The 56,309-nt window shown below is 56.4% G+C and carries 52 protein-coding genes and 2 pseudogenes; 35 read left to right on the top strand and 19 right to left on the bottom strand.

The features are described from left to right. Positions 1 to 99: 99 nt before the first annotated feature. Entirely contained in the window at positions 100 to 861 is a 762-nt protein-coding gene (locus ACZ3HH_RS15695; protein WP_465805734.1) for a gamma-glutamyl-gamma-aminobutyrate hydrolase family protein, read from the bottom strand. 280 nt (positions 862 to 1,141) lie between these two features. On the opposite strand from ACZ3HH_RS15695, the gene ACZ3HH_RS15690 reads away from it, so the two are divergent. From ACZ3HH_RS15690 to ACZ3HH_RS15650, 9 genes and pseudogenes are all read left to right on the top strand, one after another. Continuing rightward, a complete protein-coding gene (locus ACZ3HH_RS15690; protein WP_465805733.1) occupies positions 1,142 to 2,518 on the top strand; it encodes a glutamine synthetase family protein in 1,377 nt (458 codons plus the stop codon). Between the two features lie 237 nt (positions 2,519 to 2,755). After that, entirely contained in the window at positions 2,756 to 4,246 is a 1,491-nt protein-coding gene (locus tag ACZ3HH_RS15685; protein ID WP_465805732.1) for an aldehyde dehydrogenase, read from the top strand. Positions 4,247 to 4,298: 52 nt separating this feature from the next. Further along, a complete protein-coding gene (locus ACZ3HH_RS15680) occupies positions 4,299 to 5,582 on the top strand; it encodes an NAD(P)/FAD-dependent oxidoreductase (RefSeq protein ID WP_465805731.1) in 1,284 nt (427 codons plus the stop codon). A gap of 548 nt (positions 5,583 to 6,130) precedes the next feature. Then, the gene (locus ACZ3HH_RS15675; RefSeq protein ID WP_008068184.1) at positions 6,131 to 6,679 is read left to right on the top strand and encodes a cupin domain-containing protein; all 549 of its coding nucleotides are present in this window, start codon (positions 6,131 to 6,133) and stop codon (positions 6,677 to 6,679) included. A 78-nt stretch (positions 6,680 to 6,757) separates the two neighbouring features. After that, positions 6,758 to 7,204, top strand: coding sequence for an NUDIX hydrolase (locus ACZ3HH_RS15670; protein WP_460146442.1), 447 nt, complete (start codon positions 6,758 to 6,760; stop codon positions 7,202 to 7,204). Positions 7,205 to 7,461: 257 nt separating this feature from the next. Continuing rightward, positions 7,462 to 7,923 (top strand): annotated as a pseudogene (locus ACZ3HH_RS15665) (GNAT family N-acetyltransferase); the annotation flags it as partial. A gap of 234 nt (positions 7,924 to 8,157) precedes the next feature. Next, entirely contained in the window at positions 8,158 to 9,153 is a 996-nt protein-coding gene (locus ACZ3HH_RS15660; protein ID WP_465805730.1) for an L-tyrosine/L-tryptophan isonitrile synthase family protein, read from the top strand. After that, positions 9,153 to 9,869 carry an HAD family hydrolase gene (locus ACZ3HH_RS15655; protein WP_465806081.1) on the top strand — a complete coding sequence of 239 codons (717 nt, stop codon included), beginning with the start codon at positions 9,153 to 9,155 and terminating at the stop codon, positions 9,867 to 9,869. The genes ACZ3HH_RS15660 and ACZ3HH_RS15655 overlap by 1 nt, the downstream gene beginning before the upstream one ends. 27 nt (positions 9,870 to 9,896) lie before the next feature. Continuing rightward, entirely contained in the window at positions 9,897 to 11,657 is a 1,761-nt protein-coding gene (locus ACZ3HH_RS15650) for an isocyanide synthase family protein (protein ID WP_465805729.1), read from the top strand. Positions 11,658 to 11,707: 50 nt separating this feature from the next. Here the strand turns inward: ACZ3HH_RS15650 and ACZ3HH_RS15645 are convergent. After that, positions 11,708 to 12,058: pseudogene (locus tag ACZ3HH_RS15645) on the bottom strand (alpha/beta fold hydrolase); the annotation flags it as partial. 276 nt (positions 12,059 to 12,334) lie between these two features. Between ACZ3HH_RS15645 and ACZ3HH_RS15640 the strand changes: the two are divergent. The 3 genes from ACZ3HH_RS15640 to ACZ3HH_RS15630 all read left to right on the top strand — a co-directional run bounded on the left by ACZ3HH_RS15640 (position 12,335) and on the right by ACZ3HH_RS15630 (position 13,786). Further along, positions 12,335 to 12,712, top strand: a complete 378-nt coding sequence (locus ACZ3HH_RS15640) for a hypothetical protein (RefSeq protein ID WP_465805728.1) — start codon at positions 12,335 to 12,337, stop codon at positions 12,710 to 12,712. A gap of 109 nt (positions 12,713 to 12,821) precedes the next feature. Continuing rightward, positions 12,822 to 13,391 carry a hypothetical protein gene (locus tag ACZ3HH_RS15635; RefSeq protein ID WP_465805727.1) on the top strand — a complete coding sequence of 190 codons (570 nt, stop codon included), beginning with the start codon at positions 12,822 to 12,824 and terminating at the stop codon, positions 13,389 to 13,391. Continuing rightward, positions 13,388 to 13,786, top strand: a complete 399-nt coding sequence (locus ACZ3HH_RS15630; RefSeq protein ID WP_465805726.1) for a hypothetical protein — start codon at positions 13,388 to 13,390, stop codon at positions 13,784 to 13,786. The genes ACZ3HH_RS15635 and ACZ3HH_RS15630 overlap by 4 nt, the downstream gene beginning before the upstream one ends. 254 nt (positions 13,787 to 14,040) lie before the next feature. Here ACZ3HH_RS15630 and ACZ3HH_RS15625 read toward each other — a convergent pair whose 3' ends face one another. Both ACZ3HH_RS15625 and ACZ3HH_RS15620 read right to left on the bottom strand, forming a co-directional pair. Then, a complete protein-coding gene (locus tag ACZ3HH_RS15625; RefSeq protein ID WP_465805725.1) occupies positions 14,041 to 16,329 on the bottom strand; it encodes an nSTAND3 domain-containing NTPase in 2,289 nt (762 codons plus the stop codon). A 304-nt stretch (positions 16,330 to 16,633) separates the two neighbouring features. Further along, positions 16,634 to 16,927, bottom strand: a complete 294-nt coding sequence (locus ACZ3HH_RS15620; RefSeq protein WP_465805724.1) for a fructose-bisphosphate aldolase — start codon at positions 16,925 to 16,927, stop codon at positions 16,634 to 16,636. Positions 16,928 to 17,492: 565 nt separating this feature from the next. Here ACZ3HH_RS15620 and ACZ3HH_RS15615 point away from each other — a divergent pair. Beyond that, positions 17,493 to 17,915 (top strand): HD domain-containing protein, encoded by a 423-nt coding sequence (locus ACZ3HH_RS15615; RefSeq protein WP_465805723.1) that lies wholly within the window; start codon positions 17,493 to 17,495, stop codon positions 17,913 to 17,915. Between the two features lie 1,124 nt (positions 17,916 to 19,039). On the opposite strand, the gene ACZ3HH_RS15610 is transcribed toward ACZ3HH_RS15615, so the two are convergent. Next, on the bottom strand, positions 19,040 to 19,873 hold the full coding sequence (locus ACZ3HH_RS15610) for an NAD(P)H-dependent oxidoreductase (RefSeq protein ID WP_465805722.1): 834 nt from the start codon (positions 19,871 to 19,873) through the stop codon (positions 19,040 to 19,042). An 85-nt stretch (positions 19,874 to 19,958) separates the two neighbouring features. Between ACZ3HH_RS15610 and ACZ3HH_RS15605 the strand changes: the two genes are divergently transcribed. The 5 genes from ACZ3HH_RS15605 (at position 19,959) to ACZ3HH_RS15585 (ending at position 22,983) form a co-directional block, all read left to right on the top strand. Continuing rightward, a complete protein-coding gene (locus ACZ3HH_RS15605) occupies positions 19,959 to 20,852 on the top strand; it encodes a LysR family transcriptional regulator (protein ID WP_465805721.1) in 894 nt (297 codons plus the stop codon). A gap of 215 nt (positions 20,853 to 21,067) precedes the next feature. Beyond that, entirely contained in the window at positions 21,068 to 21,856 is a 789-nt protein-coding gene (locus ACZ3HH_RS15600; RefSeq protein WP_465805720.1) for a DeoR/GlpR family DNA-binding transcription regulator, read from the top strand. A gap of 61 nt (positions 21,857 to 21,917) precedes the next feature. Continuing rightward, entirely contained in the window at positions 21,918 to 22,154 is a 237-nt protein-coding gene (locus tag ACZ3HH_RS15595) for a hypothetical protein (RefSeq protein WP_465805719.1), read from the top strand. 124 nt (positions 22,155 to 22,278) lie between these two features. Continuing rightward, positions 22,279 to 22,515 carry a hypothetical protein gene (locus tag ACZ3HH_RS15590; protein WP_465805718.1) on the top strand — a complete coding sequence of 79 codons (237 nt, stop codon included), beginning with the start codon at positions 22,279 to 22,281 and terminating at the stop codon, positions 22,513 to 22,515. A 69-nt stretch (positions 22,516 to 22,584) separates the two neighbouring features. Continuing rightward, positions 22,585 to 22,983, top strand: a complete 399-nt coding sequence (locus tag ACZ3HH_RS15585; RefSeq protein WP_465805717.1) for a YfeK family protein — start codon at positions 22,585 to 22,587, stop codon at positions 22,981 to 22,983. Between the two features lie 15 nt (positions 22,984 to 22,998). Here the strand turns inward: ACZ3HH_RS15585 and chrA are convergent, their stop codons facing one another. Both chrA and ACZ3HH_RS15575 read right to left on the bottom strand, forming a co-directional pair. Then, entirely contained in the window at positions 22,999 to 24,357 is a 1,359-nt protein-coding gene (gene chrA, locus ACZ3HH_RS15580) for a chromate efflux transporter (protein ID WP_465805716.1), read from the bottom strand. 35 nt (positions 24,358 to 24,392) lie between these two features. Then, a complete protein-coding gene (locus ACZ3HH_RS15575; RefSeq protein ID WP_465805715.1) occupies positions 24,393 to 25,244 on the bottom strand; it encodes a CAP domain-containing protein in 852 nt (283 codons plus the stop codon). Between the two features lie 190 nt (positions 25,245 to 25,434). On the opposite strand from ACZ3HH_RS15575, the gene ACZ3HH_RS15570 reads away from it, so the two are divergent. Together ACZ3HH_RS15570 and ACZ3HH_RS15565 are read left to right on the top strand one after the other, a co-directional pair. After that, positions 25,435 to 26,055: a cell wall hydrolase gene (locus ACZ3HH_RS15570; protein ID WP_465805714.1), complete on the top strand. Its 621-nt coding sequence runs from the start codon at positions 25,435 to 25,437 to the stop codon at positions 26,053 to 26,055. 186 nt (positions 26,056 to 26,241) lie between these two features. Further along, on the top strand, positions 26,242 to 28,143 hold the full coding sequence (locus tag ACZ3HH_RS15565; protein WP_465805713.1) for a potassium transporter Kup: 1,902 nt from the start codon (positions 26,242 to 26,244) through the stop codon (positions 28,141 to 28,143). A gap of 154 nt (positions 28,144 to 28,297) precedes the next feature. Here the strand turns inward: ACZ3HH_RS15565 and ACZ3HH_RS15560 are convergent, their stop codons facing one another. Then, positions 28,298 to 29,368: an alkene reductase gene (locus ACZ3HH_RS15560; RefSeq protein WP_465805712.1), complete on the bottom strand. Its 1,071-nt coding sequence runs from the start codon at positions 29,366 to 29,368 to the stop codon at positions 28,298 to 28,300. A gap of 102 nt (positions 29,369 to 29,470) precedes the next feature. On the opposite strand from ACZ3HH_RS15560, the gene ACZ3HH_RS15555 reads away from it, so the two are divergent. From ACZ3HH_RS15555 to ACZ3HH_RS15540, 4 genes are all read left to right on the top strand, one after another. Then, positions 29,471 to 30,352, top strand: a complete 882-nt coding sequence (locus tag ACZ3HH_RS15555) for a LysR family transcriptional regulator (protein ID WP_465806079.1) — start codon at positions 29,471 to 29,473, stop codon at positions 30,350 to 30,352. A gap of 246 nt (positions 30,353 to 30,598) precedes the next feature. Then, the gene (locus ACZ3HH_RS15550; RefSeq protein WP_465805711.1) at positions 30,599 to 32,314 is read left to right on the top strand and encodes an amidase; all 1,716 of its coding nucleotides are present in this window, start codon (positions 30,599 to 30,601) and stop codon (positions 32,312 to 32,314) included. Positions 32,315 to 32,388: 74 nt separating this feature from the next. Then, a complete protein-coding gene (locus ACZ3HH_RS15545) occupies positions 32,389 to 32,877 on the top strand; it encodes a GNAT family N-acetyltransferase (protein ID WP_465805710.1) in 489 nt (162 codons plus the stop codon). 101 nt (positions 32,878 to 32,978) lie between these two features. After that, on the top strand, positions 32,979 to 33,437 hold the full coding sequence (locus ACZ3HH_RS15540; RefSeq protein ID WP_465805709.1) for a metallophosphoesterase family protein: 459 nt from the start codon (positions 32,979 to 32,981) through the stop codon (positions 33,435 to 33,437). A 259-nt stretch (positions 33,438 to 33,696) separates the two neighbouring features. Here the strand turns inward: ACZ3HH_RS15540 and ACZ3HH_RS15535 are convergent, their stop codons facing one another. The 3 genes from ACZ3HH_RS15535 to ACZ3HH_RS15525 form a co-directional block, all read right to left on the bottom strand. Continuing rightward, a complete protein-coding gene (locus tag ACZ3HH_RS15535; RefSeq protein ID WP_465805708.1) occupies positions 33,697 to 34,926 on the bottom strand; it encodes a hypothetical protein in 1,230 nt (409 codons plus the stop codon). Positions 34,927 to 35,304: 378 nt separating this feature from the next. Then, positions 35,305 to 36,174 (bottom strand): AraC family transcriptional regulator, encoded by an 870-nt coding sequence (locus ACZ3HH_RS15530; RefSeq protein ID WP_465805707.1) that lies wholly within the window; start codon positions 36,172 to 36,174, stop codon positions 35,305 to 35,307. Between the two features lie 295 nt (positions 36,175 to 36,469). Next, a complete protein-coding gene (locus ACZ3HH_RS15525) occupies positions 36,470 to 36,913 on the bottom strand; it encodes a DUF4124 domain-containing protein (RefSeq protein WP_465805706.1) in 444 nt (147 codons plus the stop codon). 455 nt (positions 36,914 to 37,368) lie between these two features. Between ACZ3HH_RS15525 and ACZ3HH_RS15520 the strand changes: the two genes are divergently transcribed. Then, entirely contained in the window at positions 37,369 to 38,130 is a 762-nt protein-coding gene (locus tag ACZ3HH_RS15520) for an SDR family NAD(P)-dependent oxidoreductase (RefSeq protein ID WP_465805705.1), read from the top strand. A gap of 297 nt (positions 38,131 to 38,427) precedes the next feature. On the opposite strand, the gene ACZ3HH_RS15515 is transcribed toward ACZ3HH_RS15520, so the two are convergent. Continuing rightward, complete coding sequence (locus ACZ3HH_RS15515; protein WP_110625627.1) at positions 38,428 to 38,817, bottom strand: MerR family transcriptional regulator; 390 nt, start codon at positions 38,815 to 38,817, stop codon at positions 38,428 to 38,430. Between the two features lie 74 nt (positions 38,818 to 38,891). Here ACZ3HH_RS15515 and ACZ3HH_RS15510 point away from each other — a divergent pair, with 74 nt between their 5' ends. The 3 genes from ACZ3HH_RS15510 (at position 38,892) to ACZ3HH_RS15500 (ending at position 41,621) form a co-directional block, all read left to right on the top strand. Then, positions 38,892 to 39,962, top strand: coding sequence for an SDR family oxidoreductase (locus tag ACZ3HH_RS15510; protein ID WP_465805704.1), 1,071 nt, complete (start codon positions 38,892 to 38,894; stop codon positions 39,960 to 39,962). A 176-nt stretch (positions 39,963 to 40,138) separates the two neighbouring features. Further along, complete coding sequence (locus ACZ3HH_RS15505; protein ID WP_465805703.1) at positions 40,139 to 41,038, top strand: DMT family transporter; 900 nt, start codon at positions 40,139 to 40,141, stop codon at positions 41,036 to 41,038. 283 nt (positions 41,039 to 41,321) lie between these two features. Further along, the gene (locus tag ACZ3HH_RS15500; RefSeq protein ID WP_465805702.1) at positions 41,322 to 41,621 is read left to right on the top strand and encodes a hypothetical protein; all 300 of its coding nucleotides are present in this window, start codon (positions 41,322 to 41,324) and stop codon (positions 41,619 to 41,621) included. 138 nt (positions 41,622 to 41,759) lie between these two features. Here ACZ3HH_RS15500 and ACZ3HH_RS15495 read toward each other — a convergent pair whose 3' ends face one another. From ACZ3HH_RS15495 to ACZ3HH_RS15480, 4 genes are all read right to left on the bottom strand, one after another. Then, positions 41,760 to 42,278 carry an isochorismatase family protein gene (locus ACZ3HH_RS15495; RefSeq protein WP_465805701.1) on the bottom strand — a complete coding sequence of 173 codons (519 nt, stop codon included), beginning with the start codon at positions 42,276 to 42,278 and terminating at the stop codon, positions 41,760 to 41,762. Between the two features lie 409 nt (positions 42,279 to 42,687). Further along, positions 42,688 to 43,614 carry a sugar ABC transporter substrate-binding protein gene (locus ACZ3HH_RS15490; protein WP_465805700.1) on the bottom strand — a complete coding sequence of 309 codons (927 nt, stop codon included), beginning with the start codon at positions 43,612 to 43,614 and terminating at the stop codon, positions 42,688 to 42,690. 100 nt (positions 43,615 to 43,714) lie between these two features. Continuing rightward, on the bottom strand, positions 43,715 to 44,503 hold the full coding sequence (locus tag ACZ3HH_RS15485) for a TIM barrel protein (RefSeq protein ID WP_123359822.1): 789 nt from the start codon (positions 44,501 to 44,503) through the stop codon (positions 43,715 to 43,717). After that, positions 44,500 to 45,522 carry a Gfo/Idh/MocA family oxidoreductase gene (locus ACZ3HH_RS15480; RefSeq protein ID WP_447790038.1) on the bottom strand — a complete coding sequence of 341 codons (1,023 nt, stop codon included), beginning with the start codon at positions 45,520 to 45,522 and terminating at the stop codon, positions 44,500 to 44,502. The genes ACZ3HH_RS15485 and ACZ3HH_RS15480 overlap by 4 nt, the downstream gene beginning before the upstream one ends. A gap of 200 nt (positions 45,523 to 45,722) precedes the next feature. Here ACZ3HH_RS15480 and ACZ3HH_RS15475 point away from each other — a divergent pair, with 200 nt between their 5' ends. Beyond that, positions 45,723 to 47,744 carry a sigma-54 interaction domain-containing protein gene (locus ACZ3HH_RS15475; protein WP_465806077.1) on the top strand — a complete coding sequence of 674 codons (2,022 nt, stop codon included), beginning with the start codon at positions 45,723 to 45,725 and terminating at the stop codon, positions 47,742 to 47,744. Between the two features lie 211 nt (positions 47,745 to 47,955). On the opposite strand, the gene ACZ3HH_RS15470 is transcribed toward ACZ3HH_RS15475, so the two are convergent. Continuing rightward, entirely contained in the window at positions 47,956 to 49,005 is a 1,050-nt protein-coding gene (locus ACZ3HH_RS15470) for a LacI family DNA-binding transcriptional regulator (protein WP_465805699.1), read from the bottom strand. Between the two features lie 180 nt (positions 49,006 to 49,185). Here ACZ3HH_RS15470 and ACZ3HH_RS15465 point away from each other — a divergent pair, with 180 nt between their 5' ends. From ACZ3HH_RS15465 to ACZ3HH_RS15450, 4 genes are read left to right on the top strand one after another with little or no spacing between them, the layout of a single operon-like run. Beyond that, positions 49,186 to 50,298: a fatty acid desaturase family protein gene (locus ACZ3HH_RS15465; protein ID WP_465805698.1), complete on the top strand. Its 1,113-nt coding sequence runs from the start codon at positions 49,186 to 49,188 to the stop codon at positions 50,296 to 50,298. Positions 50,299 to 50,334: 36 nt separating this feature from the next. Further along, on the top strand, positions 50,335 to 50,655 hold the full coding sequence (locus ACZ3HH_RS15460; protein ID WP_447790044.1) for a MocE family 2Fe-2S type ferredoxin: 321 nt from the start codon (positions 50,335 to 50,337) through the stop codon (positions 50,653 to 50,655). 18 nt (positions 50,656 to 50,673) lie between these two features. Further along, positions 50,674 to 51,915 (top strand): NAD(P)/FAD-dependent oxidoreductase, encoded by a 1,242-nt coding sequence (locus tag ACZ3HH_RS15455; RefSeq protein ID WP_465805697.1) that lies wholly within the window; start codon positions 50,674 to 50,676, stop codon positions 51,913 to 51,915. A gap of 1 nt (position 51,916) precedes the next feature. Next, positions 51,917 to 52,765, top strand: a complete 849-nt coding sequence (locus ACZ3HH_RS15450) for a sugar phosphate isomerase/epimerase family protein (RefSeq protein WP_465805696.1) — start codon at positions 51,917 to 51,919, stop codon at positions 52,763 to 52,765. A 102-nt stretch (positions 52,766 to 52,867) separates the two neighbouring features. Here the strand turns inward: ACZ3HH_RS15450 and ACZ3HH_RS15445 are convergent, their stop codons facing one another. Beyond that, entirely contained in the window at positions 52,868 to 53,530 is a 663-nt protein-coding gene (locus ACZ3HH_RS15445; protein ID WP_465805695.1) for an NADPH-dependent F420 reductase, read from the bottom strand. Between the two features lie 100 nt (positions 53,531 to 53,630). Here ACZ3HH_RS15445 and ACZ3HH_RS15440 point away from each other — a divergent pair, with 100 nt between their 5' ends. Next, complete coding sequence (locus ACZ3HH_RS15440; RefSeq protein ID WP_465805694.1) at positions 53,631 to 54,527, top strand: LysR family transcriptional regulator; 897 nt, start codon at positions 53,631 to 53,633, stop codon at positions 54,525 to 54,527. A gap of 251 nt (positions 54,528 to 54,778) precedes the next feature. Here the strand turns inward: ACZ3HH_RS15440 and ACZ3HH_RS15435 are convergent, their stop codons facing one another. Beyond that, complete coding sequence (locus ACZ3HH_RS15435; RefSeq protein ID WP_465805693.1) at positions 54,779 to 55,054, bottom strand: DUF2798 domain-containing protein; 276 nt, start codon at positions 55,052 to 55,054, stop codon at positions 54,779 to 54,781. Positions 55,055 to 55,185: 131 nt separating this feature from the next. Between ACZ3HH_RS15435 and ACZ3HH_RS15430 the strand changes: the two genes are divergently transcribed. Beyond that, complete coding sequence (locus tag ACZ3HH_RS15430; protein ID WP_465806075.1) at positions 55,186 to 56,127, top strand: LysR family transcriptional regulator; 942 nt, start codon at positions 55,186 to 55,188, stop codon at positions 56,125 to 56,127. Positions 56,128 to 56,309 lie beyond the last annotated feature (182 nt).

Below are 56,309 nucleotides of genomic sequence, written 5' to 3'. Positions count from 1 at the left end.
TTGTTGTTATTGCGGTTCATCTATTACGTGAGCAACCGGCGCGCAAAGGCACGCCCGCCAGACTCACGGGGCAGTTAAATCGTTGAATGGTTTTTGAAGTCAGCGCGTATTACGCAGCGCCGCCCGTTGCCGGCACGCTTCGCCAAACGCCTGGAAAATACTCAAATAGGGGGAATTCGAAAGCACCTGCCATTCCGGGTGCCATTGCACGCCGACGGCGAAGGCCTTGCTGTGCTCGACGGAGATCGCCTCGATCAAACCATCCGGTGCAACAGCTTCAGCGCGCAGGCCGGGAGCGAGTCGGTCGATGCCCTGGCTGTGAATCGAATTGACCTGGAATACCTGCGGCAACTCCAGCGCTTCGAATACACCGCCCGGTTGCACATTCACCGCATGAGCAGGCGCGTATTGCACAGCCAGGTCCGGGTGATTCGCTTCGCGGTGATCGAGGTAGCCGGACAGTTCATGCACCTTCTGATGCAGGCTGCCGCCGAACGCCACGTTCATTTCCTGAAAGCCCCGGCAGATGCCGAGCACCGGAATGCCGGCGGCGATGGCTGCGCGCAATAAGGGCAGGGTGGTGGCGTCCCGTTGCGGATCGTGATCCGTGCCGGGGGCACTGGCCGGGCCTTGATAGTGGAAGGGTTCCACATTTGATGGCGAGCCGGTCAGCAACAGACCGTCTAGCTGCGCGAGCAGGTCATCGATTTCGGTCAGATCGCCTAAGGAAGGAATGACCACTGGCAACCCCAAAGCCGCGACGCTGACAGCACGCAAATACTTGTCGCCGCTGACGTGGTAGGGGTGCAGGCCAATCTGTTTGACGCACGCAGTAACGCCGATCAATGGCTTGAATGCCATTTTTATCACCTCGAAGTTTCACACTTGAACGAGCTTTTCCGGAGCTTAGCCTTGTTGATTTTAATTAACAACTCTCATGTAAAAAATTCTAAACGCCACACGTCATATCTTCAGGATTTACGCGGTGCGCAAGACTGATGTGGCACTATCGAGCCCAAAAAAGGCCATAAAATAAAGGGTGAGAGGCCGTCTGTTCGCTATTGACTTCACTTTGCCGTTCGGGTTGACTGGGCTCGTGAACGTGAAGTGAACATAATAATTAACAGCTAATAGGTGCATCATGTCGGTCCCTCTGCGTGCCGTTCAACTCAACGAAGCAAACGCATTCCTTAAGAAATATCCTGAGGTTTTGTACGTCGACCTTCTGATTGCGGATATGAACGGTGTGGTGCGCGGCAAGCGCATCGAACGCACCAGTCTTCATAAGGTTTACGAAAAAGGCATTAACCTCCCGGCGTCACTGTTTGCCCTGGACATCAACGGCTCTACGGTGGAAAGCACCGGCCTGGGTCTGGACATCGGCGACTCGGATCGAATCTGCTTCCCCATCCCCAATACCCTCAGCATCGAACCCTGGCAGAAGCGCCCGACCGCGCAGCTGTTAATGACCATGCACGAACTCGAAGGCCAGCCGTTCTTCGCTGACCCGCGTGAAGTGTTGCGTCAGGTGGTGAGCAAGTTCGATGACATGGGCCTGACCATTTGCGCAGCCTTCGAACTCGAGTTTTATCTGATCGACCAGGACAACGTGAACGGTCGTCCGCAGTCGCCACGCTCGCCGGTGTCCGGCAAGCGTCCGCACTCGACTCAGGTGTACCTGATCGACGATCTGGACGAGTACGTCGACTGCCTGCAAGACATCCTCGAAGGCGCGAAAGAGCAGGGCATTCCTGCCGACGCCATCGTCAAGGAAAGTGCTCCGGCGCAGTTCGAAGTGAACCTGCATCACGTCTGCGACCCTATAAAGGCCTGCGACTACGCGGTTTTGCTCAAGCGTCTGGTGAAGAACATCGCCTACGACCACGAGATGGACACCACCTTCATGGCCAAACCGTATCCGGGCCAGGCGGGTAATGGTTTGCACGTGCACATTTCGATTCTCGACAAAGAAGGCAACAACATCTTTGCCAGCGAGGATCCCGAGCAGAACGCCGCACTGCGTCACGCGATCGGCGGTGTGCTCGAGACCCTGCCGGCGCAAATGGCTTTCCTGTGCCCGAACGTCAACTCGTACCGCCGTTTCGGCGCGCAGTTCTATGTGCCGAACTCGCCAAGCTGGGGCATCGATAACCGTACCGTGGCAGTACGCGTGCCCACCGGTTCGGCGGATGCCGTGCGCATCGAGCACCGTGTTGCCGGCGCCGATGCCAACCCGTACCTGTTGATGGCGTCAGTGCTGGCCGGTATTCACCACGGCCTGACCAACGAAATCGAACCGGGTGCCCCGGTGGAAGGCAACAGCTACGAGCAGAACGAGCAAAGCCTGCCGAACAACCTGCGCGATGCTTTGCGTGAGCTGGACGACAGCGAAGTCATGGCGCGCTACATCGACCCGCTGTACATCGACGTGTTTGTCGCGTGCAAGGAAAGCGAGCTGGCCGAGTTCGAAAACTCCATCTCGGACCTTGAGTACAACTGGTACTTGCATACGGTTTGATTGGCTAAAAACCGTCAGTCAAGGATGAAAGGTGGGCGTGCACAGATCATGTGTACACCGCCAACCCTGTGGGAGCGGGCTTGCCCGCGATGGCGTCATCACCGTCAACATTAATGGCGCCTGATACACCGCAATCGCGGGCAAGCCCGCTCCCACAGGGATTGCATTTCAAATCTTTAACTGACTGGCAGTCGGTCAATCCAACGATCAACTATTCCTCTGCGTAGAGTCACAACAATGACAAACACTCGCAGCGACTGGGAGCAACGCTTCCAGTCCCTCACACTAGAAGGCCGCGCATTCATCGACGGTCAATACTGCCCGGCACTCAGCGGCGATACCTTCGAATGCGTCAGCCCGGTAGACGGTCGCTTCCTGGCGAACATCGCCAGCACCGATGAAGCCGACGCCAATGCGGCAGTCGCCGTCGCGCGCCGTACATTCGAATCCGGTATCTGGGCGCGGTTGGCGCCCGCAGAACGCAAGCGCATTTTGATTCGGTTCGCCGATCTGATTCTGCAACACCAGGAAGAACTGGCGCTGCTCGAAACCCTGGACATGGGCAAACCGATCAGCGACTCCATGAGCATCGACATCCCGGCGACCGCCAATGCGATCCGCTGGAGCGCCGAAGCCATCGACAAAATCTACGACGAAGTCGCCGCTACACCGCACGACCAATTGGGCCTCATCACCCGCGAACCAGCAGGCGTGGTCGCCGCCATCGTGCCGTGGAATTTCCCGCTGATCATGGCCAGCTGGAAGTTCGCCCCAGCCCTGGCGGCGGGCAACTCGTTCATCCTCAAGCCTTCGGAAAAGTCACCGCTGACGGCCATTCGCATCGCGCAATTGGCCCTCGACGCCGGCATCCCCAAAGGCGTGTTCAACGTCCTGCCAGGCTTCGGTCACACCGTCGGTAAAGCGTTGGCGTTGCACATGGATGTCGACGTGCTGGCCTTCACCGGCTCCACTGCGATTGCCAAGCAACTGCTGATCTACGCCGGGCAAAGCAACATGAAGCGGGTCTGGCTGGAGGCGGGCGGGAAGAGCCCGAACGTGGTGTTCGCCGATGCGCCGGACTTGCGCGCGGCAGCACAAGCAGCGGCTGGTGCGATTGCCTTCAACCAGGGCGAAGTCTGCACCGCCGGCTCACGTCTGCTGGTGGAGCGCTCGATTCGCGAGCAGTTCATTCCGTTGCTGGTGGAAGCACTGCAAGCCTGGAAACCGGGGCATGCCCTCGATCCTGAAACCACCGTCGGCGCGGTCGTCGATCAGCGCCAACTGGAGAACGTGCTGCGCTATATCCAGATCGGCAAAGATCAGGGCGCACACCTGATCGCCGGCGGCAATCGTACCCTCGCAGACACCGGTGGCCTGTACGTGGAGCCGGCAATTTTCGACGGCGTGACCAACGCCATGACCATTGCCCGGGAAGAAATCTTCGGCCCGGTGCTGTCGCTGATCACCTTCGACACCGCTGAAGAAGCCCTGCAGATCGCCAACGACAGCATCTTCGGTCTGGCGGCTGGCGTGTGGACCAGCAACCTCAGCAAGGCCCACACCTTCGCTCGCGGCTTGCGCGCCGGCAGCGTCTGGGTCAACCAGTACGACGGCGGCGACATGACCGCGCCGTTCGGCGGGTTCAAGCAGTCGGGTAACGGTCGGGACAAATCGCTGCACGCGTTCGACAAATACACCGAACTCAAAGCGACCTGGATCAAGCTCTAACACCTTTACAGCGGCGGTCGCCGGCATATGTTGGCGGCCCTCGGAGAAACGTATGAAACAGACTCATGTAAACAGCTACTACGCTGCGACCCGTAATCAGATCGGTGATTACCCGGTTCTTGAAGAATTGGTGGAGTGCGACGTCTGCGTGATCGGCGCCGGCTACACCGGTCTGTCCTCGGCGCTGTTCCTCAGCGAAGCGGGCTACAGCGTCACCGTACTGGAAGCCGCCAAAGTCGGCTTCGGCGCCAGCGGTCGCAACGGCGGCCAACTGGTCAATTCCTACAGCCGCGACGTCGATGTCATCGAAGAACGCTACGGCGACAAAACCGCTGAAGTGCTCGGCAGCATGATCTTTGAGGGCGCCGACATCATCCGTTCGCGCATCAAAGAGTACGACATCAAATGCGACTATCGCCCCGGCGGCATCTTCGCAGCGCTGAACAAAAAGCAACTCAACGGCCTGGCCGAGCAGAAGCGCAGCTGGGAGCGCTACGGTAACAAAAACCTGAGAATGCTCGACGCCGCTGACATCAAGCGCGAAGTGGGTTGCGACAACTACGTCGGCGGCCTGCTCGATATGCAAGGTGGCCACATCCATCCGCTGAACCTGGCCCTCGGTGAAGCAGCTGCGATTATCAGCCTGGGCGGCAAAATCTACGAACAATCCGCCGCCGTGGAAATCACCTACGGCGAACCGATCACCGTGCGCACCGCCAAAGGCGTGGTGCGGGCCAAGTACCTGTTGATCGCCGGCAACGCCTACCTGCCTCAAGACCTCGACAACCGCGTCACGCGCAAAAGCATGCCCTGCGGTTCGCAAATCGTCGTCACCGAGCCGTTGTCCGAACGAGTCGCCCGCAGCCTGATCACCAACAACTACTGCGTCGAAGACTGCAACTACCTGCTCGACTATTACCGCCTCACCGCCGACAACCGCCTGCTGTACGGTGGCGGAGTGGTCTACGGCGCCCGCGAGCCGGACGACATCGAACAACTGATCAAACCGAAAATCCTCAAGACTTTCCCGCAACTCAAGGACGTGAAAGTCGACTACCGCTGGACCGGCAACTTCCTGCTGACCATGTCACGCATGCCGCAATTCGGCCGCATCGAAAAGAACGCCTACTACATGCAAGGCTACAGCGGCCACGGCGTCACCTGCTCACACCTGGCCGGCAAACTCATCTCGGAAATGATCCGCGGCGACGCCGAACGCTTCGACGCCTTCGCCTCCCTGCCACACATGCCCATGCTCGGCGGCCGCACCTTCCAGGCCCCGCTCACCGCCATGGGCGCCGCGTATTACGCGCTACGCGACCGTTTCGGCATCTAAGTAGAACCTTACCGGCGGCCATCCCAAAAATGTGCCGCCGACCAATGCCAGTCATAGCAGGGCACCGCTCCCACAAGGATCCAAGCCGAACATCAAATTAGTGGTCAACCCGGACCAAAACTGTGGGAGCGAGCCTGCTCGCGATGAGGCCGCATCAGCCTCCATCGATGTCACCTGACATACCGCCATCGCGGGCAAGCCCGCTCCCACAAGGATCCAAGCCGAACATCAAATTAGTGGTCAACCCGGACCAAAACTGTGGGAGCGAGCCTGCTCGCGATGAGGCCGCATCAGCCTCCATCGATGGCGCCCGACACACCGCCATCGCGAGCAGGCTCGCTCCCACAATTTCCGCACCTGAGCGACTGGAATCAGGGGCCCGCAGGCTTTTTTCATAGCCGTTTATCGAACCTGCTGAGCAATACCGACAAACGTGATTTAATACCCGCCTTTCACGGTTCCGGGACGGGAAACGGCGTAATCCGCGGCCACCAGTCGCCCGCTACCCACCCCCATTACCCCTTAAGTATTCTTCGCATAAGGCTGTCATGGACACGGGCTCACGACTCAAATTAGTACGCGAAAGCTACAAACTGTCCCAGCGCGAGCTGGCCCGGCGTAGCGGCGTCACTAATGCAACCATTTCCCTGATCGAACAGAATCGCGTCAGTCCTTCCGTCAGCTCGCTGAAAAAACTGCTCGAAGGCATACCCATGTCCTTGGCGGACTTCTTCACCTTCGACCAACCGCCGCGTGAGCATCAATACGTGTTCCGCGCCAATGAACAGCCAGATCTCGGGCGTCACGGGCTGCGGTTGTTGCTGATTGGCGCTTCGGTGCCGAGTCGGCAGATGCGGTTGTTGCGCGAGCAGTACGCGCCTGGGGCCAGCTCTGGTGAAGAGCCCATCGTGCATGCTGAAGGGGAGGAGTGTGGGCTCGTAACCCGTGGCACGGTTGAGCTCACCGTTGATGGTCAGATTAGTGTGCTGAATGCCGGGGATGGGTATTACTTTCCGACGACGCTGCCGCATCGGTTTCGCAATATTGGGCAGGATGAAGCGGAAATCATCAGCGCCAACACCCCGGCTAACTTCTGATATCGATAGCGAACAACAAACCTGTAGCAGCCATCGGTAGTTGCTACGGGCTTTTTCAAAGTAAATGGACTTCACCTCATGACCACACAACGCATCCGCCCCCTCGCACTCTGCGTCTTCCATCACAACGGAAAAATTCTGGTCAACGAAGCTTACGACTCAGTAAAAAAACAGACGTTTTTCCGCCCGGTCGGTGGAGGCATCGAGTTCGGCGAAACCAGTGTCCAGGCAGTTGTGCGAGAGGTACAAGAGGAACTCGGGTTATCCATCTCTGATGTTCGCTTACTCGGTACGCTTGAGAGCATCTTCACTTATGCCGGCACTCCAGGGCATGAAATTGTTCAGGTGTACGATGCAAAATTTGTGGATGCGAGCGTCTACGAATTGCCGCAGTTGAAGGCGTGTGAGAGTGACGGCACGGCCTTCATAGCGAAATGGCATGGCGTCGCAAGCTTCACTAATGGGTCACCTTTGGTTCCAGATGGACTTTACGAGCTACTGAAGAAAGTCGCATTGCTGGATTGATATCTGAAGCAACAAAGGAGTGACTTGAGGGGACTTCTCCTGGTCCTTCCGCTCCACGATTGACAACCCGGATCATCCAAAACACTATCAGCCCATGACCTACACACGCCAAATGAACATGATGTGCACGTCCATGACCGCTTCCGGCGGGCCATGAGGTCATGCGTTCACAGGATTTGACGTAATTACCCAAGGCCCCGCCAGAAATGGACGGGGCTTTTTAGTTCTCCGTCTACCGATGGCTAACGGAGAATGAAATGTTCGAGATTAGACGCGCCACGCACAGCGATGCCCAAACGGCGTTCGACATTCGCCTTCAAGCGATACGGCATCAATGCATCGGCGCCTATACCACGGAGCAAATGCTGGCCTGGACGGCAGGAGCAGCCAAGGACGGGTATAGCGAACTGATGGATAAACACTTTTATCTGGGCTGTATTCAGGGTGAGCCGGTGGCGACAGGAATGCTTGATCTGGAGAGGAGCGAAATCGGCGCGATCTTCGTGCTCCCAAGCTTTATGCAACAAGGCATTGGCTTGAGAGTCTTGGACTACCTTGAATGCCTGGCGCGAGATCTGGGGCTGAAGGAGATCAATCTGGACGCCACGTTGAACGCTGCTGACTTTTATCGGCGTTGCGGTTTCGTGGCTGATGAACCTGCTATTTACCATTCGCCCTCCGGGCTTCAGCTGGCTTGTGTCCCGATGGTGAAAGCGCTAGACAGGATTGATTGCTTCACCGACGGCAGACCCGGAGGAACTCGTGTAACCCGCAATATTCCTGATTGCCACGATTGACAGCCCTCACGACTTGTAGGAATTTAGCCGCCCGCAGGTAAGGAATATCTGCTGACGGCCAAAAAATGGTCGTCGTCTAATGAAACCGGACACCCACTCAGGCGAGAATGCTCGCCAGATCGAGGTGTCCGTTATTCACCTCACAAGGGATTGTCTATGCAAGGTTCAAACACCGTTGCTCAACAGGTGTGCGGTCAGCGGGTGCATACGCATCAGCACACCCCACACATGAACATTGCCGAGCAAATCCTCGAATGCCTGTTTCGGCGTCGTAGCCTTGCCCCGGGGCAGGATTCCGAGCTTTCATTGCAGGTATTGGAACCCCATCTGGCGAAGGTAATGCAAGCGGTCGAGTGCGGTCGCCAGATCGAAATGGTCTTGCCAGCCTTCCCGGGCAAGTCGCCCAGCCGCAAGAAAACCCTCAGCCATCTGCCTGATCTTGCTGAACATCACGCAATCGACGAGTTACATCGCCTGTGCAATGAGATCCAGGAGATCTACGCACCGGGAGCGCTGATTCATATCTGCTCCGATGGCTATGTGTTCTCTGACCTGGTGCATGTTCCCGATGCAGACGTCAAAGCCTACACCGACGCTATCCAGGACTACGCCGAACAGCACTATCCCGGCTCGTTCGCTCATTTCGACCTCAGGGATGCCTATCCTCCGCTTGATTGTCTGGACGCCATGCGTGAGGAGATGATGATCGAGCACGGCCAGTCATTGGTCTTGTTGCAGCAGCGTTTCAAGGATGATCCGCACATGATGTTGATGTACTGCGGCATCCATCGCTTCCTTTCCGAGGATTACTCGGGCCTCAAAGTATTCGCCGGCATGAGCCTTAATGCGGTGAAAAAAATCGCCAAACCGGCCTCGCAGCGGGTGATCCAGCGCAGTGAAGCCTGGAGTGCTCTGTTACAGGCGCGCTACCCACATTGCCTGCGCCTGTCGATTCACCCGCAACTGGCGGTGTCGACGAAGATCGGTATCCGGTTGGTGCCAACCAGTGACCTGTGGCGTACGCCCTGGCATTCGGTGGCCATCAATCGACGGGGTGTGGTCACCCTCGAAAAACGCAGCAATGTCGATGAACGTTACCACCGCTTGGTGTTCCGCAAGGGGCGTCCTTGTCACTACGCCAGTGCTCAATGATGGCGTCTCGGTTGCGGGTCGAAGCCGTACTCTTCGATCTGGATGGGACCTTGGTCGACACCTTGCCTGACATCACCTGGTGCCTGAACCAGGTGTTGCTCGAACACGGTTGCCCGGCGCAGACAGCGCAAACGGTGAGGGGTTACATCGGCGGCGGGGTCACAGCGATGATCGAGCAGGTTGCCACGCAGTTTGGCATCGCCGATGCGGTCGCCCTGCACCAGCGCTATGTGGCGCTGTATCAAAACAACCTGGTTCAATTTTCCCAACCCTTCAACGGTGTGCTTGCCTTGCTTGAAGGTTGTCGCCAATTGCAAGTGCCGCTGGCAATCGTCACCAACAAGACCGAGGACATGGCCCGGCAAGTAGCCGATGCGCTGCTTCCACAGAATACCTTCGGGACGATTCTGGGGCATCGCGCGGGCAGGGCGCTCAAACCTCAGCCGGAGGTGGCATGGGAAGCTGCCCGGCGATTGTCGGTTGATCCGCAACGCTGTTTGTTCGTCGGTGACACCGAGATCGATCTGAAGACCGCCCGTGCTGCAGGCATGTACTCGGCGGCGGTCACCTGGGGATATGGCATGACCTCAACATTGCAGGCCCAGGCCCCGAACTTCTGCTGCGAACAGCCGGCCGGATTGCTACGCATTCTGCAGCAAGTCTGCGGAACAGCGCATGCATTCACCGAACATGGCGATACCGTTAAATCCTATTGATACACACTCTCTCAAGGAAGTTGTTCTATGGAACATAGAGACACATGGATCGCTGCTGTCAGCGATTTGCTCGCGGGTTATCTGCTCAAGGGCACGGATGATTGTTTCGAAGCACAAGGCAGAGCGCATCTCGCGCTACGCCTGGGACACTGCTTCGATCAGAGCCTGCCAGTGCGCCTGGTACTGCCAGGCTTCCCCTGCAAGTCGCCAAACGCCACTGACCAGACATTCGGCGTGCTGCCGGATTATGGCGAAGTCATGGCCATCGAGCGCCTCGACCAGCTCGGTCAAACCATCGCCGCGTTGCATGCACCGGGTTGTGTGGTGTCGATCCTCAGTGACGGCACGACCTTCAATGACATCGTTGGCGTTGCCGACGACGTTCGCGTCGCCTACAACCGGGCGTTGCGTGAACTGTGCACCACCCACACGATTCAGTGGGTCAGCATGGAGGACCTGTTCCCACAGGCCCAAAGTGCCGAGTCGGTTCGCGCCAGCCTGGTCAAGCAGGCCCGTCTGCCCTGGAAAAACCTTGGGGATCTGATCGAGCAGAGCCGGCACGATGAATCCCTCAGCCAGGCCCATGACCACCTCTGCAGTCACCTCTATAACGATCTGCGACTGTGCCGTGAGGACGGGCAGAGCGAGGATGAGTACCTGCAGCAAATCAATTTCAAAGCCTACCAAATGATGTATCGAGGGCAGGCATTGAATGCGGCAGTGGACCGTTTCTTCGGCGATGACATTCGCTTGTCGGTCCACCAGTACAGCAATGCCGGACCTAAGTTCACCTTCGGATTGGCCGAGGGGCTGAACCGTGTTTACAGCCCTTGGCATGCCGTGCCGGTGTGCAACCTCGATGGCAGCCAAACCCTTCGCACCCGCGCCCAGGTCGACCTCGACCACCACGTGTTGGTCACCTATGACGGGCGGCCGTGGCTCTACCACCAAACAGAAAACCCACAGGCGCAAGGCTTCGAGTACGAACTGCAAAAACTTCCGCTCTTTGGCCTGGTGGTGCGAGACCCGTTGGGGCTGGGTTTCGAACGACTGTCCACCGGCCTGCTGGAAGCACTGGTGGAAACCTTTGGTTTCGTCTGCCTCAAGGGCTGTCGCTTCGACGATCAGGACAGTTTTGCTCGCAGCTGCGAACGCTTCGGCACGCTGTACGAATGGGCCTTCGGCGCCGTGCATGTGGTCAAACCTGCGGACAAACCCCAAGGCGTGGTGCACTCGCTAGAGAAAACGCCTTTGCACTGGGACCTGAACATGCTGCCCGACAGCGACGCACAGGTTCAGCGCAATCCGAAATTCTGCGCCAGCAAATTCATGCTGTATTGCAAGACAGCGCCGCAGCCGGGCGAGGGCCAGACCACCATCGTCGACAGCCGAAACGTACTGCGCAAAGTCGGGCAGCAAGTCGCCCGGCAATGGCAGTCGGTGAACATCAGCTACTACACCAAAATGACCTACTTCGGTGGCTCGCCGCGCATGTACAGCCTGGTGGATCATCACCCCCGCAGCGGCGAACTCATCCTGCGTTATCAAGAGGGCACTGACTCGACACTGCAGACCTTGAGTCAGTCTGTGCAGGACCATGACGAGGAGGCTCAGCAGGCGCTGCTCGAACAGGTCAATGCGCTGGTTTATGACCCGGAGTGCATGATTGCTCATCAATGGAGTGAAGGGGATTTGGTGTTGATTGATAACTATCGGACGCTGCATGGAAGGCTGCCGATGTCGGCGGGTTCTTCGTCGCGGGAGTTGTGGCGGGTGCAGGTTTACTGATTGCTGTTGTCTTGCAGGCCCTGGAGACAGGGCCTTGCGAGAAGTCTCCATCACTGCGCGATGAAGTCGCGAATCGCTCGAATAGTCTCCGTTGGCGCTTCTTCCATCAGCCAATGTCCGGCCCCCGGAATCACGACTTCCGTGACTTTATCCGCCGCATTGCGCATCACGATCGCTTCATTGCTGGCAAAAGATTTTTCACCGCCGATGGCCAGCACCGCCATCGTCAGCCGCGTCGCCATCGACGCTTTGTTGTCCACCTCATCCTGACGAATGCTGCGGAACTGAGCGAAGGCTGCGCGCATCGCGCCGGGGCGGGCATAGAGCGTGGCGTAGTGCTGACGGGTTTTTTCATCCACGTTGCTGGGGGCACCCGCGAACTCGTTCCAGGGCCGGTCCAGATTCGCTCACTGTTGAATGCCGGGGATGGGTATTGCTTTCCGACGACTTTGTATTTCGGAATATTTGGGCGGATGAGACCGAAATTATCAACGCTAACACCCGGCAAACTTCTGATACGGAAGCTGCCTTGGTGGCCGCTTTCGACGCCACGCCACAACGGACCGTCGATAGTGGTCTGGCCCCGATTTCCCTCCTTTCAGAAGGTTGCTCATTGATGATGGCATTTTGAGTTAATCAGCCTATGCTGTTAGAAAACAGTTCATCAGGGATGAGATATGAAAAATGCAGCGCTGGCGTTTGTACTGGCACTCATACTTGAAGGCTGCGCGACTTCGCACTATACGAGCGGTAGAGACTTTCCATCGGCAAACATCCCTAGCATTGTCAAAGGAAAAACGACGGCAAATGATCTAAAAACGCTTTTTGGTGAGCCCTTCGCCAAGAGTCCGGTCAACGAAACTGATGAGAAGTGGATCTACACCTGCACTATTGGTTCTGCTCATGCTCAGAGCTATATGGTTACCATGAAAGTTACCACCACTGGCACACAGAAGACTCTGGACGTGCTGATGCGGAACGCTACAGTGATCAATTATACGTTCACTGAAGGGCCCGCTCTTGGCAGTACCACAGTTAAAAGAATAGTTTCTTAACGTAATAGGTTGGTTCACGATTGATGAACGGGAAATACTGGTCTGACGCCGTAGCTCTATACCGTGTGTAATTGATGTTTGTGACTACCGATAAAATAGGGAGTGGAAAATGGATATTGCGATTACTATAAATCTCACCCCGGCGGAAGAAGCTGAAGTTGCGGCCATTCTAGGGTGTGATATCGCAGAACTTAATGATCGGCTCAATGCATGCTCGTTAGCAGCAACTAATGAATATCTCGCTATGTTCCGAGGGCAGAAAACCTTCAAGCGGGGTAGTGATATGCTGGAATTTCGTCTGCTTTTACTAATTGAAACAGCTTTTAATGGTGTGATACCGGATGAGCGTACGGTTTGTAGTTTGTTCCAGACGACGTTAACAGAAAGCAGATCGTTAATTAGGTCGGTGATCTCTAAGTACCAGTATCAACTTCGGAGTCATGTTGAGCGCACCCTTAATGCATGCTTGACTGCTGCCAGTCGTGCAAGTAATGCTCAGAATTATAATGTTGTTATAAATAGTCATAATATTGTAGATGAATTAAATAAGGCGCTGGCGGATATCGATGGAAGTCTGTCGTCGGTGATAAAAAAGAAGGGCAGCGTTTCTACTTTTGAAATAATACCTTCATCATATAATCATCTCTGCGCTAAATTTTCTGTCAGGCCTAATCCATGAGTGATCTACTTTCTGCATCAAGTTTGCTTTTAGCGATCGCCGCAATACTTTTTAGTCTTTGGCACCCGGAAATCACAAGCGCACTTAAAATCATTCCCGAAGACCACAAGGAAGATAATGTCGGGGCACGCGCCGTCGTAACGGGTGTGATAGTGAGCAAGGCTTTGCCGGTGGCAGTTGTGTCACTTGCAGTGACTCTTATTTTTCTTCCTGATGCCGTAAGATTAACAAAAGAGTCTTTTGAGATTTTTCAGAAAATTGGCTATTCAGTTACTAAAAATTATGATGCTGTTCGAACTGCGTACTGTTTTGTAACTTTGCTGTCTGCGGTGTTGGCTTTGTATGTGTGGGTGCTGTTAGGTAAGTTGTTTTTTTTGCATAAGCGATTGGGGTAGCGAAGTGTTGTGGTTGCAGCTTAATTTATTCGTGATTAATAAGTATCTATGGGGGCTTTTGATAGGGCGATTTAGGCGTTTATGTGGGGGGAGGAGTAGGATGTAGTCGCTGAGGCTGAAAAATGAACGGTTTTTAGTTTAGGTGCTTTTTTGAGTGTGATCTGTCCTTGTAATAAGGCTGGGTGGATTTATTTTATGTGCAAGATAAGTCGATCTCCTTTTTTAGGTGGCAGTAAGTGTGATATTTGTTTTACCTAAATGTCCACGTCATCAAATATTGATCTGGAATCATGACTCCATCTGTCGGTAGACGTGTCGCGATAATCATCTTCTGGTTCGTTGCTGCTGTATAAGTTTGCTCTTAAGTCTTCTATAGCGTATTCGATAAAGTCAAAGCTTGCGTCGATTAACTCTACAGACTCATCGTCATCAGCCATTTCTCGGCGAAATCGTTCTAATGCATCTCGCAAGTTGTCGAAGTGAGTTTCAGGATCTTCTGAGCCATCATGGGTATCCTTCCAGTTGTCTACAGTCAACTCAAGTTCTGGGAGAAGGTTTATTTTTACGTGATGCACGATTTCTTCTAGCTCACTTGAGCTAAATAGAGTGCGAATATCGGCTCTTAGGAAGTCTGCGTCAGGAATATCTACCGCTAAATCATAAATTTTATTTATATGACGAGCGCGCTCTGTCTCTGGAAGTAAACCAAATTTATGTAGGCGAACTATGATGTCGACATCTGAAATTGCACTCAGATAAGAGCTGACTTTTAGACTTTTAATGTATGTGATGTTGCTATCTATAAACAGTTTTAGAAAAATCTTGCTGCACCTAAAGGCTAGAAACATGTTCAAGCTATGCTGCTCGTCTTTTTTGCCTAATACATAAGGGGTTATTCTGTCGATAATTAAATTAAAGCGATTTTCAGGTATGATGACTTTTGCACCTTTAATTCCAATTTCTCCGCATGTGACCTCCCTCATCAGCTGTTGAATAGGTGTTCCCGTCAGGTAAATATCCATCAGCTCTCTATTTTCGGCTACTAGGGAGGCCATAGCGTCTCGGATCGTAGGGTGTTTAAAACGCCATACATAGTTGCCATTTTGTATTACCTGGGAGAGCATGCAACCTTCTAGCGCGACTAATGCTGCCCTGACATTGTTTTTCGATCCTCCCAGCAGCTCAATTGCAAACTCCTCTTCCTGATCAAGTTTTACAGGACTATCAAGTGCGCCATTTCGCATAAAAACTAGAGCCAGAGCGGACCTGCTATTGGCGTCAAGAGTACTGATAACCTCCTTGAGAAAGTCCATGGGGCGGTCTATGAAATCACTAATGGAAGGCCAGTTTATTATAAGAGCTTCTGTAAACTCTTTATGCCCAAGCCTGCGAGCTATCTCTGGGCTGAATCGTTTGTGCCCAGCTACCTGTGGTAGCATAGGTTTGATGCGGGATTTAAAAGCTCCGCTCTGTGAGCCTAACTTTATATGATTGTACAAAATTTGCTCTTTTTCGCTCTCCGTCATTTTCTCAACACGAATGACAACTTGCGACTCGCGTATCACTGGTAAGGCCGATTGCTTTAGATGATTTTTTGCTGCCTGATAAATATAATCGCGAGATGTGAAGATTACTTTGGAACCTTTCTTTATTGCGGCATGGAGATGTGGGAAAGTTTTATTCCAGTCATTCAGCTCCTGTATATCTAATTGTGTCGCACCGAAAGCGTCATCTACCCAAAAAAATTGTTTTTGGTCATGTGGGTTGTAATGTTTTACGAAATCCTCAGCCGATCGGACTTTTATGGTAGAGCACCCCCATTCGTCAGTCGCCCCAAGTGCAAGCGCAGCAGCTATTGTAGACTTGCCACAAGCGGGTTCACCTAACAAAAGCACGAAACCATGACTCACGAGTGCTTCCGCGCTTTTTCTATATGCATCGGTTAATACAAATTTGCTTAAGTCATCACCTATAGAGCTTAATATTTCCATCCCTTGAGCATAAGCTCTTTCGTCGAGTATTTGACTTAAATCACCAAGTCCATATACACGAGGTACCAACATCCTAAGGCGGGGCGATTCCTTTATCCATTGACTAATTTGTTCCGCTCCATATACAAGACAGCAATTAATCCCTTCTATAGATTCAAACTGACTTTTGATGCTCTCTTCGTTGCGTCCTGTAAGCTTAGCATTCGTAAAAATCAAATAATTATCAGCGAGTCCTGACGTCGCTAGTCGTTTTGCCTTCGCAATCTCATCGACTAAACCACTGGTCTTTATTGTTTCCTTTGGATTTGCTGTAAATTTGCACTGAACCGTAAAGCTGCCCTCTAATGTGGTGCCAGCCATTGTTGTCCATGTCCCGAAAAATGCTCCGTCACGCCCCCCATCATTTGTATCATAGAAACTCTGGATGGTTTGGCCCCAAATATCCCCTACGATTGTTGAACATAATTGTTGGAACGCCTTCCAACCTAGCGATTGAAGTTCATAGGTGACGTGGCTGGCTTGTGTGGAGGGGGGAGGAGTTTTAGCAGGCATAGGACAGTCCTTTGGCGGAAGCAGCGCAAGGTCTTTACTAACACATTCGAACCAGTTCTGCATCGAGTAGATACGCGACTCACAGTGCGAATCGTACCTGTTTTTCTAGTCAACGCCGAAGGGCATTATGGGGCGGTTCCGATTCGCTAATGGCGGACTACGGACCTATTGAATGCGTTCCTCAACAGAGTCGGCCGAAAGCAGTCAATCATAGTCGACTGACTGCTGTCCGTCGGATATAAACGGAATACAAACAGGTAATAAAAACCCGCGATGATGTGGGTTTCTTATGGCTCAAATCTGGTTACGTCCCCTTGGGCGTATCAAACCCACGCTGCTCAATCACCCGAAACACATCGCTCACATCCTGGACCATGATCCGGGCGATGTTGGTGACGGTGTTGATGTCGTGCTCGGCGTAGTCCGGCAGGCTGGTGCAGGCCATGAGGTTTAGATATTTGAGGACGGCGCTGAGGCGTTCGCTGAGGCAGTTGTGGAGTTCGCGCAGTGGGGCGTCGGCGTCGATGAGGAGGACGGGGTGGTCGGTGGCGAAGTGGGACATTGGGGAGTAGTGGCGTAGCGGTTTGTTCATAGTCATAAGGTTGAGCTCTTCAAAGGAAAAATGAAGTGCCACCATTCTGCTGCGAAACAAATAGGTGGCAGCTATGTGCGGGTTCGCAGACCGGAGAAGAGACAAAACCGGCAGACCCAAGGGTCTCCCACACACAGCCGCCATAAAACGTAACGGCGGCAAATTTTGCCACAGTTGTCATTTAACGGTGTGTGTCTTCTTCTGCAGGGCTGCGAAACCCTATCGCTGAATTCGCTCAGCGACAGACCCACTCTAAGCAGCGATTTTGATAGCCGCAACCGGGCTGTAGGACCACACGCGGTCCCTGTGGCGAGGGGGCTTGCCCCCGTTCGGTGGCGCAGCCGCCGCAAAACCGGGCGTTGCGATGTGTCTGAGGAAACGGGCTAGCAGGGTTTGGGGCTGCTTCGCGGCCCAGCGGGAGCAAGCTCCCTCGCCACAATCGGTTGTTTCCTACAAGATTTTCGGACTTCAAAATCCTGGCGGCGGCTTCATCAAACGATCACGATTGCAGCTTGGTTCAAGCACAACATTCATTTCAGCGGCCGTTACGGCGTTTAACCCGAGGAATCCCATGAGTCAAACACTGGAACGCGCCATTGCCATCGCCGCTGCGGCGCATGAGGGGCAGGTGGACAAGGGCGGCGCGCCTTACATCCTGCATCCGCTGAAAGTCATGCTGCGGGTGAACACGCTGGATGAGCGCATCGTCGCGGTGCTGCATGACGTGGTCGAGGACTGCGGCATCAGCTTCGACGATCTGCGTAACGAAGGCTTCAGCGAAACGGTGTTGATGGCAATTGCGTCGGTGACCAAGGTGCCGGGCGAGTCCTACGAGGCGTTCGTCGAGCGCGCGGCGCAGAACCCGATCGGGCGGGTGGTGAAACTGGCGGATCTGGAAGAGAACAGCGACTTGTCGCGGATTGCCCAGCCGTCCTGGGAAGATCTGGAGCGCGTTGAGAAGTATCGGCGGGCGATGGGGGTGTTGCGTTCGTAGTGAGTGGGTGTGGGTTCGGAGTCTATCAATCCGTAGATCGCAGCCTTCTGCAGCTCCTACGCCGATCGAGTAGGCGTTTGGATTTGGGACAGTCCACGTTTTTTCGCTCAACGGTTTTTGAAATCGTGGTCTGTCCCGGTGTTCCGCTCGGTGTTTCGTACTCAGTCGTTATTTTGTGCCCTGACAGCCTTGCGAGCGGTCTCAACGTGATTCGACTATGTCTGTCGACTGCCATTGCCTGACAATTGGATTTACGGATGAAACCAACGATGCGACGCCCGTTCCACACCAAGAAAATCATTGCCGTAATAGCCATGTTCCTGTCTCTCTCTGGTTGTGCCGGGGTGGTGGTTACAACGCCGGAACCGGAAAGAGCACGCATTCCCTTGACCTATCAGAAAACAGATGGCGACCTGACCACGCGGGCGTGGTGTGGCGTAACGTTATGGGCGGTGATTGTACCTGTTCCCTTGAAGTTGCCCGTCTGCAAGCTTCACGAGGGGCAGTCTTTAACATCGGACTTTTACGCTTGCGGTCCACTGATGGCCCTGGGACCTATCTCTCACGGTTATGAGGGGAATGCCCTATGTGGGACATTTCACGGGTGGTGAACATGACCGTGGTGTTCGAAACTGACGCTCGTGAAATATCGGGACAGATCACAGTTTCTCCGTTCAACGATTTTTGAAATCGTGGACTGTCACGCGCTGAAGATCAAAAGATCGCAGCCTTCGGCAGCTCCAAAGGCGTAATGGAAGTCCGTCTTGCGGCGTTAGTATTTTTCCATTCTGCAGTCATTCCCCTAGAAAAGAATCGGTCTAAAAACCCCGGCCCAAGCCTCGAACGATTTGCTATTCTGAGGTTGTAGGTGAAGACGCAGACTGATGCGCAAAGGGATAGCGAGGAAGCGTGGGGCGCGCTCCCAAGGGTACACGGTTAGAAAGATCTCCGCGCTGAGATCCAGCCCTTATGCCGTGTGAGGCAGAACAGCCTAAAGTTAAAAATCCTGTTCTGTGAGAGGCCCGATAAACCTTGTAAGCCAGAGACCAGCGCTGGCCACCTACATCGATTTCAGAAGCCCGCCTTGTGCGGGCTTTTTCGTGTTTGCGGGTAGCCAGTTTGTTCTACACGGCGTTCACTTTTGCGAATGGCGCGCGTGCGTCTGGTTCTTCGTGTTCCGTCTGTCTGACGTGAGCCGCAAAGCCAATCTGATCCGAAGCAATTTCCGCGCGCAACGTGAGTAGCGGAATGTCATATGCACCAGCATTCTGCGGGCGGAAAGGAATCGGTGCGGTTTTCCAGAGGTCATCAAGGCGTTGGCCGAGCGCGTCGCAAGTTGTTGAAAATCTCTCCTCATCCATTCGGCTGGTCCGATAGATCACAAACGGTGGCAGCACGTCGAAACCGGGGTAAAACAGGATGCCATGCTGAATGGGGAATAGCAGATCATCGATGGGCCCATTGATGCCCCGGGGGCTGTAATGAGACTCCCATCCGCCCGCAGTGACGATCAGCATCGCCCGTTTGCCCGCCAGCGTACCTTCTCCATAGCGGTTACCCCAGCGCGCATCGGAATGCTCTCCAACGCCATAGGCAAACCCATGGACATAAACGCGTTCCACCCAGCCTTTGAGGATCGCCGGCATCGAAAACCACCACAGCGGAAACTGCAGAATGACGGCATCGGCCCAGAGCAGTTTTTCCTGTTCGAGGACGATGTCCTGGCTTTGTCGGCCTTCTTCGAAGGCATGTTTGGAGTCCAGCGAAGGATTGAACCGCGATTCGGCTGGCCGGCCGGGGCTGTCATCGGCGTCCAGTGAGGCTTTCCAGTCCATCGCGTATAGATCGGAGACCTGCACCTGGTGGCCGGCAGCTTCCAGGCGTTTAACGGCAAAGTCTTTGAGCGAACCATTCAATGATTTGGGTTCGGGATGGGCATAAACGAGCAGAACTTTCATGGCTGAGTCTCCAGTGTCAGGAGCCAGCAGAGTCAGACTTTAGCCGGTATATTGGAAATGAATAACCAATATGCCAGGTATTACCATGAATAATCTGCGACGCCTGGACATCAACTTGCTGCTGACCCTTGATGTCTTGCTCTCGGAACACAACGTGACCCGTGCGGCGCAACGTCTGAATTTATCTCAACCGTCGGTGAGTGTTCATCTCGCCAAATTGAGGGACATTTTTGGTGATCCGCTGTTGCTGCCAGGACCACGGGGTATGCGACCCACGGCCAGGGCCGATGAGTTGCGCGAGCCGTTGCGCCAGGCATTGGAAGCCCTGGAGCGCGCCGTGTCGCCCGCCAGCCCGTTCAACCCGGCCGAGGCGCGGCAGACGTGGAATGTCATGGCGTCCGACTATGGTGAGACGACTATCGTTTTGCCTGCGTTAGCCGGTCTGCGTTCGTCAGCCCCTGATACGCGCCTGGCGGTGTTTGACCTGGTTCCGTCACAGATCGCCAAGCAAGCGGAGCAGGGGGCAATCGATCTGGCCTTTCACGTCAGCGAGGACGCGCCCCTCGGCTTGCGACGTCGCGTGTTGTTTACCGAGCAGTATATTTTGGTGGGCCGCGCTGGCCATCCGCAGTTGAAAAAGCGGCCGACACTTGCGCAATTCTGCGAGCTCGACCACGTGATCGTGTCACGGGATGGTGGAAGTTTTCAGGGGGTCACCGACCAAGCGCTTTCGGCGGTGGGCATGACGCGCCGGGTGGTGCTTTCAGTCCCGCATTTCCTGTTTGTGCGGTCGGTGGTGGAGAGCACCGACATGGTGGCGATGCTGCCGTCGCGGCTGGTTCGCGATGCGCAGACGCTGGCGGTGATCGAGTCACCGCTTGAAGTTGAGGGTTACGAGATGTCGATGCTCTGGCCCGAGCGCGTTCATCGTGACCCTGCGCATCAATGGTTGCGGGAGTTCATCGTGAGTGCGTTGTGATTGATTTCAGTTAACGCATTCCATGTGGGAGCGAGCCTGCTCGCGATAGCGGTGTGTCAGGCAACATCAATGCTGGATATGCCGCCGCCTTCGCGAGCAGGCTCGCTCCCACAGGTTCCGTGTCTGGCATCAACCCGTCCCCCACTTTGGCTGCCAGTTGTGTTCATCCCGGTGTTTGGCTAATCTCGCACAAACACGCAAAAACAGGCATAACCATGCAAGCCGAGCATTCCATCGCCGAACTCCCGCAGCTGCGCCGTCAAAAAATCCTGCTGATCCTGGAACGCGACGGTAAGGTCATGGCCTCCGAGTTGAGCCAGCATTTCGCCGTGTCCGAGGACACCATTCGCCGGGATCTGTCGGAGCTGGCCAGTGCCGGGCTGGTGCAGCGGGTACACGGCGGGGCGTTGCCGCGACCCAAAGACACGGGCAAGGATTACTTCACCCGGGTCGGCGAAACCGATGAAGTGAAAACCCGGCTGGCCCAACTCGCCGCACGGCGGGTCAAAAACGGCCAGATCGTGATTTTCGATTCCGGCAGCACTACGCTGCAGATCGCGCGCTCGCTGCCTGCTGACATCTGCATCACGGCCATCACCGCGTCGCCGATGATCGCGATCACCCTCGCCGAATACAAAGGCATCACAGTGATTGTCGCCGGTGGTCAGCTCAATCCCGCGACGATGTCTTCCAGCGGCCATGAAGCGCTGCGGCTGATCGAGAGCATCAAGGCCGACCTGGTGTTTACCGGGGTTTGCGCCATTCATCCGGAAGTCGGCATCAGCTCGCTGCATTTCGATGAGGTGCCGGTGAAGCAGGCGATGCTCGCCAGCGCTTCCCATGTGATTGCTGTCACCACCGCGGACAAACTGGGGGCGGTGGAGCCCTTTGTTGTTGCGCCTTGCAACCGCGTGCACACCCTGATCACCGAACGTCATGTGGCCTCGGGCAATGTCGAGGATTATCAAAAACTGGGGATCGAGGTGGTGCAGGTGGACGCTTGAGCGTCATCGCGGTCAGCGGTGTATGAGTTACGCTGATAGCTACGACGGGAGGAATGCAACCATGACTGAGCGCCATATGATCCACTCGGAAACGCTGTCGAACGGATGCACGATCAAGGTTACGGCCGAGATATTGAGAGACGGTTCGCTGGGGATGTTCATCGGTGTTTACTGGCCGGACGGCTCGGCCATCGATGAGGACAACCATCCGTCGCCACATCAGATGGATATGGAAGCGGCGATGGAGTGGGCCATCGAAAAAGCCAAAACCATCGGTAACAGTCAAAGAACGCTGTAAGACCCGGCGATAACTGAATCATTGATTGGCTGGAAGGTCGTAGCTATGGGTTTGAACGCACTGCGATTAATTTCGCGGCAAGCGTCACCTCATCCCCGCAGCTCTGACCTTTTAGGACGTTCAAATGAAGCGCACCGCGATAATGACCCTGGCCATTGCAAGTACCCTCCTGTTGGGAGGTTGCTTTCCTCACTGGGAAGATGACGACAGGTATGATCGGGATCACCGTCGTGAATACCGTCGCGACCATGACCGAGGTTATGACCAACGTGATGATCGAGGGTATGACCGCGATTACGACCGTCGTGATGATCGCCGTCGTCACCGCGATCGGGACCGCGACGACCGCGACGACGATTGATACTTACCCGTCAGCCTTCAGAGCGGGCACCACCGCTCTGATCTGCCGTCAGTCATGCGAGGAATCACCATGGAAATTCTGCCTGGACGTTTCGCTCGGCGCCTCAGTCAATGGCTGATCGCGGCGGGTATCGGCCTGATCGCCATAACGCTCGATGCACAGGCGCAAACTCCACCTCAAGCCACTCAGGAAATAAACAGCTTGCTGGACTTTGTCGAGCACAGCGAGTGCCGGTTTGTGCGTAATGGAAGCGAGTACCCGGGCGCTGAGGCCCGGGTACATCTGCAGAAGAAGCTGACGTACCTCGAAGACCGGAACAAGGTAAACAGCGCAGAAGACTTCATTGAGCTGGCGGCCAGCCAAAGCAGTATGAGTGGCCGCGCCTATGAAGTGCGCTGTCCGGCAGGCGTACAACCGGCCAGCCTCTGGCTGAAGACCGAGCTACAGCAGCAACGGCAACGTCATTGATTCTGTCCTGATGGGCTAGCGCAGCAGATGCACCGCCAGCCCGATCAGCCCGCACCCCATCAGTACTTCGATCACACCCCGCTTGAAGCGGAACAACGCAATGGCCGCCGCAATGGCGATCAGCGCCGAAGGCCAGTCGAGTTGACCGCCGAAGCCGTTGGGCCAGAGCACGTGGTAGCCGAAGAAACACGCCAGATTAAGAATCACGCCGACCACCGCCGCAGTAATCGCGGTCAGCGGTGCGGTGAGCCTGAGTTCGTTGTGCGTCGATTCCACCAGCGGACCGCCAGCGAGGATGAACAGGAACGAAGGCAGGAAGGTGAACCAGGTCACCAGCGTGGCGGCGAGGGCGCCGGCCAGGAACACATGATCGGGGCCGAACACCTGATGAACATAGGCGCCGACAAAGCCGACGAAAGCTACCACCATGATCAGCGGTCCGGGAGTCGTTTCGCCGAGTGCCAGGCCATCGATCATCTGCGTGGGGGTCAGCCAGCCATAGTGCCCGACGGCGCCCTGATACACATAAGGCAGCACGGCATACGCGCCACCGAATGTCAGCAACGCCGCTTTGGTAAAGAACCAGGCCATTTGGGTGAGGGTGCCTTTCCAGCCGAACAGAGCGGTGAGAATGCCCATCGGCAATACCCACAAAACAGCACCCACCAGCAATAGGCGCAGCAATTTAAAACTGCTGAAACGAGCGTGTTCGGGAGGCGGAGTATCGTCATCGATCAACGCCGGGCCGAAGGATTTTTTCGCAGCGCCGTGGCCCCCGGTCTGGAACCTTTCAGGCGCCAGACGTCCGCCGACATAACCGATGATGGCGGCGCCCAGCACAATCAACGGGAACGGCATGTTGAACACGAAGATGGCCGTGAATGACGCCGCGGCGATTCCCCACAGCCAGTTGTTCTTCAGGGCCCGCGAGCCGATCCGGTGAGCTGCCTGCACCACAATGGCGGTCACGGCAGGCTTGATCCCATAAAAAAGACCGGCCACCGCCGGCACTTCGCCAAAGGCGATGTACACCCAGGACAACACGATCAGGATGAACAGCGAGGGCAGCACAAACAGCGCGCCGGCGATCAGGCCGCCCCACGTCCGGTGCATCAGCCAGCCGATGTAGGTCGCCAATTGCTGAGCCTCAGGCCCAGGCAGCAACATGCAGTAGTTGAGGGCATGCAGAAAACGCCGTTCCGAGATCCAGCGTCGGCGCTCCACCAATTCCTGGTGCATGATCGAAATCTGCCCGGCCGGCCCGCCGAAACTGATGAAGCCGAGCTTCAGCCAGAACAGAAACGCTTCCCGCAGACTGATGGCCGCAGGCTTCGGCAGGTCCTGCTCGACGGTCGAAGAGGGGGCTTTATTCAAATGACGATTCCTTTTTCAACTGTCGATTCAAGCCTTCACGGCGTACCAAACATCGCCGTCCAGTAAATGCCCGCATCACTCTTCGGGTCCACTGCATAAGCTGCCCCCAACTCACGAAATTGCGGGTTCATCAGATTGGCGCAATGGCCCGGGCTGGCCAGCCAGCCATCGACCACTTTGCGCACGGTGTCTTGTCCGGCGGCGATGTTTTCGCCGACCTGCTGGCCGGCATAACCCGCCAATTCAGCCCGATCACCCGGCGTGCGACCATCGCGGTCCTTGTGATCGAAATAGTTATTGTTGGCCATGGCCCGGCTGTGGGTCTCGGCTGCGGAACCCAGCGTGGCGTTCCAGGCCAGTGGCGTCGTGGCGGTAAAGGCTTGGGTGCCGCACTGGCGTGTCTGAGCGCGGGCGCTGTTCATCGCTTCAAGCAGTTTTTGTCCCTCCGCCTGCCAGTCGCCAAGACGCCCGGTCAACAGCGGACGCGCCAGCACAATGCGCCACTCACGACCATCGCGGCTGACGCCGATGTCGACGAATTGCGGGTCCAGCACCACTTGGCAGAAGCTCTCCTGAATCGCCTTCATGGCGGACGGCGCATCACGCGGGCCGGACAGGCTGATCGCCTGCACATTGACCATCGGATAAGCCGCGCGGGCCAGAGCCTGCTGCAAGTCGCCGATGCTGTTGGCGGACAGGACCAGGCGCGGATCGCTCGCCAGCGGCGGCAACTCCGAAGACGCCTGGCCGCCGCAGCGCTGCACCTGGCTGCGGTAAACGTTGATCGACTCGATCAGCTGCGTTTCATCAACCGCCGACGCGGCGACGCTGAACACCAGCCCGAATGACAAGACGGCAAGATGCAAAACGGATGACAGGCTGCGCATGAAAATCTCCCTTGAACGGTCTGCGCTCATGATGCGCGATTTCACCCCTGCGAATGCAATGCCTTTTCGCCTCGACATGCAGATTATTGTCAGGCGACTGGAATGACTTGCGACGACTACAATCAAGCCAGGCCAGCGCTACAACGTCGCCGTTTCATTGCCCAAGCCAGTGTCATCGAAAGGATCGATCATGCGATTAAAATGGGTACTCACCTGCTTCGCAATCATCCTTCTAGGCGACCAGGTGTTGGCGACTGAGCAGGAGCAAAAACAGGAAGTGGCCGAAGACAAGGCGCAGGTCCTGGAACAGAAAGCCGCCGAGAAGGGCACCGAACTTCCGGTACCCAAGTCCGAGGTCATCACCCCCTCCGAAGTGCAGGCGGTCGATCCGGCAGGCGCAGCCCCTCTGGACGATGCAATCACCTGCCTTGCACGCAGCATCTATTGGGAAGCCAAAGGTGTGGCACCTGCCAACATGGAAGCTGTCGCCAGCGTGGTCATGAACCGGCTGGGCCATGAGGGTTTTCCCGATACGGTGTGCGCGGTGGTCAAGCAGGGTTCTGAAACGCATGCCTGCCAGTTTTCCTGGTGGTGCGACGGACGTGCGGATCAGGTAAAGGAAGACGATGAATATGCCATCGCCAAGGAAATCGCACGTAAGGCACTCAACAAGCAACTCACGGACCGCACCTATGGTGCTTTGTATTTCCACGACAGAACGGTGAAGCCCGCTTGGGCGAAGAAATACACCAGGACGGCCGAGACCCGGAAGTTCCTGTTCTATAAACCTCGTGGCGGGACGGCGAAGTAGGTGCGGATAGCTTGAGGATCGTTGGCGGAGGGTGCTGCCGGTAGAATTTTACGGTTTTTTTACGGTGGATATTCTCTCTCGCGACGATACTTGCCGCGTTTTTTGATCATCAATAATGCCTGCGATCCTTCGTCCCCCGGTTGACTTGAGGTCAATTCCTTTTCCTCGGTTTCAGAGAAACTACCCGTGAGCGAAACAGCAATCCCGGCCCATGAAGAATCCCATTCCAAAACCTCGGGAGTGGGTTTGCTCGTCGCCGCGGTGGGCGTGGTTTATGGGGATATTGGCACCAGCCCTCTTTACACCCTCAAAGAAGTGTTCGCCGGTCACTACGGAGTCCAGGCCAATCACGACGGTGTACTGGGTATTCTGTCGTTGATCTTCTGGTCACTGATCTGGGTCGTCTCGATCAAGTACGTGCTGTTTATCCTGCGTGCCGACAACCAGGGCGAAGGGGGCATCATGGCCTTGACGGCACTGGCGCGTCGGGCCGCCGCGCCGTTTCCCAAAATGAGCAGGGTCCTGGTATTGCTTGGCCTGTTTGGCGCGGCACTTTTTTACGGCGACAGCATGATCACCCCGGCCATTTCGGTGCTCTCTGCGGTTGAAGGGCTACAGCTTGCGTTCGATGGCATTGAGCATTGGGTGGTTCCGCTGTCCGTGGTCGTCCTGGTAGCACTGTTCCTGATACAGAAACATGGCACGGCGCGTATCGGCATCCTGTTCGGCCCGGTCATGGTGCTGTGGTTTGTGGTGTTGGGTGCACTCGGCATTTACGGCATCTTGCAACGGCCGGAAGTTCTGCAAGCGCTGAATCCTGCGTGGGCGGTGCAATTTTTCGTGGTTCATCCGGGCATCGGCGTCGCCATCCTGGGCGCCGTCGTGTTGGCATTGACCGGTGCTGAAGCACTGTATGCCGATATGGGCCATTTTGGTCGCAAACCCATTGCTCGTGCCTGGTTCATCCTGGTGCTCCCCGGCCTGGTGCTCAACTACTTTGGCCAGGGCGCGCTGATCCTCGGGAACCCTGAAGCAGTCCGTAATCCGTTCTATCTATTGGCACCTGACTGGGCGCTGCTGCCGATGGTCGCGCTCTCGACACTGGCCACCATCATCGCCTCCCAGGCCGTGATTTCCGGCGCATTCTCGCTGACCCGTCAGGCCATTCAGCTGGGTTACGTGCCGCGTATGTTTATCCAGCACACCTCCAGTCAGGAGCAGGGGCAGATTTATATCGGCATGGTGAACTGGGCGCTGATGGTCGGCGTCGTGTTGCTGGTCATCGGCTTTGAATCGTCCAGTGCGCTGGCGGCGGCTTATGGCGTGGCGGTGACGGGGACCATGCTGATTACCACCATTTTGTCCTCGGCCGTTGTATTGCTGCTGTGGAAAACACCTCGTTGGCTGGCTATTCCGATGTTGTTGGGTTTTCTCGTGGTGGACAGCCTGTACTTCGCCGCCAACGCTCCGAAGATTTTCCAGGGCGGTGCGTTCCCGGTGATCGCCGGTATTGCCCTGTTCATTTTGATGACCACCTGGAAACGGGGCCGAAAGATCATTGTCGAGCGACTGGACGAAACCTCGCTGCCGCTGCCGTTGTTCATCAGTAGCATCGGCTCGCAACCACCCCATCGTGTGCAGGGCACAGCGGTATTTCTGACGGCCAGGGCTGATGCGGTTCCTCATGCCCTCTTGCATAACCTGTTGCATAACCAGGTACTGCACGAGCAGGTGGTGTTGCTCACCGTGGTGTCTGAAGACAGCCCGCGTGTGGCTGCGGATCGGCGATGCGAGGTCGAGGCTTATGGTGAAGGATTCTTTCGAGTGAGTCTGCACTTTGGTTTTATCGAGGAGCCCGACGTACCTCTGGCGTTGAGCCTTTGCCATTTGAAAGAGCTTGATTTCAGTCCGATGCGCACTACTTACTTCCTTAGCCGAGAGACGGTCATCCCGACCAAGCGTATCGGCATGGCTCGGTGGCGCGAAAGCCTGTTCGCGTTCTTGCTGAAGAACGCCAACAGCAATCTCAAATACTTCAAATTGCCGCTCAATCGTGTGATAGAGCTGGGCACGCAGGTCGAGATGTAGACGGCAACAGTCAGTCAAACACACATCCCTGTGGGAGCGGGCTTGCCCGCGATAGCGGTGTATCAGGCAACATTAATGTCGACTGACACTCCCTCTTCGCGGGCAAGCCCGCTCCCACAGGTTTTGCACCAGATTTTTAGCCTTGCAGCGCCACTCAGACGCTTTGAGCCGTGCTCATGGCCGGGTAATCGATATACCCCTGCGCGCCGGGTGCGTAGAACGTGTCTTTATCCGGCACATTTAGTTCGGCGCCTGTGCGAAAACGCTCGGGCAGGTCGGGGTTGGCGAGGAATGCGTTGCCAAACACCACCGCGTCGGCCTGGCCCTTGGCGAGCAGGGATTGGGCGGCGTTTTGATCGAGCCCGCCACCGATCAGGTAGCTGCCATTGAACAGGGGGCGGAACAAGGCGTGGTAGTCGACGCTGGCGCCGAACAGGGCCACGTGCAGATAGGCGAGGTTCAGCCCACGCAATTGCTCGACCAGATGGGTGTAGGTTTCTTGCGGGTTGGCATCGACGATGTCGTTGAAGTTCATTTCAGGGGAGAGCTTGATGCCGACGCGATCACTGCCAATTTCCGTCGCTATGGCGTTCAGCACCTCCAGTACAAAGCGAGCACGATTTTCAACCGATCCACCGTACTCATCCGTGCGCTGATTGCTGCCGGTCGAGAGAAACTGTTCAGGCAAATACCCCGACGCGCCATGCAGTTCGACACCATCGAAACCGGCCTCGATGGCCAGGCGTGCGGCCTGACGGTAGCCCTCGATGACCGAGGCAATCTCGACCACGGTCAGCGCATGCGGGGTGACGAAGTCCTGAAGGCCTGTGGCTGTCCAGGTCTGGCCGGCGGGTTTGATCGCGGAGGGGGCCTGTGGCAGGGCGCCGTCAGGCAACAGCGAAGGGTGCGAAATGCGTCCGCAGTGCATCAGCTGCATGAAGATCCGCCCACCGCGAGCATGTACGGCTTCGGTAACCTGCTTCCAGGCGGCCACTTGCTCGGCGGTTTCGATACCGGGAGTGCGCACGTAACCCTGGCCAAGGGCCGCAGGAAACACCCCTTCAGAGATGATCAGCCCAGCACCGGCGCGCTGCGCGTAGTAAGTCGGCACCAGCTCGGTAGGCACCCCGGATTCATCGGAACGCGAACGGGTCATCGGTGCCATGATCATGCGGTTGGACAGTGTATGGCGACCGATCTGGACTTGAGAAAAAAGCGAATGCATTGCGGTACTCCTCAGTAAACGATGTGGCTATCATTGATCAATCCGAATTCGGGATAAACCCGGTAAAACAGAATTGACTGATCCACTGATGGAGCAATGACATTGGAGTTTCTCAACGACATGGCGCTGTTCGTCGAAGTCGTGAAGGCGCGCAGTTTCCGCCGGGCGGCCGAGGCGATGGGGATGCCGAACTCGACATTGTCGCGCCGGATAAGTGGCCTCGAGAAGGAAATCGGGCTAAGGCTTTTGCATCGCACCACGCGCAAAATCGAGCTGACCGAGGCGGGGCAGTTGTACTTCGATCGCTGCAAACGCATCGTCGACGAGGCCCGGCTCGCGCACGAGCAGCTCGGCGAAATGCTTGCCCGACCCAGCGGTGTACTGCGGGCCTCGCTTCCGGTGGATTTCGCCAATATCTACCTGGCACCACTGATTGCGGAGTTTGCCCAGTTGTATCCCGGTATCAGCTTCGAGTTCGATCTGACCCCACGTCAGGTCGATCTGGTGAGTGAGCCGGTCGATGTGGTCATCCGCATGGGCGAGCCCGTGAGTTCGAACCTGATAGCCCGCAAGCTCACCAGTTTTCGCCGCTGTCTTTACGCCTCGCCTCGTTATCTCGAACTGCACGGCGACCCTGTTCAGCCCTCGGATCTGGCACGCCACGAATGCCTGCGTATGCGCGGCACGCGCGCTGACCGCTGGATACTCTCCGGCAGTGAAGGGGAGGTGGAGGTTGAGGTTGACGGTCGATTCGAACTCAACAGCGTGGGCATGATTCGACGCCTGGCGACGCTGGATCTGGGGATCGCTTTACTGGCCGAAGGCATCGTTGCGCAAGACCTTGCCAATGGCACACTGCGCAGAGTCTTGCCGCAGTGGCAGGCTTCACCCGTCTCGGTTTACGCCCTCACCGAGACACGGCTGTTGCCAGCAAAAACCCAGCGGTTTATCGAGTTTCTGCGTGAGCGGCTTCAGGATGCGTAGTGTTCCAGGGCTGTTCATGGCGTGCGTTCTTTCTCTATCTTATGCAAAATCACGGGTACAACGTACGCACCGTGTTGATCGCAGATCCTGCACCAAGCGCCCTGAAATAAAGATGTTGAGCCCATATTGTGAATAATCGACCGCGCTGATGCAGTGCAACGAGAACCGATATGAAAACCCCTTTTGAGATAAGTGATGCCTTTGAGTCCAAGATCCAGTCACCCATCAGCCGCCGACGGTAACAGCATGATTGAGGTCACCGAGGTTTCCATTGCCCAACTGCGTGCTGCGCTCGAATCGGGCCAGACGACGGCGGTTGAGCTGGTCCAGGCCTATCTCGCCCGGATCGATGCCTACGACGGTGCCGACACGCCCACCGCCCTCAACGCAGTGGTGGTTCGCAACCCCGATGCGCTCCAGGAAGCGCAGGCGTCCGATGCCCGTCGGGCCAAAGGCGAGACGCTGGGTCCGCTCGATGGCATTCCCTATACGGCCAAAGACAGTTATCTGGTGAAGGGGCTCACCGCAGCCTCCGGAAGTCCCGCCTTCGCGAACCTGATTGCTTATCGTGATGCGTTCACCATCGAACGGCTTCGTGCCGCCGGCGCGATCTGCCTGGGCAAGACCAATATGCCGCCCATGGCGAACGGCGGCATGCAGCGTGGGGTCTATGGCCGTGCCGAGAGCCCGTACAACGCTGACTATCTCACCGCACCTTTCGCATCGGGTTCATCGAACGGCGCCGGTACGGCAACCGCCGCCAGTTTCGCGGCCTTCGGCCTGGCTGAAGAAACCTGGTCGAGTGGCCGGGGCCCTGCCTCGAACAATGGTTTGTGTGCCTATACGCCTTCGCGCGGGGTGATCTCGGTGCGCGGCAACTGGCCGTTGACGCCGACCATGGACGTTGTCGTGCCGTTTGCCAGAACCATGGCGGACTTGCTTGAAGTGCTCGATGTGGTGGTGGCGGAGGATCCCGACACACGGGGTGATCTGTGGCGGATGCAACCTTGGGTGCCCATCCCGAGTGTCGCCTCGGTGCGTCCCGCTTCCTATGGGTCGCTTGCGGCAAATACCGATGCCCTCGCCGGAAAGCGCTTCGGCGTTCCTCGTATGTACATCAACGCCGATCCCGATGCAGGCACCAGCGATGCGCCTGGGATCGGTGGTCCGACGGGCCAGCGAATCAACACCCGTCCCTCGGTTATCGGGCTCTGGGAAGAGGCTCGCAAGGCATTTGAAGCTGCCGGTGCCGAGGTGATCGAGGTCGACTTCCCGCTGGTCTCCAATTGTGAGGGCGATCGCCCTGGAGCCCCGACGGTGTTTAACCGCGGCCTGGTGTCCAAAGAGTTCCTTCACCATGAGTTGTGGGACCTGACGGCCTGGGCGTTCGACGATTTTCTGCAGGCCAACGGCGATCCAACACTCAATCGCCTGGTCGATGTAAACGGACCGCTGATTTTCCCGCACGACCCAGGAACGCTGCCCAACCGTGAGGGCGACCTTGCCGCTGGCATGGACGAATATGTGCGGATGGCCGAGCGCGGTATCACTCCTTGGGACCAGATCACCACGGTGCCTGACGGGCTACGCGGCCTTGAGCAGACGCGCCGGATTGATCTTGAAGAGTGGATGGACCGGCTGGGGCTCGACGCGGTGATCTTCCCGACGGTGGCCGACGTTGGGCCGGCGAATGCCGATGTCGATCCGAAGTCTGCGGACATCGCGTGGAGTAACGGTGTCTGGGTCGCCAACGGCAATCTCGCCATCCGCCACTTGGGTGTTCCCACGGTCACGGTGCCGATGGGTGTCATGCCGGACATCGGCATGCCCGTCGGGCTGACATTCGCCGGTCGTGCCTATGACGATTCGACGCTGCTTCGCCTGGCTTCGGCGTTTGAGTCGACGGGGACGAAACGATTGATCCCGCCTCGAACCCCACCGTTGTCGGGTGGCCAGAAATAGGAAGGGCGGGATTGGGGCAGAACACGCTCCAATCCCGCTTGGTAAGCGGTAAACATAGACCTCAAGGACGCGCGATGATATTGCAACACAGGCCAGTGAAGGCTGATGACATCAAAACTATTTGTAGCTTTCCCCTTGACGCTCGGGAACTGTTTTATATGTTTCCGAAAGCTCAATACCCTCTGACTGAAGCTCAGCTGTCTAACGCTATTACTCAACGATTCGACTCGACGGTTGTCGAGACCGGGAATAGCGTCGTCGGCTTTGCTAACTTTTATCGGGCTGAAACGGGTGGGGTTTGCTGTATCGGCAATGTCATCGTTGCCCAAGAGGCACGAGGTAAAGGTGTGGCGACCTTCATCGTGGAGACGATGACTGCTCTGGCGTTCAATCGCTATGACGCCACGGAGGTGCAGATCTCATGTTTCAATGAAAACACAGCAGGCTTGCTGCTTTATCCAAAACTGGGCTTCTTGCCCTTTGCTGTTGAAGAACGAATTTCTCTGGATTGTCGTAGATCAGCACTCATCCATATGACCCGCAGCAGAGCGGGCCGACCATAATACTCACCTTGAAACCCGGTTAATGCAGCAGCTTTCAGGTACTCAGTCGGCTGCTTTGGTTCTGGTGAGTTCCCATACTTGAGCCCGGTCTGGAGCTTTGCATGAAAGTTGGCGTGATCTCCGATACCCATGGCTTACTGCGCGCCGAAGCCCTTGCTGCTCTGGAGGGGTGTGAGCGGATCATTCACGCCGGCGATATCGGCAAACTCGAAATACTTGATCAACTGGCGTCCATTGCCCCGCTGCACGTAGTACGCGGGAACAATGATCTGGACGCCCCTTGGGCAGAAAATATCGCCGACCGACTATGTTTCGACCTGAATGGATGGCAGACCTTGCTGGTACATGACATTGCCGATGTCCCAGCGGTGCTTGATGCAGGTATAAGGCTGGTGATCACCGGCCATTCGCATAAGCCACGCATAGAATGGCGCGGCGAACGGCTATACCTCAACCCCGGCAGCGCTGGCCGGCGGCGCTTCAAACTACCGGTGACGCTGGCTCTACTCGAGGTGCTTGCGTGCTCGATTGAGCCGCGCCTGGTCTCGCTACTGGAGTGACATTCCTTGGATGGTCTTGGCAAGGCATGCAGTTTCATCTCATACAGCTTTGCAGCAAAAGTATTAAGCGTGGATAGCTGTCAACTGAACTGCATTGATCGACAGGAATGCCACCCGCCACTCCTGCACACTATCGCGAAAGACATGCTGAAATCTTAATGAACATTACGCCCCATAACATTCAAAGCAGCGGTGCGGAACGCGCCCGCTGCCTTTGCTTGTTATGCGTTTTTAGTTCTTCTATGGATATCGGAAACCTTCATTCATCCATTGCCCTTTCTTGCGCTGCCTCTACCTTGTTTTTAGGTTGATAGAGCCCCGGCGCGCCTGTATATCCGGTACGTGAAGCGGCATTTCCAGTCGCTCCATGTAACTTTGCATTTTCCTCTTTTAGCCATTTATCCATTGCTCTTTCTTGCTCTTCGGATACCTTGTCTTGAGGTTGATAGCGCCACGGGATGGCTATATATCCACTGCCGTCATGAATTGGCTCGTCGTTTTTAATGGTGTCATCCTTCAAACGCTCCGATGAACTAGAAATGTCACTTAAACTTCTATCGTCTTTTTCAGTTTTAGTTTCGGTTTTAGCCTGGCTTGAGTTCTGACTGACAGAGGTTTCACTCGATTCAACGGTGTTTGTGGTGGATGTATCACTAGCAGTGTTAGATTTCAGGGCGGGGGTGGCGGGAGCGGAGACGGTGTCTGCTCTAGCTTTTGATTTATTTTTTCTTGTCAATTTATTACTGGTTTTTTGCATTTTCTTAGTTGAAAAGGCAGACTTTAGTTCTTTTTTATTCTTGTGAATAAGGTTGTCGATCGGAACATAGCTAATAATTTGGTTGGGTCTTTTTTTAATATTCGAATTATAAAACTTCACTTGCTTCTGTGTTAGCTGAATATCAGCAATAGGCGGCAATCGAATGAGGCCAATAATCGCCTCGCGAGCAATTGCATATGTAAGTTGATCAAAGCTGTAAAAAAAACCATTGCTGGATTTTGGTATGGCAGGGGATAGCGTCATCACTTCAATGGCACTGTCATGCTGGGAGAGTATTTTTCCTGCCGCTAAATCTTTATATGTGTAAACAACATTGCACTTCGATCGAATTCCACCCCAAGCGTTGCTTATAGACACTGAAGATACGTCTGCGCTTATTTCAATGCGGCCACTGTAATTTCCAAATTCGATAAAGCGATCGCTGTTATGGATTTCTTTCTGGGTCGCATTTTTGATAGCATTTCCCCAGTTTGAAATTTGTAATTCGCCTGAGAAACTATTGTCTATATCTACATTTTCTTTGGTTTTTATTTCTGCAGGAAGCACAATAATATCTATATTGTATACAAGGTCATAATAGTCAATGTCAGGAACAATGCTTTTATCTCTTTCGCTTGAAATTTCTGAATAATTTCTTATGTCGGCACAACTCGTAACTCCGAAAAAGCTAAAAGCCAGCACGAGTAAGGCAGTTGTTTTTTTTATCGACATGTTACTCTCCTATAATTATTGATTAAGGGCGTGCTTTGTCGCTGGCACATAACAATGATTAAACCGAATTCGGCGATAACGAAATAATAGAGGTCCCTAGATAACTCTGCGCTACCAATTCCGGCTTTTTTTAAAAATTCATATAAATCATGGGCCTATATTTCACGCCCAACTCATCAGCTGTAATCGCGCGACTTCTTTTTTTTGGCGCCAATATAACTAGCCGATGACAGAACGCGATCAATAGGGGGGGCGAGGAGACTGAGTGCAACCCTTGGCTTTGGGAGGCCGATTCCTGCCTGTCATGACTGGCCGAAATCCACAACCCTGAGCGGACGCCCGTCAACATCAGCTCAGGGTCAAAAGCTGCTTGCTCCGCTATTGCAGCGGAACATACACATCAGTTTGCCATTGATCTTGCGGTGTCTCGGGATAGACGCTCAGGTAATGAAAGAACAGCGGCTGGTCACGAAGTTCTTCTCCACTGGCGGGAAGCCAATCGCGGTAAATCGGATAGATCGTTTCGCCGATGTGATCCGGTGACCCCGCGTGTCGCACCACGACGCAGCGACCGCCGGGAATGACGATCTCGTGCACGCCGAACTCATTTGGCGCCACGGCCTCATGAATCTCACCGCAAATGGCGAAGCGGAATGCTTGTGGAGGTGTCGTATCGGGGTTGCCATAAGGAATGCCAAAGGTGCGACTCGATGCCACCGGCGACTGTCCGCTGTGCATACGCCACTCGATGAACTTGCGCACGCTCTCATTGACGAGCCCGGCGGGTCCGCAGTGCTCAAGCGTTGCTACCCTGACTTCAGGGAATTCCACGATTCGTACTTGCATGATGATAGTCCTGGAAAAGTGAGGGATTGCGAATACCGCATTCCAGACCTGCCAGTTCGGTTCCTTCCTGAATGCACTCGGCGTCATACCGAACGCCCGCCTGAACGCCCTGCAAAATGCCTCGGGACTTTCAAAGCCGGCACCGAGTGCGGCGTCCAGTACCGAGTGATCAGCGGGGGCGGCCAGGCGATGTGCCGCGCGTCGTAGCCGCATCAGTTGCACATAACGTGAGACAGGCACGCCTACGAACGCGGTGAATTGTCGATGGAAGTGAAACGCCGAAAAGTTCGCCACGTGGCTCAACGTCTTCACCGACAGGTCACCTTCGAGATGGGCATCAATGTAGGCGAGTACGGCGTTGAAGCGTTTTGTGTAAGCGAAGTTGGTCGGCATGTCAGACACTGGGGGAAAGCTCCTGGAAGTACGGTCGGCAATAGAGTCGACTATAGCGGCGTGAGCGCGCCTAGCCGCGTTTGCTCAAGGCACGTTTTGGGTTGGCCAGTGCGATATCTTCCAAAGCGATGTAAAGGTCGAGGGCATTCCAGGTGTCACTTCTGGCCGATTGCTGCCTGTGACGAAAAACTGCTTCGACCATGGACTGAAATAGCGGTATCACTTGTTCGCTAGATAGGCGCTTGAGCAGCGCGCGAAGTCCGGTCACGCGAGACCATCAATTCAAACTCGTCATTCAAAACAATTAGTGTTGGTAGTAAAGTTCTCGAGCCTCCTCTCTCAGACGCATCGATTTTTCGTGGTTGGTTTCGCTACCCTTATTTTTGATCACCGTCACGCCAGGGATTTTCGGTTTCAGACTGTCGAGATACTCCTCCTGAGCCCTTAAGCGTCGCTTGATACGACCATCCCTTGTATCTTCATCGGCGGAATCTTGGACTACGGTCGGCGAGTTATGAGGCGAATCCGGATCCACGCTTTGGGTTTTCCGTTGCCCAGAAGATGGTTTGATGGCCCCCCCCATGTTGTTGATTTTCAGCTCTTGTAATTCAGCACTCCCGTTTGCGGTTCCGCATCCGGAGTTCGAGAAAACCACACGACCATCCGGGGTCGTGCATTTGTACACATCCGCAGCTTGGACGATGGTGGTACAAAGGGCCGCGAGTGCCAAGTGCGAAGTCCATTTCATGATGCAACCTCCAAGAAGGCTGGACGACACTGCAAACTGCTGTGACGCTTCCCATTTCTGAGCTTAATCGTAAAAAGTACAGTGACATTGATGATAGCCGCAATGGTCAAGATTGCTGCCGGGCGCACGCTCTACTATCGGAAAGGGAGAGACGGGCTTTAGCCGATAGCTGTGACAAAGGCGGTGTTTTTCACTTAAAAGTACGTGGACACCTTCGCCATTATCGCCAGGATTTCCATGCGTCAGAGAACTTCTTGCCCCAAAACCTTTTAAAGCCCAAGTCGTCCAAGAATACGTACAGCCGGACGTCTCAATGAAAAGCGTAGCTTTGCGCCGCAGAATAAGCGCCAACCTGATTTGAAAATGGATACCTGCCTATCGTGACCGCCTGACGCCGACGTTGCCCGCTTGGTGCTACGGTGATGGCTTTTTAGCAACCAATTCGAGATATCCATATGAAACCCAATCCGACAATCGATAACGTATTACGCGTCGCGTTGGTTACAGGATCCACTTCCGGTATCGGCGCAGCCATTGCACGTGTACTAAGCCGTGCAGGCTATGCGGTGGTGCTCCATTCGCGAAATTCTGCGGATGCGGGACGCGCTATGGTTGCCGAAATGAAGCAGGCTATTTACGTGCAAGCTGATCTTGCTTTCGAAGCTGACAGGGTCAGGCTTATTAACGAGGCGATCGCCGCGTGGGGGCAGCTCGACGTATTGGTCAATAACGCCGGTATTAGCAGAGTCATTCCGCACGGCGACCTTGCCTCGGCCAACTCGACGGTGTGGCACGAACTTAACGAGGTTAATGTCGTGGCGCCGTTCCACCTAGTCGCATTGGCCGAGTCGGCATTACGCGATGCCGCCCGTGACCGTCGAGCAGGTTGCGTCGTAAACATCAGTTCGCATGCCGGTATCCGTCCTAAGGGTGCATCAATTCCCTATGCGGTAAGCAAAGCTGCGCTTAATCACATGACCCGCTTGCTCGCGGTATCGCTGGGGCCAGAAATTCGCGTAAACGCTGTGGCGCCTGGCTTGGTCGACACGCCTCTGACCGCAGAGTGGACAGGTGCTCAAGAGTTGTGGCGAACTCGTGCACCTATGCGCAGGGCCGCTAGCCCAGACGACATCGCAAAAGCTGTTGTAATGCTGGTCGAGTCGGACTACTTAACCGGCGAGATACTCCTCTCAGACGGCGGGTTGAATCTGACCTAGGTTTAGCGTGCTCCGGTGTAGCAGGTGAGAAGACGAGTCACTCTGTTTCGCCGACTCGCCCAAAGGACGGATACCATAGCTTTTCAGGGCGGGCTAGAGGACACCGCCGGACGGATACAGATTACCGAGTTGCTGCCGCATAGATGGGCGCCCGTTTAACCACGCAAGGTCTGTTGGGCTGACGTTTGCTGTCCAGGGCCTGGCCAGAAGGCTTTAGAAAATGCATAAGGGGGCTTGAAACTTGAAACTTGAAACTTGAAACAGGCTGCAGCTTCCGCATCTCTAGATGCTGACCGTTCAGTTGGAAGAGTTGTTCAACTGCTGAAGCTCAAGTTGTTTGGCAGCACTGGCTTCGAGGTTTGCACGCTCTTCATCCAGATACCGATAAATACTTTGGAGGTTGGCGATTTTCTGTTTGACTTCTGCCATCTTCTTTTCAATTAGCTTGGCGCCGTCAGCACAATCGATCAGCTTGTTCCGCTGCGCATCCAGAATCTCGCCTATTTCCCCCAGGGAAAACCCCATGCTTTGCGCGCGCTGGATAAAGTCCAGATCCTGCAGAGTTTGCGCTGTGTAATCGCGATAGTTGTTAGTTCGCCGCTGCGGTGAGATCAGGCCGATTTGCTCGTAGTAACGTAGCGTATGGCGGCTGGCACCGCTGCGGGCCTCGAGTTCGCCGATTTTCATGAAAACACCGCTTGACCATAGAGTTGGGTCGATAGTTTACGCTTGGTTCCTCACCTTAAACAAGGAACAGGGAAATGAGCGTGGAGTGCTTTGTCACGGGGGGTACCGGTTTCATCGGTCAACATTTGGTGGCGTACCTGAGTGCAAAAGGTCACACCATTCGGGTGTTGATGCGTCGCCCGGAGCGACTTGCTGAACTGCGGGAGCAAATCGACAATTTGGGCGGGTGCGCAACCCGGGTATTTGCCGTAGCTGGCGATCTGGAACGGGACAACCTGGGGCTGAGTCTTGCTGATCGAGAAGTGCTAAGGCATGCCAGCGTCGTATTCCACCTAGGCGCCCACTTCGCCTGGGGACTTTCAGTGGAGCAATCTCGTGCGGTGAACGTAGAAGGGGCAAAGCGCGTGGCGCTGCTGGCGGCTGAGCAAAAAAGCCGGTTAGTGATGATCGGCGGCTACATGCTGAAAAACCATGAACATCTGCAACGCATCGGAATTGATCCTCGTTATCCGGAGCGGACGAATTGGCCTGCCGTCTACCGGCATGTCGGTGGTTACGAGGCGAGCAAGCTGGAGGCGCATTTTGCGACCCTGGAGGTCATGTCCGCCAAGGGTGGGGAGATTACCGTTGTCCACCCCGCGACGGTCTGTGGCCACAGCCGCACGGGGCATATCGTTGACGGTCAGCCGCTAGTGGAGCTGATACGCAACCTTGTGCAGGGAAAGCTGACTGCAGTGCCTGGTACCGCCAAGCACTGGCTGCCACTGGTCACCGTGGATTACCTGGTTGAACTGGTGGCGGTTTGTGCTTTTGATCCTGCCATGGTGGGTCAGGAACTGCTGGCGCTTGATGACCAAACTCCCAATTTGCGAGAACTCCTGGTACAGGTGGCACAACCTTTGGGCTTAAAGTCTCCCAAGCATTACATTTCACTCCGATTGCTGAAGTTGCTACTGAGTATTCCTCCCGTCGCGCGGTTTTTGAATACAAAACCCGAAGCCTTGGACTTTATCCAGACCACTCGTTTTGATACAACGGCGGTCGAGCAATTTGCCGACAGGTATGGAATAGCCAAACCGGATATACGTCAGTCTTTGCAGCACACTGCAACGTTCGTCAGCTCATGTTGCATAGCCAAGGGCTAGGCCCTCTGACTTCTCCCTTGGCGGCGACAAGAAGGCGAATAGCATCCTACTGGGCGATCCAGCTTATGCCACAATAAATACTGGGGTTGGTGGGATCTTCGTATCCTCAAACTTTGCGCCGTCGATGTAGGGCGGCATTCTATCGAACGACAATTCAGCGACAGGGATCGTCATCAATGCAATCTACTTTCAGCAAAGGCGTCATGTTTGCACTCTCCGCTGCGGCACTGAACGCAACGATCGGTGTACTCAGCAAAGTACTCATGAGTAATGGTTTCACCGCTAGCAGTGTCGCTGTCATCAAGACCGTGCTTGGTTGCGTGCTTCTCTCGATCTTACTGTTTTTCCTCAAGCGCCCGGCGTCGACGACCAAATGGACTCAGGCGGCTATCTGCGCGTTCCTTGGCATCTTTGTGCTGTTCCACTTCGAAACGTCCGCCTATCGACACTACGCTGCAGCAGGTGTGGTGGTGGTGTTGATGGCCAGTGCGTCAATTTCCTCGATCATTCTGGGGCGCATTTTTCTCAAGGATGCCATCACCGCGAACGCGACCGTGGGCGCCGCACTGGCGATCGCCGGGATCGCGGTGATCTTCGGCGGCGACCTGCAGCAGGGCTTTACCCTGCAAGGTGCTGCGCTCGCCTCCACGGCCGGCTGCGGCTATGGGGCCTTTTCGGTTGCCATGAAGCGTATGGGTGTGTCGGGGGGACTGCACTTCACCCGACAATTGTTGTTCTTTGGCAGCCTGTACCTGCTGATGCCGGCTGCGGCCGATGGTTTTGCGATGGGCGAGCTGTCGCCGCTGGCGATCGCAGCGCTGCTGGCGCTGGCCACGCTGCCGACAATCCTGGGCTTCTTCTGCACCACCAAGGCCATCGAGTATCTCAAGCCATCCCAAGTGCAGGCGCTGGAACTGACCGAGCCGCTGTTCGCCGCCCTGCTGGCGTTTGTGGCGCTCAATGAAGTACCGCGCGAAAGCCTGTACGCGGGAGCGGCACTGATCATCGTCGGCCTGTGTTTCTCCAATGAACTAATCCGCTTGGGCAGCAAAGCATCCGTACCTTCGACCGAGTGAGCTATTTTCGGATCCTGATTTTGCTGATCATCCTGGTTCTCCAAAACAGGGACTGATGCGTACATTCCAGTAGCGTAGGCAACCGGGCTATTTTGGCAACTTCCGGAGGGTGGCACGCAGGTAGGGGGCTCGAGTGGAACGGTCCACAAAGGGAATATCGCTAATGTCGGGGCCAGCGCAAATCAGTCCGCTGAACGGAGCCAAAGGCAGGCACAACACCGTCTAATCTGAGTAGTACACGAGCACAAACGTGGCTCATGCCTCTTGCTACAGGGGAAACGGGATGATCGGAACAACAGCGTGCCAATGCTCATCATGGGTCCTGCTCTCCCTGTTAGCCATCGACCTGGCGCTGACGGCGGGATGTGCAGGCAAGGCTGCCACGGCTCGCTATTCGGCCTCAAACACAGGTTCAAGCTGCTATGCAAAAGCGCTACCCACCGCTGGCGAAGGTGGCCTGGCGTGGGGCTCTACCTTGAACATTGCGCGCGAAAAATCCCTGACTAATTGCATACGCTATGCCGGCCGATCCGGTGGCACGCCGGATACCTGCCACGTGGTTTTGTCGGAGTGCAAAAATTAGAAAATGGCTCGTTGGATGGAACGAGCGAGTAATGTCAGGCCCGATATCCGACACGCTCGGGCCTGACACGCGGCTCAAGCGGTAACGACGCCGACGAAGGATAGATCGACCCAGTCTGAGCCGATCTATCCACGTTGGTCAGAAGTTCCAGTTCTCAGCGCGAACGACACGACAGAATGGGCCCGCCAGGGTTGCATTGTGATGAGCGACGATATTTTCGGCCGTCAACGCAGCGGTGTCGGTGCAGGTATGACCGTCGGCGATCAGCACTGCATCGAACCCAAGATCTCGTGCGGCGCGGCAGGTGCTGTCGACACAATACTGGGTCTTCATTCCGGCAATAACCACACCTTGAGATCCACAAGCTTTTAACCGATCGGCCAGATCAGTCATGGCGAAAGCGTTGGGTCGGCTTTTTTCGAAGATCACTTCGTCGCCTTGTAGAAGCAGTTCCCGCACCAATTGTGTCAACGGGCTCGCAGGCTCGATAGGCGAGCCAGGCGGACCCACATGGCGAGCCAGGAAAACTGGCGCGCCTGCCTTCCGGGCTTTGCTCAGCAGGCTATTCAAGGTGTTTAACAGCGCTTCGCCAGCCCAGGGTTTATCCGGGCCATGAAACAATCCAACCTGCATATCGAGAATCAACAGTGCATGCATAGTGCTTTTCCTTGCGTTTGGACCAGTGACACAAGGGCAAAAGAAAAGGCCCTCTCCATCACTGGCGGGCCTTTGAAGTTCGTGCGTTATTGGCTCACGACACCTCTCACGACCCGCCCTGGGCGGTCGTGGTTGTGGTGGTCGAGGCAATGCGTGGTTGATTCATGAAGCTGACAGTATCTGCACGGTGCCTGGTTGGCAAGGACGCGTATCCGTGCGCCAAACATCGTGATGCCACGGGGCGCTTTTGAGGAGTAGGCCGCACGAACGGTGCGAAGGCATCCGGCCAGAACCACGATGTATGACAGATTGCTGCCCGTCACCAAGGGCAGCAATCAAACTGCTTGAACGTCTGCGTTGCGACATAACCTCAATGAACAAGCGCGACTAACCACGCAGCCGTTTGACGCTATCTATAATGCTGCTCAAACACCGCTACCTGCTCCGGCGTGATCAGCTGAAAGGGCACCCAGACATCCGTTTCGACCGGCTCACCTTTGATCATCTTGATGGCCGCTTGCAGTGCGCTGGTCGCTTGCGCTTTGGGGTCTTGAAAGACGGAGGCTACGAGCATCCCGCGCTTGATCGCCGCCAAGCCGTCAGGCAAGCCGTCGATGCCGACAATTGCAATCTCGCCCTTGGCTTTTCCGGCTTGCTGCAGTGCCATGGCGGCGCCGATGGCCATCTCGTCGTTGTTGGCCACGATGGCATCAAAACCGGTGCCGGCCAGCAGCCAGTTGCTGGTCAGGTCCATCCCTTTATTGCGCTGCCACTCGGCACTTTGTTGTTCGACGATCTTGATCCCTGGATAGTCCTTGAGCACCTGTTTGACGCCTTCGGTGCGGTCGTGCGTGGAGTTCTGTGCGAGGTCGCCCATGATGATCGCTATGTTGCCTTTGCCCGCCATCTTGTCAGCCAGGTAGCGCATTTGCAGTTGCCCGGCCTCAACGTCGTTGGACGCCACCGTGACCACGCCTTTGGGCAGGACGCGTTCGTCCGGATGGCGGTTGACGTAGACCAGCGGTATTTTCGCTTCGACGGCGGCGCGAGTCATGTTGGCGGTGGCGGCGGTGTCCACGGGCAGGACGATGACGGCATCCACTTTCTGGCCGAGAAAGCCCTGAATCTGATTGAGCTGGCGAACCACATCGCCCTGGGCATCCTCGAACTGGATCTGGACGTTCTCCTTTTTGGCGGCATCTTCCAGGCCGCTGCGCACATAGGTCATGAAGTTGTCGTCAACCCTGGCAATGCTGACACCGATGCGATAGCTGGCGGCGGCCCATTGGCTGAAGAGGAATAACAGCGTGGCAAAAAGCAGTGTGCAGCGACGCATGATGGTTTTTCCTTTTTTGTTATGAGTTGAAATTCATCAAAATCAAACGTGAGGGTTTCTGGCGCTCTCTGAATCAAACCTGCCGAGCGCGCCAGCGTCCTCAATCCAGCGTGAAGGCTTGCCGAAAGCGTTCAAGTGCGGCCTCGCTGTCGCCGCTGGCCCAGCCCTCGAGCCCGACGACACCGGTGTATCCCATGCGGAACAAGGCTTTGGCAATGGCCGGATAATGGATTTCACCGGTGCCGGGTTCCATGCGGCCGGGGACATCGGCGACCTGGATTTCCCCGATGGCGCTGCCGGCGCGCTGGATCAGTTCGATCAGGTTTCCTTCGCCGATCTGGGCATGGTAAAGGTCCAGGTTCATCTTCAAATGAGGGCTGCCCACAGCCTCGATCAGCGCCAGGGTGTCGTCGGCGCGAGCGAAGGGAGTGCCGGGGTGGTCCACCTCGGTATTGAGGTTTTCCAGCAAGAATACCCGGCCAGCGTCTTCGCCCAGGCGAGCGATTTTTTCCAGGGTCTTGCAGGCGCTCAGCCACATGCGTCCGGTGGTGTGGGCCACGGGTTTGACCGGCAAACCTTGGTCGCCCAGGCCAGTGCCGTGCAGGTTGAGACTCGGGCAATTCAGTTGTGCGGCGACGGCCAGGGATTCCCGTGCGCTGTCGAGCAGGTGCTGGATGTCTTCGGGGTCGGTCAGGTTGCCCGAGATGTAGCCGGTCATGGAGGTGAAGTCAGCGCCCGTGGCGACAAGGGCCGCAATGTCTTTCTTCGTCCAGTCCCAGAGTTCGGCGCTGAAACCCAGCGCGTGAATGCGTTTGACGCGCTCTGTGAATGGCAGATCGAGGAAGACCATCTCGGCACTGATCGCCAGTTTGAACGGTGTGAAACTCATGAATGGGCTCCTTGCACGCGCACAGGTTTGCCCTGCTGGAAGGACTCGATACACGCGCGGGCAATGGCCAGTGCCGCCCGGGCATCTTCACCGCTGGCGAGCGGTTTTTCGCCGGTGCGCAGGCAGTCGACAAAGTGATTGAGCTCGGCCACGTAGGCATCACGCAGCAGGTCGGTATCCATGCGCTGGGTGTCGGCCTGGATGCCATTGGCCAGATAGCGCACCAGGTCAGAGTCATTGAGGCTGCCCATGGTCAGCATGCCAGCACTGCCGAACACTTCCCCTCGAACATCGTAGCCATACACGGCCTGGAAATTGGCCTCGGCCGTCGCGATGGCGCCGTTGTCGAAACGGATCGTGACCACGGCGGTGTCGAGGAAGCCTTTGGCCTTGTAGTCTGGAGCGATCAGGGCATCGGCCATGACAAAAACCTCAACCGCTTCGGCGCCGGGATTGAGGTAGCGCAGGGTATCGAAGTCATGGATCAGGGTTTCGAGGAAAATCACCCACTGTGGCGAGGCAGCCGGGTTGTTCAGCGCCGGGTCGCGGGTCAGCGAGCGCAGCAGTTGCGGGGTACCGATACGGCCGGCGACCACGTCCAGGTGGGCGGCCCTGAAGCTTTTGGCAAAGCGGCGGTTGAAGCCGACCTGCAGCGGCACTCGCGCATCGGCGGCTGCGGCGATGGCGCGGTCGGCCTCGTCGAGGGTGATGGCCATGGGTTTTTCACAAAACACACCTTTGCCGGCGCGGGCCGCACTGATCACCAGTTCGGCATGGCTGCGGGCGGGGGCAGCAATCAAGACAGCGTCAATTTCCGGGTCATCGAGCAGTTGCTGTGGATCGGTATAGACCCGTTGCACACCCAACTCTGCGGCCAGGCGCGCGGCTTGACCGGGTGTAGGGTCGGCGATGGCGGCCAGGCAGGCGCCGGGAATGTGTCTGGCGGCAGTCAGGCCGTGAAAGCTGCCCATGCGGCCAGCACCGATGAGACCCAGGCGGATGATCTTGGACGTACTCATGAAATGACTCCCTTTTATTGTTGTTCAATGACTCGCAGCAGGAATGTCCTCGCTGACGTAAATCATGGGAGCAAGGGCTGTGCCAATTTTTAAGTAATTGATATTTAAGGAGTTAATTAATATTTATTGAAAAAAGTGCTCATTTTCATGACATGTCTACACTGACATGTCTAAAACGTGAACATAGAAGCAGATCGATGATGGTGAACCCACAGCTAACAGCCTTCAGCACGCAAGACCTCGATTACATCACCGCGCTCGGGCCTGCATCGTTGAACGAAGGACCGATCGCCGAGCTGGATCAGGCTTGGCTGGCTTGCCTGAAAGGGCGCATCGATCGACCGGCCGGCGTCCGGCAGGTTATTTGGGATTCCTGGCTGCGCAGCGTCAGTGCCGGTCTCGATCCTGAGGATGGCGAATACCGGTTTGTCGCCCCGGCCGTTCTGGCCGCAACGCTGGCGGCCAATCGCCCCTTGATCACAGCGGCCGCGGAGGTCATGAAGGGATTGCTGGCTTACAACCCCAGGGGCCATATCAATCTGACCGATGCCGCAGGCACAACCCTGTATTTCTGTGGCCTGGACCTCACGCCTGTGGGCAGTCGGCTGCTGGAGTCAGTACAGGGCACCAACTGCACCGGGCTGGCGATTGCCGAAGATCGATTGGTGTATGTGCTGGCCGAGGAAAACTTCGGGACTGGCCTGCGTCGGCGGCGCATGCATTGTGCTGCCGCGCCGATCAGGGATGCGCAGGGCAGGACGCTGGCGATGCTGACCTTGACCGCCGAGCCGGGGTGGTTTCATTTCCATACGCTGGGCACCGTCCAGGCAGCGGCCGAAGCGGTCTCGCGGCAGATGGCGCTTCAAGCGCTGCTGGAAGAACAACAAACCGTCCTCGAAGTGCTCAACGAGGGTCTTGTGGTGCTGGATGAGCGGGGCTGCATCAAGGCGCTCAACCGTTATGCCCGCCAATTGTTCCGCGTCGGCCGGGATCTGTTGGGCAGTCCGTTCCAGCGTCTGGGCCAGAGCGAACTGACCGATCAGATTCTGCTGCGCGGCGGGGAAGGGCAGCAGCATGAAGGGATAAGAGATCTGGATTGCACCTTCGAGTTGCATGATCGCAGCCTCTTGGCGTGTCTGGTGTCGGTGTGCCCACTGGAGCAGGGCGGGCGCATTGTTTCGTTGCGCGAGAACCGGCGCATCCGGGAAATTACCCGGCGGATCATCGGCACTCAAGCCAGCTACACCTTCGAGACCATTCAAGGCAGTTCGCGAGCCATACAGGACGCATTGCACCTGGGGCGGATTGCCAGTCGCAGTGATTCGACCACGCTGATCCTCGGTGAAAGCGGTACCGGTAAGGAGCTGTTTGCCCAGGCAATCCATAACGCCAGCGACCGTTGCAGCGGTCCGTTTGTGGCCGTCAATTGCGGGGCCATTCCGCGAGACCTGGTGCAGAGCGAACTGTTTGGTCATGTTGAGGGCGCCTTCACCGGATCGGCCCGTGGAGGCTCTGCCGGGAAGTTCGAATTGGCCGATGGCGGAACGATCTTCCTCGACGAAATCGGTGACATGTCTTTCGATGCCCAGGTCAGCCTGCTGCGCGTCTTGCAAGAAGGCGAGGTGACGCGCGTGGGCGCGAAAAAATCGCAGCAAGTGGATGTACGTATCATCGCCGCCACCCACCGCAACCTGAGCCAGGCGGTTGCCGATGGCGCCTTCCGTGAGGATCTTTACTACCGGCTCAATGTGCTGAATCTGACGGTTCCGCCGCTGCGGATGCGTCGGGAAGATGTTCCATTGCTGGCGCGACATTTTCTCAATCGTTGCACCCGGTCGCTGCGCAAATCGGTGCAGGGCATCTCGCCAGAGGCGCTGGATATTCTTTCGGCCTATAGCTGGCCGGGTAATGTTCGCGAGTTGGAAAACACCATCGAACGCGCGACCAATCTGGCGGTGACCGAACTGATTCAGCCAGCTGATCTACCGCTTGAAATCAAGCAAAGGCTACGTCAGCCGGCGCCGGGAAGTGTGCCCGAACCCCGGGCTGCCCTGGACCTCGGCACTCATGAAATGAATGCGATTATCGCAGCCCTCAGGGATACCCGCGGCAACATCCGCTTGGCCGCGAGGCAGCTGAATGTTTCTCGTGGCGGGTTGTACAACAAGTTGAATCGGTTCGGGCTGAGTGCCGATGCTTTCCGTTCGGAACCCGACTTCTGATGAGTAGGCTGAATGAAGAGCAACCTTGTGGCGAGGGAGCTTGCTCCCGCTGGGTTGCGCAGCGACCCCAATAGGGCTTGTCTCAGTCTTTCAGAAGAAACTCAGTGATCGGTTTTGGGGCTGCTACGCAGCCCAGCGGGAGCAAGCTCCCTCGCCACAGGTTTAGTGTGTCTGCGAAAGTGTGTGGATATTCTCGGTACCACTCACAGGTTCAGGGTCGGGCATTCTCTGAGGTGATGATCTGCAACGGAATATGGATTCGATGCCGGATCGGATCGAAGTCTGGCGTGGTCTGCAACTCGACCAGCAAATCGATCAGCGCGGTTGCCAGTAATCGCGGCTGGGAGTCGATTACCAGGCTGATCAATCCCTGATCCAGGGCTTGTCGCGACAGCTCGGTCGACTCCTGCAGAATGCAGCACAGCGACGGCTGCTTCGGCAGTTGCGAGAGGGCATTGATGACCCCGTCGCCGCCACCACCGACTACGCACAAACCACGCAAATCGTCATGCCGCGCCAGCAGGTCCAGCGTCGCCTCTTCAGTGATGTCGCAGTTGTCCAGATTGATCACCGCTTCCAGCAGCCGCAACCCTGGGGCGCGCTCCGCCAGGTAGCTGCGCAACCCCTCGACCCGCGCCTGATGGCCAAGAAAACGGTGGCCGCCGAGCAACACCCCGACACTGCCTTTGCGGGCGCCACACGTGTGCGCCATCAGCCAACCCATGGTACGTCCGACCTCGTGATTATCCTGGCCGACGTAAGGTTCATCCGCCGTCTCATGAATGTCCGACAGCATTGCGATCACCGGCACGCCGGCCTCTCTGATCTGCGCGATGGCGGCATTGATCAGCGGATGCGCGAAGCTGACCACCGCCAGACCATCGCACTGCACCGCCAGTTGTTCGATCTGGGCAATGATCGCGCTGGGCGTGCGATCGAAAACGTACTCGAATTGAATGCTCAGGTTGGCGCCAGCCTGACGCTGCGCCGCCTCGGTGATGGCGGCGGCCACGTTGCCATAAAACGCCTGGGCGGTACCGAGCAGCAGGATGCCGAAACGATAGGTGGGACGCCGTTCGCGGATCCGCTGACCGATCAGCCTCGCAGCGAAGTAACCGACCGCTTCGGCGGCCTGGAATACCTGCTCGGCGGTGTCCGGGTTGACCGGGGCCCTGGCGTTGAGCACCCGGTCCACGGTAGCGACACTCAAGCCAGCGTGTTCGGCAACGGTGGCGATGGTTGGGCGTTTAGTGTTGTTCATGGCGGGCCCCGCAAGCGCTTTGATAGAAAACTATCAAGCTTCAATGGGCCTGGATGATAGCTTGATAGGGAATGTATTCAAGGGCTTGAGGGGGATTTCTACGCTCTCTATATTTTCCCCAGCGATGTGATCCCGCGTCGAGAAGTGCCTAAAACAAACAAGCTTGCGGAGAACAATAAAATGCCTGAACAAAACGCAGCCTTTGAAAACGCCGGTAAACCCGTGCCTCGGGATTATCGATTGACCGGCCCCGAAGCCGCCCGAGCGGCGCAAAAAGGCCTGGTATCGGCAAGCTGGTATCAGTCCCCCATTTCTCGTAAACGCATGAAGGAATTGATGCAGCGCCGCGATGGCCCGGCCTTGCTTGATACCGCGATCTGGCTGTCGGCGATGGTCGTTACCGGCTTCGGCGGTTACTGGTTCTGGGGCTCCTGGGCCTGCGTTCCGTTCTTCTTCGTCTACGGGATGCTCTACGGCACGGCATCCAATGCCCGTTGGCACGAAGCGGGTCACGGTACAGCGTTCAAAACCCGCTGGATGAATGATGCGGTCTATCAGCTGTCGAGCTTCATGTTCATGTTCGAGCCCCAAGTCTGGCGCTGGAGCCACGCACGGCACCACACCGACACCGTCATCGTCGGCCGCGATCCGGAGATCGTCGAACCACGTCCGCCAAGCCTGATCAATATGGTGCTGAGCCTGTTCAGGATGCCTTATGCGTTGAAGACGATGTGGTCAGTCTGCCGGCATGCGGTAGGGCGGATGGGTGAAGAAGAGCAGACGTTCATCCCCGAATCCGAGTGGCCCAAGGTGGTGAGGGACGCACGCGTCTGGCTAGCGATTTATGCGCTTACCGTGGGCGCTGCGTTGTACATGCAGAGCTGGTTGCCGCTGATGTTTATTGGTCTGCCGACGCTCTATGGCGGTTGGCTGTCCTACCTGTTCGGCCTGTCGCAGCATGTCGGCCTGGCTGAGGATGTACTCGATCACCGCAGCAACTGCCGCACGATTTACATGGGCCCGGTGCTGCGCTTCATGTACCTCAACATGAACTATCACCTTGAGCACCACATGTATCCGATGGTGCCGTTTCACGCGCTGGCGCAGCTTCACGAGGAGATTCGCAACGACTGCCCGCCGCCTTACACCAGTCTGTTCGAGGCCTTCAAGGAAATCATCCCGACTGTCTGGAAGCAGCGCAAAGACCCGACTCATTTCGTCTCTCGTCCTTTGCCACAACGCGCAGCGCCGGCCGCCAACGTCCAGGCGGAACCTGAAGTAACGCCGGCCTGACACCTTCCTGTCTGTACCACTACAAGAGAAAACGCCATGACCGATCAATGGATCGATGTATGTGCCGTGGACGATATCGACGATGAAGATGTCATTCGTTTCGACCATGGCCAGCACACCTATGCCGTCTACCGCTCCGCTAACAGCGAATTTTTCGCCACCGCGGGCCTGTGCACCCACGAGTCCATCCACTTGGCTGATGGCCTGGTGATGGAGCATGTCGTCGAGTGCCCCAAGCACAACGGGCGTTTCGACTACCGCTCCGGCAAAGCCCTTGGCGCACCGGTGTGCGTCAACCTCAAGACCTATGAAGTCCGGGTCGAGGCGGGGCGTGTGCTGCTCGCCATCACGGTTTAACTGCGCGGAGTCTGTGCCATGAATCCTGCCAATGCTCCATTGATCATCGTCGGCGCCGGGCATGCGGGTGGCCGCGCGGCCCTGACCTTGCGCGGTGAAGGTTATAGCGGTCGCCTGATTCTGATAGGCGACGAGTCCTACGCGCCCTATGAACGTCCGCCGCTGTCCAAGGGGCTGTTGCAAGGCACGGTCGATCTGGCGGGATACAGCCTGTGCGACACCGCTCAGCTCGCCGATCTGGACATCGAACACCTGGCGGGTAACCCGGTGAAATGCCTGGATCCGCCGCAGCATCGTCTGCAATTGGCCGACGGCAGCTGGCTGCATTACGCCCGGCTGTTGTTGGCGACGGGAGGGCGGTCGCGCAGACTCGCCTCGGTGCCCGAGGATCTGCTCAATGTGCTTTATCTGCGTACCCATGACGAGGCGCTGGCATTGCGCGCGTCGTTGCAACCTGACGCCCGGGTGGTGATCATCGGCGGTGGCTTCATCGGACTCGAAGTCGCCGCCACCGCCCGAGCCTTGGGTTGCACGGTGACTTTGCTCGAGGCCGGACCGCTTTTGGCGGGGCGGGTGTTGCCGGAGCGGCTGTCCAGTGTCCTGCTGGACCTGCATCGCAGTCAGGGCGTGGATGTCCGGCTGAATGTGGCCATTGAGGCGGTGCAGGGCACTACTCACGTTGAGTCCGTGCAACTGGTCGACGGCCAGTTGCTGCCCTGCGACCTGGTGGTGGTGGGCATCGGTATGCAACCCAACACTGAACTGGCCGCGGCCGCAGGACTCGAGGTCGGCCAGGGCATCCGCGTCGATGCCCAACTGCGCACCAGTGCGCCGGACATCTTTGCGGCGGGCGATGTCTGTGAGTTTCGGCTGCACCCGCAAGGCGTTTTTCAGCGTCAGGAAACCTGGCGCAACGCCGAGACCCAAGGCCGTCATGCCGCCCTGAATCTGTTGGGCGGCGAGTTGCCCTTCGAGGTCATTCCCGGTTTTTGGTCCGATCAATACGACTGGGGATTGCAGACCGTGGGCGTGATTGCAAACACAGAACCCACGGCGAGCCGGACAACCCCCGGTGGCGGTTTCCTGTTGTTCTACCTCGATGCCGAGCAACGTCTGCAAGGCGCTTGCGGCTGGGGGCGGGGGAACAGCATCGCCAAAGACATCAAGCTGTGCGAACGGCTGATCGCTCACCATAACCCTCTCTCGGTTGACGCTCTGGCCGACGCCGATGTACCGCTCAAACAACTGCTGAGGAACTGATATGCGTGAATTCCTGGTCTTTCAGTCCCAGTGGGCCATGCAAGATTACCGCGGCCAATGCGACCTTCCCCTGGAAGCGCAAGTGGAGAAAATCGCCGCCGCCGGCTTCGACGGCATCACCGACCATTTCTGGGTCGCGCAACACGCCGCACGCCTGCATGCCGCCGCCAAGGCGCAGGGCCTGAAAATCGAAGGTCAGGTGTTCCCCCGCACCGTGGATGATCTGGCGGCAGCGATCGATGTCGCGTCCCGCTACGGCTGCCACCACCTCACGCTGCAAGCAGACGTGAGGCCGCGCACGCTGAAGCAAGCTATCGAACTGATCGAAGGCTGGCAGCGTCTGGCCGAGCAGGTGGACTTTCCCGTTCTGCTGGAAACCCACCGTTATCGCCTCACCAATGACCTGTTGTTCACCCTCGATATTCTCGCTGAAATGCCCGATCTCAAACTATTGGCCGACCTGTCCCACTATGTCGTGGGCCGCGAACTGCCAGAGTCGGCCACCGCCGAGGACGACGAACAGATCCACACCATCCTGCGCCACAGTTGGGGTTTTCATGGTCGTGTCGCCAACGGCGAACAGGTCCAGGTGCCCCTGAGCTTCGCCCAGCATCGACCCTGGCTGGAGCGTTTCGTGGGCTGGTGGCGCTATGGGATCGAGGATTGGCTGGCCCGACCGAACACGCCCGACAGCCTGTCCTTCACCTGTGAACTCGGCCCGCCACCCTATGCCATTACGGGTGCCGATGGACGCGACATCACCGATCGCTGGGCGGAGGCGCTGATGCTTAAGGAGGTGATACGTGAGGTGTGGAGTGACTGCCGGGCGCGGTCAATCGATGGGGGCTGATTTAACGCAGGAGTGGTGTAGGGCGGACAGCTTTCGGACCCAAAGCTGACGTTGTCCTCAGTCAGCTCCAAGTCTTCTCTCGATCCAGTCGGTCGTGGGTATTCAGCGGCGCCACGCTCCCTCGGGCAATTCGACCTGCCGCTGGGCCGCAGCCAAGGCGATCTTCAGCCCCTCTTTATCCAGCGGTATGCAGTAGGCGGGTTTAGCCCGTTCGAATCGCCAGCTTTCATCAAGGCTGCCCGCATCTGCCGCGTCGAATCCAATCTCATCCAGCAACTTGATCACCAGCGCTTTCGCCGCCGGATCATCCGCAGCGATCGGCAGTGCGCGTCGGTCGGGCGCTGCTTTCGGGCGCGAGTCCTGCAGCAGGTCCTGGGCGAGGATTGCATTGAACACCTTGACCACGCTGGAGTGGGGCAGATGCTCGGCGAGCAGGCGGCTGGTGGTGGTTTCGAATCGGTCGAGAGCGGCAATGTGACCGTCACGTTCCGGGTAGTAGTTATTGGCATCCAGCACGATTTTACCTTCTAGCGATTTGGCCGGAACGCTTCGGTAATGCTCAAGAGGAATGGCCACGAGTACAACGTCGCCAAATTGTGCTGCGTCCTCGGCAGTGCCGACCTGACTGCCAGGAATGCCACTGAGCACGCTGCTCATGGTCTGTGGCCCACGTGAATTGCTGAGCATCACCTCGTGTCCCGCAGCGATAACCAGTTGCGCCACTGCGCGTCCGATGAAGCCTGCCCCAATAATGCCGATACGCATGTCCTTGCTCCGCTGGTTGGTAAGAAGAAACCATGATGATTGCCAACCAACGGCAGATAAATGATCATCGATTACTTAGTCTCGTTACCGGGAGTATTGAATGATGGATCGCCTGACGAGCATGGGGGCGTTTGTGATGGCGGCGGAATCCGGCTCCTACGCCAGCGCCGCCGAGCGATTGGGCCTATCGCCGCAGATGGTGGCCAAGCATGTTTCCGCGCTTGAGCAGCGGCTAGGTGCGCGGCTACTGAACCGCACCACCCGACGCCAGAGCCTGACTGAGTTGGGCAGTGTTTACTACGAACGCTGTAAGCACATTTTGAGCGAGGCTCAGGCTGCCGACTCCCTTGCGCAGATCATGAACGACACCCCGCGCGGCAAACTGAAAATCAGCGCTCCCGTCACGTTCGGCTCCTATAGCCTCATGCCCTTTGTGACGGAGTTTTTGCGTCAGCATCCGGAGGTCGAAATCGATCTGCATTTGACCGATCGCTTCGTCGATCTGGTGGAGGAGGGTTATGAAGTGACTTTCAGGATTGGCCCATTGACCGCGTCCAGTTTGACCGCCAGGCCGTTGGCGCCTTATCGGTTGGTAGCCTGTGCGGCACCGAGCTATCTGACCGATCGCGGAGTGCCGCAAGTACCGGATGATCTGAAGAATCATGAGTGTCTGGGGTATGCCTATTGGTCCCGGCCGGCCGACCGCGAATGGATATTCTGCAAAGGTTCCGCAGTTGAACGGGTACAAGTCGTTAGTCGATTGCAGGTCAACGAGAGCAAAGCACTGCTGTCGGCAGCACTGGACGGGTTCGGGATTGTCCTTGGACCGGAAGACTTTCTTGAGCCCTCATTGCGCAGCGGCGGGTTAGTTCGACTGTTAGCTGACTACCAGGCACCGAGCCGACAAATGCATTTGCTCTACACGGCCAATCGTCAGAGAACAGCCAAACTCCGACGATTTATCGATGCTGCGCTCGCCCGCTTTGGTGCTCATTGAGCAGGCTTTTGAGTTGTCTCTGTCTAGTCCTGAAACAGGTGTAAACCTTATTCAGGACTAGACACTCAGCCGCATTGATCTGTGATTGATCTCGGTCGCAGGCTACTGCTTCATTGACTGTCCGTTTCTGGCCGACTGCTGCCCTCCATGAAGGGCAGCTTCAGGTCGACTCCGACCTGTGACGGCCGGCAACAGTCGACCCAATAGGGTTGTCCACAACGCCCCATCAATTTGGCCGCAAGCGGCCGCCCTTAACGATGTGGGTGTACAGTCAAAGACACCAGTTTGAGCACAATGGGGCGAACGACGAGTATGCACAGGAATGCCACTGGCATGGCCAATTTATAGGCGTGCAGCGCATTACTTAGGTAATCAATCTCAATACCGGAATTTGCCGCAGTGATCACGAATGACATCAAGAGCGCCATGATTGTGGCCATATACAGTGCGAAAACATAAGGCGTAGCGCGAACCGAGAGCTTACGCTGGTTGAAAGATAGAGCTTTAGAGGATGTTTTTGGATTCATATCAGACCTTTTTGATCTTCGATTGATAGGTGATGAACACCATAGCAAGATCAAAAATTAGCAACTAGACGGCTAGCAGTGGTTGCTTTATAAACAAAATCTTATGAATGACTCTTCTCGCTGGGACAAAGATGAACCTGTTAGGGGCGATTGCTAGCTTTATCAAGGTGGTTGAAGCGGGCTCCATCGTGGGCGCGGCCAAAACCCTGGGCGTCAGTGCGGCAGCCATTAGCCAGACCATAAATCGCTTGGAAACCCACCTAGGTACGCGCCTTCTCCAGCGCACCACGCGTAGCATGGCGTTAACCGAAAGCGGCATGGTGTACTACGAAAAAGTGAAACGCATAGCGCGTGATCTCGAATCGGCGCAAAGCGCGATCACCAGCGCGCAGACTCAACTCCAAGGGCGACTGTGCATCGCTTCTACCTCCGCTTTCGGGCGGCATGTGTTGGCATCACTAATCGCCGGCTTCGCTGCACGTTACCCACGCCTGACACTTGAACTCTCAACCACAGATCGCAAAATTAATCATATTCAAGAAGGCATTGATCTGAGCCTGCGGATAAAACCACAACTAGAAGAGGGGATCGTCGCTCGCAAGATCGTTTCAGTCCCTTTTATCATCTGCGCGTCACCCATCTATTTGGAACGAGTCGGCTGGCCACGCGATCCTGAAGAACTCCAACACCATGCCTGTCTAGCGTTTCGCTACCCGCTAGACGGACGCTTTCTACGTTGGGGTTTTATCCGGGATGGGCAACATTACGACGCTACTCTCAATGCGACCGCAATCAGCGACGATATTGACGCTCTAGCCCAAATGGCCATCCGCGGCGCGGGAATAACCCGTTTGGCGGAGTTCGTGGCGGCGCCCTATATCGAAAGTGGCCAACTCGTTCCTCTGTTTGAACATCGCCACGCTTCAACGTATGCCTACGCTGAACCGCTCGATATTTATGTATGCGTCCAGGAGCGCGCCGCCATCACCCCCAAGGTCAAAGCTTTTATGAATTATTTGACTGAACATCTGGAAATGCGCTGGCCGATGGAAAATACCTTTACGGCGTCCTGATACGGTGCTTTGCCGCCTTCATAAATTCAATGGCCGAACTTTGCATCGGATATCAGTTACGAACTGCTGCTTGCCGGTGACTACGGCCGATTGCAGTCTGATTCAACGGTAAGCGTTCCGGCAATACATCTTGCGGCCTATCACCAGATGCGACGGTGTTCGTATCTTTGATATACAGCAGA

This window comes from Pseudomonas sp. PME37.24/025 (assembly GCF_055556615.1).
The sequence above is the reverse complement of the archived record's forward strand: the minus strand, read 5'-3'. Positions and strand labels throughout refer to the sequence as shown.

What these genes read in the sequence shown, in the direction of transcription:
- ACZ3HH_RS15545 (WP_465805710.1), top strand. Translation starts at nt 32,389, where the DNA reads ATGATATTGCAACACAGGCCAGTGAAGGCTGATGACATCAAAACTATT.
- ACZ3HH_RS15520 (WP_465805705.1), top strand. Translation starts at nt 37,369, where the DNA reads ATGAAACCCAATCCGACAATCGATAACGTATTACGCGTCGCGTTGGTT.
- ACZ3HH_RS15510 (WP_465805704.1), top strand. Translation starts at nt 38,892, where the DNA reads ATGAGCGTGGAGTGCTTTGTCACGGGGGGTACCGGTTTCATCGGTCAA.
- ACZ3HH_RS15685 (WP_465805732.1), top strand. Translation starts at nt 2,756, where the DNA reads ATGACAAACACTCGCAGCGACTGGGAGCAACGCTTCCAGTCCCTCACA.
- ACZ3HH_RS15480 (WP_447790038.1), bottom strand. Translation starts at nt 45,522, where the DNA reads ATGAGTACGTCCAAGATCATCCGCCTGGGTCTCATCGGTGCTGGCCGC.
- ACZ3HH_RS15655 (WP_465806081.1), top strand. Translation starts at nt 9,153, where the DNA reads ATGGCGTCTCGGTTGCGGGTCGAAGCCGTACTCTTCGATCTGGATGGG.
- ACZ3HH_RS15490 (WP_465805700.1), bottom strand. Translation starts at nt 43,614, where the DNA reads ATGCGTCGCTGCACACTGCTTTTTGCCACGCTGTTATTCCTCTTCAGC.
- ACZ3HH_RS15430 (WP_465806075.1), top strand. Translation starts at nt 55,186, where the DNA reads ATGAACCTGTTAGGGGCGATTGCTAGCTTTATCAAGGTGGTTGAAGCG.
- ACZ3HH_RS15505 (WP_465805703.1), top strand. Translation starts at nt 40,139, where the DNA reads ATGCAATCTACTTTCAGCAAAGGCGTCATGTTTGCACTCTCCGCTGCG.
- ACZ3HH_RS15595 (WP_465805719.1), top strand. Translation starts at nt 21,918, where the DNA reads ATGACTGAGCGCCATATGATCCACTCGGAAACGCTGTCGAACGGATGC.
- ACZ3HH_RS15690 (WP_465805733.1), top strand. Translation starts at nt 1,142, where the DNA reads ATGTCGGTCCCTCTGCGTGCCGTTCAACTCAACGAAGCAAACGCATTC.
- ACZ3HH_RS15525 (WP_465805706.1), bottom strand. Translation starts at nt 36,913, where the DNA reads ATGAAATGGACTTCGCACTTGGCACTCGCGGCCCTTTGTACCACCATC.
- ACZ3HH_RS15450 (WP_465805696.1), top strand. Translation starts at nt 51,917, where the DNA reads ATGCGTGAATTCCTGGTCTTTCAGTCCCAGTGGGCCATGCAAGATTAC.
- ACZ3HH_RS15635 (WP_465805727.1), top strand. Translation starts at nt 12,822, where the DNA reads ATGGATATTGCGATTACTATAAATCTCACCCCGGCGGAAGAAGCTGAA.
- ACZ3HH_RS15675 (WP_008068184.1), top strand. Translation starts at nt 6,131, where the DNA reads ATGGACACGGGCTCACGACTCAAATTAGTACGCGAAAGCTACAAACTG.
- ACZ3HH_RS15485 (WP_123359822.1), bottom strand. Translation starts at nt 44,503, where the DNA reads ATGAGTTTCACACCGTTCAAACTGGCGATCAGTGCCGAGATGGTCTTC.
- ACZ3HH_RS15465 (WP_465805698.1), top strand. Translation starts at nt 49,186, where the DNA reads ATGCCTGAACAAAACGCAGCCTTTGAAAACGCCGGTAAACCCGTGCCT.
- ACZ3HH_RS15610 (WP_465805722.1), bottom strand. Translation starts at nt 19,873, where the DNA reads ATGAAAGTTCTGCTCGTTTATGCCCATCCCGAACCCAAATCATTGAAT.
- ACZ3HH_RS15575 (WP_465805715.1), bottom strand. Translation starts at nt 25,244, where the DNA reads ATGCGCAGCCTGTCATCCGTTTTGCATCTTGCCGTCTTGTCATTCGGG.
- ACZ3HH_RS15470 (WP_465805699.1), bottom strand. Translation starts at nt 49,005, where the DNA reads ATGAACAACACTAAACGCCCAACCATCGCCACCGTTGCCGAACACGCT.
- ACZ3HH_RS15625 (WP_465805725.1), bottom strand. Translation starts at nt 16,329, where the DNA reads ATGCCTGCTAAAACTCCTCCCCCCTCCACACAAGCCAGCCACGTCACC.
- ACZ3HH_RS15650 (WP_465805729.1), top strand. Translation starts at nt 9,897, where the DNA reads ATGGAACATAGAGACACATGGATCGCTGCTGTCAGCGATTTGCTCGCG.
- ACZ3HH_RS15540 (WP_465805709.1), top strand. Translation starts at nt 32,979, where the DNA reads ATGAAAGTTGGCGTGATCTCCGATACCCATGGCTTACTGCGCGCCGAA.
- ACZ3HH_RS15495 (WP_465805701.1), bottom strand. Translation starts at nt 42,278, where the DNA reads ATGCATGCACTGTTGATTCTCGATATGCAGGTTGGATTGTTTCATGGC.
- ACZ3HH_RS15440 (WP_465805694.1), top strand. Translation starts at nt 53,631, where the DNA reads ATGATGGATCGCCTGACGAGCATGGGGGCGTTTGTGATGGCGGCGGAA.
- ACZ3HH_RS15515 (WP_110625627.1), bottom strand. Translation starts at nt 38,817, where the DNA reads ATGAAAATCGGCGAACTCGAGGCCCGCAGCGGTGCCAGCCGCCATACG.
- ACZ3HH_RS15455 (WP_465805697.1), top strand. Translation starts at nt 50,674, where the DNA reads ATGAATCCTGCCAATGCTCCATTGATCATCGTCGGCGCCGGGCATGCG.
- ACZ3HH_RS15445 (WP_465805695.1), bottom strand. Translation starts at nt 53,530, where the DNA reads ATGCGTATCGGCATTATTGGGGCAGGCTTCATCGGACGCGCAGTGGCG.
- ACZ3HH_RS15680 (WP_465805731.1), top strand. Translation starts at nt 4,299, where the DNA reads ATGAAACAGACTCATGTAAACAGCTACTACGCTGCGACCCGTAATCAG.
- ACZ3HH_RS15615 (WP_465805723.1), top strand. Translation starts at nt 17,493, where the DNA reads ATGAGTCAAACACTGGAACGCGCCATTGCCATCGCCGCTGCGGCGCAT.
- ACZ3HH_RS15605 (WP_465805721.1), top strand. Translation starts at nt 19,959, where the DNA reads ATGAATAATCTGCGACGCCTGGACATCAACTTGCTGCTGACCCTTGAT.
- ACZ3HH_RS15460 (WP_447790044.1), top strand. Translation starts at nt 50,335, where the DNA reads ATGACCGATCAATGGATCGATGTATGTGCCGTGGACGATATCGACGAT.
- ACZ3HH_RS15500 (WP_465805702.1), top strand. Translation starts at nt 41,322, where the DNA reads ATGATCGGAACAACAGCGTGCCAATGCTCATCATGGGTCCTGCTCTCC.
- ACZ3HH_RS15570 (WP_465805714.1), top strand. Translation starts at nt 25,435, where the DNA reads ATGCGATTAAAATGGGTACTCACCTGCTTCGCAATCATCCTTCTAGGC.
- ACZ3HH_RS15550 (WP_465805711.1), top strand. Translation starts at nt 30,599, where the DNA reads ATGATTGAGGTCACCGAGGTTTCCATTGCCCAACTGCGTGCTGCGCTC.
- ACZ3HH_RS15590 (WP_465805718.1), top strand. Translation starts at nt 22,279, where the DNA reads ATGAAGCGCACCGCGATAATGACCCTGGCCATTGCAAGTACCCTCCTG.
- ACZ3HH_RS15535 (WP_465805708.1), bottom strand. Translation starts at nt 34,926, where the DNA reads ATGTCGATAAAAAAAACAACTGCCTTACTCGTGCTGGCTTTTAGCTTT.
- ACZ3HH_RS15600 (WP_465805720.1), top strand. Translation starts at nt 21,068, where the DNA reads ATGCAAGCCGAGCATTCCATCGCCGAACTCCCGCAGCTGCGCCGTCAA.
- ACZ3HH_RS15640 (WP_465805728.1), top strand. Translation starts at nt 12,335, where the DNA reads ATGAAAAATGCAGCGCTGGCGTTTGTACTGGCACTCATACTTGAAGGC.
- ACZ3HH_RS15670 (WP_460146442.1), top strand. Translation starts at nt 6,758, where the DNA reads ATGACCACACAACGCATCCGCCCCCTCGCACTCTGCGTCTTCCATCAC.
- ACZ3HH_RS15630 (WP_465805726.1), top strand. Translation starts at nt 13,388, where the DNA reads ATGAGTGATCTACTTTCTGCATCAAGTTTGCTTTTAGCGATCGCCGCA.
- ACZ3HH_RS15435 (WP_465805693.1), bottom strand. Translation starts at nt 55,054, where the DNA reads ATGAATCCAAAAACATCCTCTAAAGCTCTATCTTTCAACCAGCGTAAG.
- ACZ3HH_RS15660 (WP_465805730.1), top strand. Translation starts at nt 8,158, where the DNA reads ATGCAAGGTTCAAACACCGTTGCTCAACAGGTGTGCGGTCAGCGGGTG.
- ACZ3HH_RS15560 (WP_465805712.1), bottom strand. Translation starts at nt 29,368, where the DNA reads ATGCATTCGCTTTTTTCTCAAGTCCAGATCGGTCGCCATACACTGTCC.
- ACZ3HH_RS15585 (WP_465805717.1), top strand. Translation starts at nt 22,585, where the DNA reads ATGGAAATTCTGCCTGGACGTTTCGCTCGGCGCCTCAGTCAATGGCTG.
- ACZ3HH_RS15620 (WP_465805724.1), bottom strand. Translation starts at nt 16,927, where the DNA reads ATGACTATGAACAAACCGCTACGCCACTACTCCCCAATGTCCCACTTC.
- ACZ3HH_RS15695 (WP_465805734.1), bottom strand. Translation starts at nt 861, where the DNA reads ATGGCATTCAAGCCATTGATCGGCGTTACTGCGTGCGTCAAACAGATT.
- ACZ3HH_RS15475 (WP_465806077.1), top strand. Translation starts at nt 45,723, where the DNA reads ATGGTGAACCCACAGCTAACAGCCTTCAGCACGCAAGACCTCGATTAC.